The sequence below is a fragment of the Alkalihalobacillus sp. NPDC127517 genome, assembly GCF_050276055.1.
Taxonomy (GTDB): Bacteria; Bacillota; Bacilli; order Bacillales; family Bacillaceae_D; genus Alkalicoccobacillus.
Genome location: NZ_JBNNQX010000007.1, coordinates 112,794 through 168,236, shown reverse-complemented (window position 1 = coordinate 168,236; position 55,443 = coordinate 112,794). Strand labels below are relative to the sequence as shown.

Annotated in this window: 66 protein-coding genes, 2 pseudogenes and 1 riboswitch (2 of these 69 running past the window's edge); of the genes and pseudogenes, 25 read left to right on the top strand and 43 right to left on the bottom strand. The window is 41.5% G+C overall.

Annotated elements, in window-relative coordinates; all coding sequences use genetic code 11:
* Window positions 1-96, top strand: the 3' portion of a protein-coding gene (locus tag ACQKKO_RS11575; protein WP_498647285.1) for an MMPL family transporter. 2,118 nt of this gene lie to the left of the window's left edge; only the last 96 of its 2,214 coding nucleotides appear in the window; its start codon lies beyond the left edge, outside the window; its stop codon occupies window positions 94-96.
* Between the two features lie 32 nt (window positions 97-128).
* Here ACQKKO_RS11575 and ACQKKO_RS11570 read toward each other — a convergent pair whose 3' ends face one another.
* The 9 genes from ACQKKO_RS11570 to ACQKKO_RS11530 all read right to left on the bottom strand — a co-directional run bounded on the left by ACQKKO_RS11570 (window position 129) and on the right by ACQKKO_RS11530 (window position 8,371).
* The gene (locus ACQKKO_RS11570; protein ID WP_498647283.1) at window positions 129-974 is read right to left on the bottom strand and encodes a GNAT family N-acetyltransferase; all 846 of its coding nucleotides are present in this window, start codon (window positions 972-974) and stop codon (window positions 129-131) included.
* A gap of 11 nt (window positions 975-985) precedes the next feature.
* Window positions 986-1,957, bottom strand: coding sequence for a GNAT family N-acetyltransferase (locus tag ACQKKO_RS11565; RefSeq protein WP_498647281.1), 972 nt, complete (start codon window positions 1,955-1,957; stop codon window positions 986-988).
* Window positions 1,958-1,960: 3 nt separating this feature from the next.
* Window positions 1,961-2,383, bottom strand: a complete 423-nt coding sequence (locus ACQKKO_RS11560; RefSeq protein WP_498647279.1) for a GNAT family N-acetyltransferase — start codon at window positions 2,381-2,383, stop codon at window positions 1,961-1,963.
* Complete coding sequence (locus ACQKKO_RS11555) at window positions 2,380-2,778, bottom strand: HIT family protein (protein ID WP_498647277.1); 399 nt, start codon at window positions 2,776-2,778, stop codon at window positions 2,380-2,382. Before ACQKKO_RS11555 ends, ACQKKO_RS11560 begins: the two co-directional genes overlap by 4 nt.
* Window positions 2,779-2,884: 106 nt before the next feature.
* Window positions 2,885-3,388 carry a GNAT family N-acetyltransferase gene (locus ACQKKO_RS11550; RefSeq protein ID WP_498647275.1) on the bottom strand — a complete coding sequence of 168 codons (504 nt, stop codon included), beginning with the start codon at window positions 3,386-3,388 and terminating at the stop codon, window positions 2,885-2,887.
* 95 nt (window positions 3,389-3,483) lie between these two features.
* Window positions 3,484-3,756: a hypothetical protein gene (locus ACQKKO_RS11545; protein WP_498647273.1), complete on the bottom strand. Its 273-nt coding sequence runs from the start codon at window positions 3,754-3,756 to the stop codon at window positions 3,484-3,486.
* Window positions 3,757-3,910: 154 nt separating this feature from the next.
* Window positions 3,911-4,780, bottom strand: a complete 870-nt coding sequence (locus tag ACQKKO_RS11540) for a cation diffusion facilitator family transporter (protein WP_498647270.1) — start codon at window positions 4,778-4,780, stop codon at window positions 3,911-3,913.
* A 142-nt stretch (window positions 4,781-4,922) separates the two neighbouring features.
* Entirely contained in the window at window positions 4,923-5,777 is an 855-nt protein-coding gene (locus ACQKKO_RS11535) for a glycine betaine ABC transporter substrate-binding protein (RefSeq protein WP_498647268.1), read from the bottom strand.
* Window positions 5,778-6,439: 662 nt separating this feature from the next.
* On the bottom strand, window positions 6,440-8,371 hold the full coding sequence (locus ACQKKO_RS11530; RefSeq protein WP_498647266.1) for a glycoside hydrolase family 127 protein: 1,932 nt from the start codon (window positions 8,369-8,371) through the stop codon (window positions 6,440-6,442).
* A gap of 141 nt (window positions 8,372-8,512) precedes the next feature.
* Here ACQKKO_RS11530 and ACQKKO_RS11525 point away from each other — a divergent pair, with 141 nt between their 5' ends.
* Entirely contained in the window at window positions 8,513-9,439 is a 927-nt protein-coding gene (locus ACQKKO_RS11525) for an AraC family transcriptional regulator (RefSeq protein WP_498647264.1), read from the top strand.
* A complete protein-coding gene (locus ACQKKO_RS11520) occupies window positions 9,432-10,376 on the top strand; it encodes an arsenic resistance protein (protein WP_498647262.1) in 945 nt (314 codons plus the stop codon). Before ACQKKO_RS11525 ends, ACQKKO_RS11520 begins: the two co-directional genes overlap by 8 nt.
* Window positions 10,377-10,407: 31 nt before the next feature.
* On the opposite strand, the gene ACQKKO_RS11515 is transcribed toward ACQKKO_RS11520, so the two are convergent.
* The 6 genes from ACQKKO_RS11515 to ACQKKO_RS11490 are packed head-to-tail and all read right to left on the bottom strand — an operon-like array spanning window position 10,408 to window position 20,064.
* Window positions 10,408-10,815: a PaaI family thioesterase gene (locus ACQKKO_RS11515; protein ID WP_498647260.1), complete on the bottom strand. Its 408-nt coding sequence runs from the start codon at window positions 10,813-10,815 to the stop codon at window positions 10,408-10,410.
* A 20-nt stretch (window positions 10,816-10,835) separates the two neighbouring features.
* Window positions 10,836-12,515 (bottom strand): AMP-binding protein, encoded by a 1,680-nt coding sequence (locus tag ACQKKO_RS11510; RefSeq protein WP_498647258.1) that lies wholly within the window; start codon window positions 12,513-12,515, stop codon window positions 10,836-10,838.
* A gap of 34 nt (window positions 12,516-12,549) precedes the next feature.
* Window positions 12,550-14,322 (bottom strand): acyl-CoA dehydrogenase FadE, encoded by a 1,773-nt coding sequence (locus ACQKKO_RS11505; RefSeq protein WP_498647256.1) that lies wholly within the window; start codon window positions 14,320-14,322, stop codon window positions 12,550-12,552.
* Window positions 14,323-14,351: 29 nt separating this feature from the next.
* Window positions 14,352-15,536, bottom strand: a complete 1,185-nt coding sequence (locus ACQKKO_RS11500) for an acetyl-CoA C-acyltransferase (RefSeq protein ID WP_498647254.1) — start codon at window positions 15,534-15,536, stop codon at window positions 14,352-14,354.
* 16 nt (window positions 15,537-15,552) lie between these two features.
* Window positions 15,553-17,910 (bottom strand): 3-hydroxyacyl-CoA dehydrogenase/enoyl-CoA hydratase family protein, encoded by a 2,358-nt coding sequence (locus ACQKKO_RS11495; protein WP_498647252.1) that lies wholly within the window; start codon window positions 17,908-17,910, stop codon window positions 15,553-15,555.
* Window positions 17,911-17,922: 12 nt separating this feature from the next.
* Window positions 17,923-20,064, bottom strand: coding sequence for a (Fe-S)-binding protein (locus tag ACQKKO_RS11490; protein ID WP_498647251.1), 2,142 nt, complete (start codon window positions 20,062-20,064; stop codon window positions 17,923-17,925).
* Window positions 20,065-20,257: 193 nt separating this feature from the next.
* On the opposite strand from ACQKKO_RS11490, the gene fadR reads away from it, so the two are divergent.
* The 3 genes from fadR to ACQKKO_RS11475 are packed head-to-tail and all read left to right on the top strand — an operon-like array spanning window position 20,258 to window position 22,646.
* The gene (gene fadR, locus ACQKKO_RS11485) at window positions 20,258-20,848 is read left to right on the top strand and encodes a fatty acid metabolism transcriptional regulator FadR (protein WP_498647250.1); all 591 of its coding nucleotides are present in this window, start codon (window positions 20,258-20,260) and stop codon (window positions 20,846-20,848) included.
* 28 nt (window positions 20,849-20,876) lie between these two features.
* Window positions 20,877-21,644 (top strand): electron transfer flavoprotein subunit beta/FixA family protein, encoded by a 768-nt coding sequence (locus ACQKKO_RS11480; protein WP_498647248.1) that lies wholly within the window; start codon window positions 20,877-20,879, stop codon window positions 21,642-21,644.
* Window positions 21,645-21,656: 12 nt separating this feature from the next.
* Complete coding sequence (locus tag ACQKKO_RS11475; protein ID WP_498647246.1) at window positions 21,657-22,646, top strand: electron transfer flavoprotein subunit alpha/FixB family protein; 990 nt, start codon at window positions 21,657-21,659, stop codon at window positions 22,644-22,646.
* Between the two features lie 121 nt (window positions 22,647-22,767).
* Here the strand turns inward: ACQKKO_RS11475 and ACQKKO_RS11470 are convergent, their stop codons facing one another.
* The 3 genes and pseudogenes from ACQKKO_RS11470 to ACQKKO_RS11460 all read right to left on the bottom strand — a co-directional run.
* Complete coding sequence (locus tag ACQKKO_RS11470; RefSeq protein WP_498647244.1) at window positions 22,768-23,322, bottom strand: cysteine hydrolase family protein; 555 nt, start codon at window positions 23,320-23,322, stop codon at window positions 22,768-22,770.
* Window positions 23,319-23,789 (bottom strand): annotated as a pseudogene (locus tag ACQKKO_RS11465) (GNAT family N-acetyltransferase); the annotation flags it as partial. The pseudogene ACQKKO_RS11465 and the gene ACQKKO_RS11470, both read right to left, overlap by 4 nt.
* A gap of 39 nt (window positions 23,790-23,828) precedes the next feature.
* Window positions 23,829-24,299: pseudogene (locus ACQKKO_RS11460) on the bottom strand (GNAT family N-acetyltransferase); the annotation flags it as partial.
* Window positions 24,300-24,389: 90 nt separating this feature from the next.
* Here ACQKKO_RS11460 and ACQKKO_RS11455 point away from each other — a divergent pair.
* Window positions 24,390-24,701 carry a DNA-binding protein gene (locus tag ACQKKO_RS11455; protein WP_498647242.1) on the top strand — a complete coding sequence of 104 codons (312 nt, stop codon included), beginning with the start codon at window positions 24,390-24,392 and terminating at the stop codon, window positions 24,699-24,701.
* Between the two features lie 74 nt (window positions 24,702-24,775).
* Entirely contained in the window at window positions 24,776-25,009 is a 234-nt protein-coding gene (locus ACQKKO_RS11450; protein WP_498647240.1) for a hypothetical protein, read from the top strand.
* A 42-nt stretch (window positions 25,010-25,051) separates the two neighbouring features.
* On the opposite strand, the gene ACQKKO_RS11445 is transcribed toward ACQKKO_RS11450, so the two are convergent.
* Window positions 25,052-25,681, bottom strand: coding sequence for a TetR/AcrR family transcriptional regulator (locus tag ACQKKO_RS11445; protein WP_498647238.1), 630 nt, complete (start codon window positions 25,679-25,681; stop codon window positions 25,052-25,054).
* A gap of 164 nt (window positions 25,682-25,845) precedes the next feature.
* Here ACQKKO_RS11445 and ACQKKO_RS11440 point away from each other — a divergent pair, with 164 nt between their 5' ends.
* On the top strand, window positions 25,846-27,303 hold the full coding sequence (locus ACQKKO_RS11440) for an MDR family MFS transporter (RefSeq protein WP_498647236.1): 1,458 nt from the start codon (window positions 25,846-25,848) through the stop codon (window positions 27,301-27,303).
* Window positions 27,304-27,355: 52 nt separating this feature from the next.
* Window positions 27,356-27,520: riboswitch (M-box (ykoK) riboswitch) on the top strand.
* A 121-nt stretch (window positions 27,521-27,641) separates the two neighbouring features.
* Window positions 27,642-28,598 (top strand): magnesium transporter, encoded by a 957-nt coding sequence (locus ACQKKO_RS11435; protein ID WP_498647234.1) that lies wholly within the window; start codon window positions 27,642-27,644, stop codon window positions 28,596-28,598.
* A 39-nt stretch (window positions 28,599-28,637) separates the two neighbouring features.
* On the opposite strand, the gene ACQKKO_RS11430 is transcribed toward ACQKKO_RS11435, so the two are convergent.
* The 3 genes from ACQKKO_RS11430 to modA form a co-directional block, all read right to left on the bottom strand.
* Window positions 28,638-29,456, bottom strand: a complete 819-nt coding sequence (locus tag ACQKKO_RS11430; RefSeq protein ID WP_498647233.1) for an STAS domain-containing protein — start codon at window positions 29,454-29,456, stop codon at window positions 28,638-28,640.
* Window positions 29,457-29,533: 77 nt separating this feature from the next.
* Entirely contained in the window at window positions 29,534-30,208 is a 675-nt protein-coding gene (gene modB, locus ACQKKO_RS11425; RefSeq protein ID WP_498647231.1) for a molybdate ABC transporter permease subunit, read from the bottom strand.
* A gap of 2 nt (window positions 30,209-30,210) precedes the next feature.
* Window positions 30,211-30,972, bottom strand: coding sequence for a molybdate ABC transporter substrate-binding protein (gene modA, locus ACQKKO_RS11420; protein WP_498647229.1), 762 nt, complete (start codon window positions 30,970-30,972; stop codon window positions 30,211-30,213).
* A 167-nt stretch (window positions 30,973-31,139) separates the two neighbouring features.
* On the opposite strand from modA, the gene ACQKKO_RS11415 reads away from it, so the two are divergent.
* From ACQKKO_RS11415 to ACQKKO_RS11405, 3 genes are read left to right on the top strand one after another with little or no spacing between them, the layout of a single operon-like run.
* Window positions 31,140-31,583 (top strand): MarR family winged helix-turn-helix transcriptional regulator, encoded by a 444-nt coding sequence (locus tag ACQKKO_RS11415; RefSeq protein ID WP_498647228.1) that lies wholly within the window; start codon window positions 31,140-31,142, stop codon window positions 31,581-31,583.
* Window positions 31,584-31,586: 3 nt separating this feature from the next.
* A complete protein-coding gene (locus ACQKKO_RS11410) occupies window positions 31,587-32,222 on the top strand; it encodes a nitroreductase family protein (RefSeq protein WP_498647226.1) in 636 nt (211 codons plus the stop codon).
* A gap of 5 nt (window positions 32,223-32,227) precedes the next feature.
* Complete coding sequence (locus ACQKKO_RS11405) at window positions 32,228-32,524, top strand: putative quinol monooxygenase (RefSeq protein WP_498647224.1); 297 nt, start codon at window positions 32,228-32,230, stop codon at window positions 32,522-32,524.
* Between the two features lie 171 nt (window positions 32,525-32,695).
* On the opposite strand, the gene ACQKKO_RS11400 is transcribed toward ACQKKO_RS11405, so the two are convergent.
* Window positions 32,696-33,322 (bottom strand): pentapeptide repeat-containing protein, encoded by a 627-nt coding sequence (locus ACQKKO_RS11400; RefSeq protein WP_498647429.1) that lies wholly within the window; start codon window positions 33,320-33,322, stop codon window positions 32,696-32,698.
* 139 nt (window positions 33,323-33,461) lie between these two features.
* Between ACQKKO_RS11400 and ACQKKO_RS11395 the strand changes: the two genes are divergently transcribed.
* Window positions 33,462-33,770: a PadR family transcriptional regulator gene (locus ACQKKO_RS11395; RefSeq protein WP_498647221.1), complete on the top strand. Its 309-nt coding sequence runs from the start codon at window positions 33,462-33,464 to the stop codon at window positions 33,768-33,770.
* A gap of 14 nt (window positions 33,771-33,784) precedes the next feature.
* Window positions 33,785-34,960 (top strand): chromate efflux transporter, encoded by a 1,176-nt coding sequence (gene chrA, locus ACQKKO_RS11390; protein ID WP_498647220.1) that lies wholly within the window; start codon window positions 33,785-33,787, stop codon window positions 34,958-34,960.
* 38 nt (window positions 34,961-34,998) lie between these two features.
* Here the strand turns inward: chrA and ACQKKO_RS11385 are convergent, their stop codons facing one another.
* The 8 genes from ACQKKO_RS11385 to ACQKKO_RS11350 form a co-directional block, all read right to left on the bottom strand.
* A complete protein-coding gene (locus ACQKKO_RS11385; RefSeq protein WP_498647217.1) occupies window positions 34,999-35,877 on the bottom strand; it encodes a cation diffusion facilitator family transporter in 879 nt (292 codons plus the stop codon).
* Window positions 35,878-36,020: 143 nt separating this feature from the next.
* Entirely contained in the window at window positions 36,021-36,509 is a 489-nt protein-coding gene (locus ACQKKO_RS11380; protein WP_498647214.1) for a GNAT family N-acetyltransferase, read from the bottom strand.
* Window positions 36,510-36,533: 24 nt separating this feature from the next.
* Entirely contained in the window at window positions 36,534-36,800 is a 267-nt protein-coding gene (locus ACQKKO_RS11375; RefSeq protein WP_498647212.1) for a hypothetical protein, read from the bottom strand.
* A 90-nt stretch (window positions 36,801-36,890) separates the two neighbouring features.
* Entirely contained in the window at window positions 36,891-37,190 is a 300-nt protein-coding gene (locus tag ACQKKO_RS11370; RefSeq protein ID WP_498647210.1) for a TIGR04104 family putative zinc finger protein, read from the bottom strand.
* A gap of 15 nt (window positions 37,191-37,205) precedes the next feature.
* Window positions 37,206-38,462, bottom strand: a complete 1,257-nt coding sequence (locus ACQKKO_RS11365; RefSeq protein ID WP_498647209.1) for an aminoglycoside phosphotransferase family protein — start codon at window positions 38,460-38,462, stop codon at window positions 37,206-37,208.
* A gap of 10 nt (window positions 38,463-38,472) precedes the next feature.
* Window positions 38,473-38,730, bottom strand: a complete 258-nt coding sequence (locus ACQKKO_RS11360) for a hypothetical protein (protein ID WP_498647207.1) — start codon at window positions 38,728-38,730, stop codon at window positions 38,473-38,475.
* Between the two features lie 123 nt (window positions 38,731-38,853).
* Window positions 38,854-40,182, bottom strand: coding sequence for a glycoside hydrolase family 140 protein (locus ACQKKO_RS11355; protein ID WP_498647427.1), 1,329 nt, complete (start codon window positions 40,180-40,182; stop codon window positions 38,854-38,856).
* A gap of 137 nt (window positions 40,183-40,319) precedes the next feature.
* Window positions 40,320-41,300 (bottom strand): aldo/keto reductase, encoded by a 981-nt coding sequence (locus ACQKKO_RS11350; RefSeq protein ID WP_498647205.1) that lies wholly within the window; start codon window positions 41,298-41,300, stop codon window positions 40,320-40,322.
* A gap of 158 nt (window positions 41,301-41,458) precedes the next feature.
* Here ACQKKO_RS11350 and ACQKKO_RS11345 point away from each other — a divergent pair, with 158 nt between their 5' ends.
* Window positions 41,459-42,337 carry an AraC family transcriptional regulator gene (locus ACQKKO_RS11345; protein WP_498647203.1) on the top strand — a complete coding sequence of 293 codons (879 nt, stop codon included), beginning with the start codon at window positions 41,459-41,461 and terminating at the stop codon, window positions 42,335-42,337.
* A 25-nt stretch (window positions 42,338-42,362) separates the two neighbouring features.
* Here the strand turns inward: ACQKKO_RS11345 and ACQKKO_RS11340 are convergent, their stop codons facing one another.
* A complete protein-coding gene (locus ACQKKO_RS11340; RefSeq protein ID WP_498647201.1) occupies window positions 42,363-42,947 on the bottom strand; it encodes a YdeI/OmpD-associated family protein in 585 nt (194 codons plus the stop codon).
* 177 nt (window positions 42,948-43,124) lie between these two features.
* Here ACQKKO_RS11340 and ACQKKO_RS11335 point away from each other — a divergent pair, with 177 nt between their 5' ends.
* Window positions 43,125-43,328, top strand: a complete 204-nt coding sequence (locus ACQKKO_RS11335; protein ID WP_203089158.1) for a hypothetical protein — start codon at window positions 43,125-43,127, stop codon at window positions 43,326-43,328.
* A 10-nt stretch (window positions 43,329-43,338) separates the two neighbouring features.
* Here ACQKKO_RS11335 and ACQKKO_RS11330 read toward each other — a convergent pair whose 3' ends face one another.
* Window positions 43,339-44,178 (bottom strand): LysR family transcriptional regulator, encoded by an 840-nt coding sequence (locus ACQKKO_RS11330; protein ID WP_498647199.1) that lies wholly within the window; start codon window positions 44,176-44,178, stop codon window positions 43,339-43,341.
* A gap of 118 nt (window positions 44,179-44,296) precedes the next feature.
* Here ACQKKO_RS11330 and ACQKKO_RS11325 point away from each other — a divergent pair, with 118 nt between their 5' ends.
* On the top strand, window positions 44,297-45,082 hold the full coding sequence (locus ACQKKO_RS11325; RefSeq protein ID WP_498647198.1) for an amidohydrolase family protein: 786 nt from the start codon (window positions 44,297-44,299) through the stop codon (window positions 45,080-45,082).
* A complete protein-coding gene (locus ACQKKO_RS11320) occupies window positions 45,066-45,521 on the top strand; it encodes a GNAT family N-acetyltransferase (protein WP_498647195.1) in 456 nt (151 codons plus the stop codon). The genes ACQKKO_RS11325 and ACQKKO_RS11320 overlap by 17 nt, the downstream gene beginning before the upstream one ends.
* A gap of 12 nt (window positions 45,522-45,533) precedes the next feature.
* Here ACQKKO_RS11320 and ACQKKO_RS11315 read toward each other — a convergent pair whose 3' ends face one another.
* Window positions 45,534-45,905, bottom strand: coding sequence for a hypothetical protein (locus tag ACQKKO_RS11315; protein WP_498647194.1), 372 nt, complete (start codon window positions 45,903-45,905; stop codon window positions 45,534-45,536).
* A 91-nt stretch (window positions 45,906-45,996) separates the two neighbouring features.
* Here ACQKKO_RS11315 and ACQKKO_RS11310 point away from each other — a divergent pair, with 91 nt between their 5' ends.
* Window positions 45,997-46,284: a hypothetical protein gene (locus ACQKKO_RS11310; protein ID WP_498647192.1), complete on the top strand. Its 288-nt coding sequence runs from the start codon at window positions 45,997-45,999 to the stop codon at window positions 46,282-46,284.
* 4 nt (window positions 46,285-46,288) lie between these two features.
* On the opposite strand, the gene ACQKKO_RS11305 is transcribed toward ACQKKO_RS11310, so the two are convergent.
* A complete protein-coding gene (locus ACQKKO_RS11305; RefSeq protein ID WP_498647190.1) occupies window positions 46,289-46,594 on the bottom strand; it encodes a hypothetical protein in 306 nt (101 codons plus the stop codon).
* Window positions 46,595-46,643: 49 nt separating this feature from the next.
* On the opposite strand from ACQKKO_RS11305, the gene ACQKKO_RS11300 reads away from it, so the two are divergent.
* The 3 genes from ACQKKO_RS11300 (at window position 46,644) to ACQKKO_RS11290 (ending at window position 48,779) form a co-directional block, all read left to right on the top strand.
* Window positions 46,644-47,420, top strand: a complete 777-nt coding sequence (locus ACQKKO_RS11300) for a sulfite exporter TauE/SafE family protein (RefSeq protein ID WP_498647188.1) — start codon at window positions 46,644-46,646, stop codon at window positions 47,418-47,420.
* A gap of 143 nt (window positions 47,421-47,563) precedes the next feature.
* A complete protein-coding gene (locus ACQKKO_RS11295; protein ID WP_498647185.1) occupies window positions 47,564-48,439 on the top strand; it encodes a glycine betaine ABC transporter substrate-binding protein in 876 nt (291 codons plus the stop codon).
* A gap of 154 nt (window positions 48,440-48,593) precedes the next feature.
* Window positions 48,594-48,779, top strand: coding sequence for a hypothetical protein (locus ACQKKO_RS11290; protein WP_498647183.1), 186 nt, complete (start codon window positions 48,594-48,596; stop codon window positions 48,777-48,779).
* Here ACQKKO_RS11290 and ACQKKO_RS11285 read toward each other — a convergent pair.
* The 4 genes from ACQKKO_RS11285 to ACQKKO_RS11270 all read right to left on the bottom strand — a co-directional run bounded on the left by ACQKKO_RS11285 (window position 48,764) and on the right by ACQKKO_RS11270 (window position 51,773).
* On the bottom strand, window positions 48,764-48,973 hold the full coding sequence (locus ACQKKO_RS11285; protein ID WP_498647181.1) for a hypothetical protein: 210 nt from the start codon (window positions 48,971-48,973) through the stop codon (window positions 48,764-48,766). The genes ACQKKO_RS11290 and ACQKKO_RS11285 overlap by 16 nt on opposite strands.
* Window positions 48,974-49,016: 43 nt before the next feature.
* On the bottom strand, window positions 49,017-49,871 hold the full coding sequence (locus tag ACQKKO_RS11280; RefSeq protein ID WP_498647179.1) for a phosphotransferase family protein: 855 nt from the start codon (window positions 49,869-49,871) through the stop codon (window positions 49,017-49,019).
* A gap of 63 nt (window positions 49,872-49,934) precedes the next feature.
* Window positions 49,935-50,927, bottom strand: coding sequence for an Ltp family lipoprotein (locus ACQKKO_RS11275; protein ID WP_498647177.1), 993 nt, complete (start codon window positions 50,925-50,927; stop codon window positions 49,935-49,937).
* The gene (locus ACQKKO_RS11270) at window positions 50,928-51,773 is read right to left on the bottom strand and encodes a glycoside hydrolase family 43 protein (RefSeq protein WP_498647175.1); all 846 of its coding nucleotides are present in this window, start codon (window positions 51,771-51,773) and stop codon (window positions 50,928-50,930) included. It abuts the gene before it with no gap.
* Between the two features lie 93 nt (window positions 51,774-51,866).
* Between ACQKKO_RS11270 and ACQKKO_RS11265 the strand changes: the two genes are divergently transcribed.
* Complete coding sequence (locus ACQKKO_RS11265) at window positions 51,867-52,478, top strand: Type 1 glutamine amidotransferase-like domain-containing protein (RefSeq protein WP_498647173.1); 612 nt, start codon at window positions 51,867-51,869, stop codon at window positions 52,476-52,478.
* 7 nt (window positions 52,479-52,485) lie between these two features.
* On the opposite strand, the gene ACQKKO_RS11260 is transcribed toward ACQKKO_RS11265, so the two are convergent.
* The 4 genes from ACQKKO_RS11260 to ACQKKO_RS11245 all read right to left on the bottom strand — a co-directional run bounded on the left by ACQKKO_RS11260 (window position 52,486) and on the right by ACQKKO_RS11245 (window position 54,794).
* On the bottom strand, window positions 52,486-52,893 hold the full coding sequence (locus ACQKKO_RS11260; protein WP_498647171.1) for a YhfM domain-containing protein: 408 nt from the start codon (window positions 52,891-52,893) through the stop codon (window positions 52,486-52,488).
* Window positions 52,894-52,900: 7 nt separating this feature from the next.
* The gene (locus ACQKKO_RS11255; protein WP_498647169.1) at window positions 52,901-53,209 is read right to left on the bottom strand and encodes a hypothetical protein; all 309 of its coding nucleotides are present in this window, start codon (window positions 53,207-53,209) and stop codon (window positions 52,901-52,903) included.
* A 32-nt stretch (window positions 53,210-53,241) separates the two neighbouring features.
* A complete protein-coding gene (locus ACQKKO_RS11250) occupies window positions 53,242-54,048 on the bottom strand; it encodes a methyltransferase domain-containing protein (RefSeq protein WP_498647167.1) in 807 nt (268 codons plus the stop codon).
* 404 nt (window positions 54,049-54,452) lie between these two features.
* Entirely contained in the window at window positions 54,453-54,794 is a 342-nt protein-coding gene (locus ACQKKO_RS11245; RefSeq protein WP_498647165.1) for a DUF4363 family protein, read from the bottom strand.
* Window positions 54,795-54,892: 98 nt separating this feature from the next.
* On the opposite strand from ACQKKO_RS11245, the gene ACQKKO_RS11240 reads away from it, so the two are divergent.
* Window positions 54,893-55,443 carry the 5' portion of a YetF domain-containing protein gene (locus tag ACQKKO_RS11240; protein WP_498647163.1) on the top strand. It continues 145 nt past the right edge of the window, so 551 of the gene's 696 nt are visible here — the first part of the coding sequence; it begins with the start codon at window positions 54,893-54,895; its stop codon lies beyond the right edge, outside the window.

The window sequence follows — 55,443 nt, the reverse complement described above, 5'->3', positions numbered from 1 at the left end:
CTTGTACCAGCAATCACAAGCCTGCTTGGAAAATGGGCATTCTGGCCATCTAAGCAGATGGAAGAAAAGTCAGAGTCAGTAGAAACAGAGAAATAAAACGTACGAACAAGTGAGGCGAACTATCCGTCTCACTTGTTTTTTGTTTCATCTCGATAGGTGCCTTGGTGAAAATACAACTGCCACCTTCCGTCGATTTGCTTCCAAACCGAGCTACGTAACGTCCACTGGTCTTTTGTACGATTATGAATATGATAAGTCGTTAACACTACTTCATCAGTTAAGAGGTTACAATTGAAATGATGCATGACCATCCGATCTTGACTTACACCCTCTTCAAGACACTTTTTCTTTCCAAAGGATCTTCCCGAACTTCCAAATTCAACAAAGGCATCAGCTAAAATCACACTGAGTTTGTCCGGGGATTTGCGGACGTCCGGTTGTAAATGGCTTTCTTCTAGTTCGCGAAATTGCTGAATCCTTTCTCCTTCTTCAAGCTGAACAACCATCGTCAAAGACGTTCCTTCCATCCCAACTTGGGCAAACCCTAAACTTTTATAAAGTTCCACGGCAGCCTGGTTTTCGGGATCCACACTTAACGAGAGCGCCTCGAACTGATCGTCTCTAGCCTGCTTCATGACCTGGACCATTAGCGCTCTCCCAACGCCTTTTCCACGCGCTTCTTTCGTTAAAGAAATGCCAAGCTCCGGAGTCTGCTCATCTACAAAGCCATAGCCGGCGTCTTCCCCTTGTAGTAAACGATACCAAGCCGCTCCTAGCCTTTCCCCATACCCACTTACAGCGACTAAAGCACGGTCACCTGGTTTTCCCCAGTTTGCATGGTACTTAAGCAGATGTTGAGAATGAAGTAGGTCATCGAGTGGTGGCTTCCTTGATTCCTCAATAAAGATTGATTCATAAAGCATTTCTTTTAAAAAGTCGTGTTCCGATGAATGGAGTGGGCGAATCGTATACATGTAGTGCCTCCTTATGAGTTGTAATCGCGCGCGAGTATACTGTAAAGAAGCGAATCTCTCCAGCCCTCTGCTATGAGTAGGTCTTCTCGTAATCTTCCTTCCCACACCATCCCCATTTTCTGCATCACTCGCTCTGATCCTTTGTTCCGAGGGTCACATTTTGCATAGATTCGGTGGAGATTCAGTTGAGAGAACCCAAAGGTCAGCATCAAACTTGCTGCTTCCGTTGCATATCCTCTACCCCAATAGTCTGGATGAATGATGTATGATAGCTCCGCTGAATGATGGTTGGCGTCTCTTATAGTTAGTTCAACTGAGCCAATCAGTGTAGAGGTTTTCCTATTAATGATAGCAAAGGCAAACTGAGATCTTGGCTCCTGTAGGGATGTGTTCACTCGTTCAACTAAAAAAAGTTGTGAGTCGGTCTCGCTTTGAGGTTCCCACACTTGATACCTGCTCGCTTCTGGACGTTTCGCATAGTCATGAATGGACTTCCAATCAGAGTATGAAAATTCGCGTAATAGAAGACGCGGAGACTGAAGATTTTTCATCATTCTTTGTTTATATAATTCGTTGCTCGTAAACTGAGACGTATACGTATCGAGCTCTGGAGAAGCAAACCAATCATTTTCAAGTTTTGCCTTTGTCGCTTTAATAGTATGGATGACACTGTTATCTGACATAAAAATGTTATGAGAAATCATTGATTGGACAGTAATCCCGTCACCTTCTTCTAATATAGTCAGATGAAAACTATTTGTAGAAGATCGTTCTGCATAAGCAATCCAGCCACGTTGCACTACGTACCATTCCGTAATTCCTTTATGGTAATGACTGTTTTGCCACCCCGCTTCAGTTGCTTCTGTCCGACAATAAGAACTTCCATCCACATGGCTCAGTCTAAATCGATGCTCGCCATTCGTCATCCTCTCATGGTTGGTCTCCATACCGAATGATTTTGCTTCGTCATCTGTTAGCTTCATATGTTACACCTTCTTTGTAAAAACTTTTTGATTTCGAACATACTCATAGCCAAGGTTCAAGTAAAAGGTATGAGCCTCTGCTCGTTGTTCACCTGAACGCAATCTCACTTCACCTATCTCGTTTTCTTTAGCCCATTCTTCACAGGCTTGCATGAGCTTCAATCCAACTCCTGACCTCCTATTGTTTGTCTGAACAACGATTCCTCCGATCTCAGCGTACTCTAATTCAATTAATCGTTTGATGAAAATATGTGCCCAGCCTGAGATTGAGCCATCCTTCGTTTCAGATACAAACACCGCATGATCAGATGAACCAATTAAATAAGTGAGCCTTTTCTTGGCGGTCTCTAGACTTATGTTGTAGCCAAGTTGCATCGTTAGTTGGGCAATGTATGGAGCGTCATCTACTGTAGCAAGTCGGATCATTGATTTTCTCCTTGATTTTTAAACAAATAGCGTATCCCTTTTCCAGCCATTGGTTCATCCTTGTATCGAGGCAACACATGAAGATGTGCATGGAAGAGATGCTGCCCCGCTACCTCTCCACAGTTCCATCCAATGTTATAGCCATCCGGTTTAACTGTTTCATCTAGTCGTTCTTTAACCAATTTAAGAAGAAAGAAGGTATCGTTCCATTCCTCTTTTGTTAAATCAAATGTGTTGTCTCGATGCTGTTTCGGTACAATAACACCCGCTCCATTCAATGGTGTACCTTCCTTTTGAGCGGGACGCAATTGCAAAAAAAGGCATGTTTCATTACGCATCACAATCCGTTGATCCGTATCAAGCTCTGGATAACAAAATACACAATTATCTACCACGGGTATCCCCCCTTCCGTTTCACTCCTAATCCCTTCTACATTCCACCTGGTTTCTCCTATTAAAAAACAAAAAACAACCCACCATTGGTGAGTTGAAAGAGTGTATCTATATTTTCTTATAATATAAATTGGTCGCTTCAAGCTCTCCATCTTCATTGCTCGCAAAAGCTGGAATCGTGCCCGCCAAATGATAACCTAAGCTGATGTAGAGTTTGTTTGAAGGATCTCCTCCTCTAGTATCTAACACAAGCAAACTTCTATTACGTTGCTTTGCGATTTCTTCTAGTTTAATCATTAGTTTTTTCGCCACACCTAATCTTCTAGCACCCGGGTGTACCATTAGCTTGCAGACTTCAGCGCGATGGCTGCCATTTGATTTTCTAATTAGTTCAAGACTGACTGTACCAATAAGACGCTTCTCCTTGAAAGCAACTAATGTGATTCGAGACTCATGTGGCTGATAATCGTTCCAAAATGCTACAGCCTCCGTCTCCTGCATTGGCAAATGAAAGCCAATCGAAGCTCCTTGATTAACCGTTTCTATAAGTAGGGAGCATAGTTCAATTTTATAAGGGTGAATGGTATCTAATTCTTTAATCTGTAAACTCATCTTGCACCTCCATACTTAGTTTACAGGTTTTTATTTGGTTGATATATTGCTGTGTAAGTTTTTCTAACAAAAAAGACCCTTCTGAAAGGGCCTTTTTAAAACTTCTGCTCATTTTTAGGAATATGATCATCTAAGTGCTTTGTTTCGTTTTTCTGCTTCTTTATATAGAAAAATGACCAGTAGAAGGAAGCAACAATACCAGGTAACACGGTAACTAAAAAGGTTGTCCCTACTGAGAGATCGGCTATTAAACCGTCCGGCCAAATGGATTCAACTAAAAATAATACACCCGAGCCAATTAGTCCTGTGATGGCCCCTCCACCAATTGCAAATAGAATAGTGATCCATATTTTTTTACCTGTGTTCATTTTTTATCATCCTTCATTTCTGACTTGTCTGAGGTTGCATCAGCATGGTTTCTCATTTGTATGAATATAAGGTACTGTTCCCATTTGAGCGAAAAGAGAAACCCTTCTAGATAAAATTACACAATGCAAAAAGACCAGATGCATGATCTGGTCTCTACTTATTTTCTCGTTCATGTTCTGGCTCTGGATGAATAAACACTTCAGAATGAGGAAATTCTTCCTCAATCTTTCCTTCCATACGGTCACAAAGATCATGAACATCCCCCATATTCGCATCGGATGGAACAACTAAATGAAAGTCAATGTACTCCTGAGGGCCGGAGCGTCTTGTTCTAAAGTTGTGAACTTCTAAATATTCGTCCTTAAAGCTCTCAATGATGTTAAGTACAGCAGATTCCTCACTCTCGGTTAAACGAGAATCAATTAGCGGAGGAAAGGTCTCCTTCATTAACTTAAAGGCCTCAATCATAATATAAACAGCGAGAACCATCCCGATAATGGAATCAAGAATGTACCAACCCGTTAACGTTACTAAGAGTAAACTGACTGCAACGCCAAGAGATGTGTACACATCAGTTAATAAATGAAGCGCATTTGATTTCATTGCGACTGAATGGACCCGATCCGCTTCCTTTCGAACAATCTTTGACACAATAAAATTAATCGTCGCACCAATCACCATGACAAGTACCCCAAGCAAAGGAAGCTGTAGCGGCTCTGGATGAATGATCTTATGCACACACTCATAAATAATCCAAATGCCCGCCACAAAAATCAAGATCGTCTCAATCGTACCAGACAGATTCTCAACCTTCCCATGACCATACGGATGGACCGAATCTGCAGGCTTCTTAGATATTCGAACCGAGAAAAAAGCAATCAATGATGCCATTAAGTCTAATGATGAGTGAATGGCTTCTGATAAAACGGCCACAGACCCCGTTATGAGTCCAACAACGATTTTCATTGCTACAACAAATGTGTTACTCATCACAGACAAAAATGCAATCCTTGTCGTTTTCAAACTCTCACCCTCTTTTTAATCTTTCCTTGATATAGTCTATCCTACAATGTGGGATCCAATTCTATATTTCATCTTATGATGTAAGTTGAACAAAACATGTTGTATAAATAAAAACCGCCTCACAATGAGACGGTCTTTATGTTCATTTAAGATCTTCAATTGAATCTATATCAACATATTCTGGAACAGCTAAACCAATACGTGCCCCTTCCAAATTTGCTCCTAGATCGACAATGCTATCTTTATAATCCTCATAGTAAGCTTGATGAGTTTGTGGCAACCATGCGCCTACCATGGCATCAGCATCACCAGAATCAACTGAAGCCCACATAAAGGCAGGCTCTAATTGAGTTAAATTAACGGTATAACCTAAATCCTCAAGCACTTTACCGACAACATGAGTTGAAGCTGTTTCAGAATCCCAAGCCACGTAGGATAGTGTAATGTTCCCTTCAGACACAGAGTCAACCCCATCAGTCCACTCAGAAACTTTATTCTGATGATTTTCTATCCATTCAGCAGCTGCTTCAGTAGGTTCTTTGCCTTCATATACATCGAGCATGACAGCACCAATGTCATCCGGCTCCCAGTAGAATTTGTCCAAAACAGCAAACGCTTCTGGAGCGTCCTCCTCAAGTCCGTCTCTAGTGAACGTATGGATGTTTTCTGTTTCTCCATATACTCCTTTTGGATCCTCAAGATATTTTAAATCATACGCAATGAAAATCCAATGTGGGTATGAAGCTGTTACAGCAATTGGCTCTTCCTTATCGTAAGCATCACCCAAGGCTGCAGCCATCGCTGGATCTGAGCTAGGCTGCAATGGGATAGATAATCCATACTCCTCAATTGCTTTTTCAGTGTTCATCATAACTCCAGCTCCAGGATCTACACCCATGATTTCATCGACCTGAGCTTCTTTGCTCTCACTGTTGCCACATGCCGCTAAAGCTATAACTGAAGCCATACTCATTACTACACCTATGTACCTTTTCATTTTGTTCCACTCCTTGATCTCATTTAACTATTTATTAACTATAACTATCTCATTAATTATGTACAAATGTGTAATTCAATAATAAATCTTCATATTTGAGGAGAATCAGATGAATACAAGATATTACTTCTATTCTTTCTAAAAATAACGCAAACACACTCTCGAATTATGTCGAATGCTTATTTAATACTCACTTTTAGAGCAGAATGGGGCTCTTCTGTTGATTTTTCCCTCTCTTTATTGATTCCACCATCACACCACGGCAAAAAGTCCCCTCAAACTTAGAGGGGATTCAACTTTCCATCCTTTATCCTTTTATCCATGTTAACGCAATCCCTTCGACAATATCCTTCTGACCAATGAACCTTCAGGAAAATAACCTAAATTAGGTATAGTTTTCGATACAGCCATCACATTCATTTTCTCCACGTAGTTAGCAATTGGAACGAGTTGCCCATGCACTTCGATATCAGGATGCATATCATTAAAATCATCGATGAGCGTTTCGATGGCATGCCGCTCAAGCGGTCCCTCCCATTAGGTGAAACGAAGTGATGTCTCATCTGATGATGTAGTCGTAGACGACAAGCAACCTGTTATCAGAATTAAGATTGAAAAAACGCTTGTCATATAGACAGTTTTCATACAATCCCCCCTCGAATTTACCTTTCTCTTCGAATCCAGACGGTCATCTCACCGACACCTCGGTTTGCCCAAGCATAGTAAGGGATCGCAGTAAATGTTGTTTCCTGCTTTTTAAGGTCCTCTGCTGTCATATAGAGTGACTGATTTGCATCATTTTTGAGCTCTGTTCGAGTGGCTTTCCCGCGTAGAACCATGACTCCATTTAAGAGATCTTCTTCAAAACGTTCTTCTACCACGACTTCTACATCGATAGCAAGATTTAGAAGGTTTGCTCCATTGTCTTGCTGCTCTAAGCAGTAGACAACTGGACCGCGCTGCAATGCTACCTTACCGGCGTTAGCCTTTACATCGGGATGTGCTACAATGCGTTCTATGGTCATAGGGACATGGAGCTCTAGCTCATCCTCCTGATTCCATGTACGGGTAACATAGGCATAGCCTTTATTCACTAGAGGATCCACTACTTCTCCGTTAACCTTTATGGCGAAGGACCTAGCCCAGCCTGGTATTCGAAAGGCGAGCGTGCCTTTGTAGCTTTGCTCAGGATTAATTGAAAAGCGAACCGTCCCATTCCAAGGAAAGTTTGAGATTTGATCCACTTCAACCTTTACACCATTTAATGTAAATGATGACTCACTACCAATGTAGAGGTGGACAAATCCAATCTGATCCTTCTCTGAATACACATACTGACCAATTGATGCGATTAAGCGAGCAATATTTGGTGGACAGCAGGCGCATCCAAACCAAGGCTGTCGTTCTGCTTTTACATGTTTGTAGTCATGGCGATGATTTGCTTGCTTCGGCCAAACCTCAAGTGGATTAACATAGAAAAATTTTGTCCCGTCAAGCTGAATACCACTAATCGTACCGTTATAGATAGCCCGTTCAATGACATCTCCGTACACACCATCAGGCTCAAGTGCAAGCATCTTCTTCGCCCAAAAAACGAGACCAATCGACGCACATGTTTCTGTGTATGCAAGGTCATTCGGCAGGTCATAATCAAAACTAAATGCTTCGCCAAATTCAGCTGAACCAATACCTGCGGTGAGATACATTTGTTTTTGTGTGATATTCTCCCAAAGCGTCTTGCACGTTTTCTTCAGGCTGTCATCATCTAGCTCATTTGCTAAATCAGCCATCGCCGTGTACATGTAAACCGCACGAACCGCATGCCCAGTCGCTGTTTCCTGCTCTCGCACGGGTAGGTGAGACTGTGAATAACTGTAGCTGTCATGGAACCAACGATGTGGTTTGTCTCCACGCTTCTCGGCTTCAAGATTAAAGTAATGTGGCTGTTCCCCCCGAATATCAATAAAGAACTGCGCAAGCTTTAAATATCTCGTTTCTTCAGTCACACGGTATAACTTAATTAACGCGAGCTCTATTTCCTGGTGGCCATCATACCCACGGATCTGGTCTTCTCCATAGCCAAAGATCGTATCAACGTAATCAACAAAACGGCACATGATATTCAGTAACTTCTTCTTCCCAGTTGCTTCGTAATAGGCAACAGCCGCTTCGATGAAATGCCCACCTACATACAATTCATGATTATCTCGCAAATTTGTCCACCGTTTCCCTGGTTCTTTTACGGTGTAATACGTATTAAGATAGCCATCAGGCTGTTGCGCTCTTCCAATCAAATCAATGACTTCATCGCATGTCTTCTCAAGCTCAAGATCACGCTCCGTCTCTAGAGAATAGGCAACCGCTTCGATCCACTTTGCAATATCACTATCCTGAAAAACAAACCCATGAAACTCTCCTTCTTCTTCGCCTGCTGCAATTCTGAAATTCTTTATCGCGTGACTGGGCGCAGCACCCTCTATTTGATCATTTAGTGCCTGCCACTGATAAGGAATGACCTTTTCCCTTACTAATGATTGGTATCTTCCCCAAAATGAATCGGTGAGCTTAACCTGCTGCTTTGATTGAACTGTCATAATCATCCTCCTTTTATGTAATCGCTTACAATAGACTTTATCAAATCTTTTCTTCCTTGTCGGTAGTACATCATATACAATAGGTGGACTTTTTCACATATCTTTTATACGCTCAAAGAAATGAGTGATTGGGGAGATTCAATGACTGCGCATTATTTAACGATTCAAGCAACGAAACCTGTTCAATTTGCGTCATGTGGACGAGTGGAAACCTCTCAGCCCTTTCGACATCCAACACGAACACTCGACAGCTATGTCCTTTTAATTGGACTTCTAGGGACACTTGAGATCCAACAAGAAAACCAAGTTTATGTGCTAACAAAGGGAACTACGCTTCTATTAAAAAAAGGCATCCAGCACATCGGGTTTTCTCATAGTCTTTCGCCTCTTTCCTACTACTGGTTTCACTTTTATTTAGATGATGAACTTGCTAGCTACAGTTCAATTGAACATATGAAGGAGCAGTTGGCAAGTATGATTCAAGAGCCTACGAGTCAGGCATTTAGTCCAACGATCTATATCCCTACCTACTCGAAACCGCCGAATATTGAACGGCTTAACATTCTGTTTAATCAACTGTTAGATCTTTCTCAAGCTGGAGCGCATGCATATCTAGCTTCAAGCTACCTCATGACATCGTTACTCATAGAGTTGTCTACTCAGACGATTGACTCACATAGGCAAAAGAAGCGTCCACATGATCACGAACTTTCACATATCATTGAATGGATTCGTGTAAACGCTGATCAAGAGCAATCTGTCCAAGGAATTTCCGAGCACTTTCATTACAACCCTAACTACTTATCAAGACAGTTTAAAACAAAGATTGGGATGTCGTTACAACGGTATATTAATCTTGTTAAAATAACAAAAGCAAAAGACCTTCTTTCAAGTACAAGAAAAAGCATACGAGAGATCTCCCTATCCATAGGAATTGAAGATGAAAAATACTTCATGCGCATATTTAAAAAAACCGAAGGCATGACGCCATCGGAATTTAGAAAAGCATTTTACCGGATTCGGTTAACAGAACTAGGGTCTGCGATGGAGGACAAGCATCTTGAATAAATTAGAGAAGTTTCAAACCATTCTTATTGTACTATCCATCATACTTGGACTGAGCGTAGGACAAGTACCGATTATTGCGCAACACTCTGAGGGGCTTATTCTCCCTTTTTTACTTGTAATGCTTTATGGATTGTTTTTAACGATCCCATTTCATGAATTAAAAAAGGCTTTTGGTCATCTTCCTTTTTTGGGGACAAGCCTGGGGATGAACTTCATTTGGACGCCAATTCTTGCCTGGGGATTGGGTTACCTTTTTCTTTCAGACCATCCGGCCTTATGGGTTGGATTTATTATGCTCATGGTTACACCTTGTACCGATTGGTATTTAATCTTTACTTCGATTGCCAAAGGGAATGTGACACTGGCTGCTTCCGTTCTACCTGTAAACCTTATTCTTCAAGTGCTGCTATTACCTATGTATTTGTGGATTTTTGCAGGAACAGAAGGGGCCATCTCACTTGAAACAATCATTGAAAGTGTTGTGCTTGTCTTTATTCTGCCTTTTACATTGGCACAGCTCACACGTTTTCTTTTTAAACAGCGCCAAGCAATCATTGAAAAGCGCCTCGTTCCTTTTTTCTCTTCTTCTCAATTAGTATGGTTATGCTTAGCAATTGTCGCTATGTTTGCCTCTCAGGGAACGTATTTGTGGACAAACTTGGACGTCTTATTTCTTTTATTTATACCTATCCTTCTCTATTTTTTAATAAACGCGGTTCTTGGAAACTATGTTGCGGGCTGGCTAAAGATGAATCAGAAGGATACGGTAAGTCTGCTCTTTACAACGCTTGCTCGCAACTCTCCCGTTGCGTTAGCTGTTGCGATCACGGCCTTCCCAGATCAACCATTCATTGCCCTTGCCCTCGTCATTGGTCCTCTCATTGAACTTCCGGTTTTGGCTCTAATTGCCCAGCTTTTACTTCGAATGAAAAAATAGGAGCACCCGTGTCCCAGTGCTCCTAACCCGATTAACTTTTTCTAAAGGTTGCCGTTGCCAATGCACACAGTTCGCCTGATTCATTCAGTAGCTTTCCTTCCGTTGTCATCATTGACCTGGACTCGTGAACAATTTCTGCTTCCACACGCACTCTCTCTTCCTTTGCTTGGGCTAGATAGTGGATATTTAAGTTGGTGGTCACCATATTCGCATCTGAGTGAGCTGCCATAACGAGGATTCCCATCGCACTGTCAAGCATTGTTGCATGAACACCGCCATGAAGGATTCCGATCAAATTTAAATGATGCGGCTCTACATCGAGTTCAACAATGACTCGTTGCTCCCCAAGCTCAATCATCTCACACCCCACATATCCCCAAAACGTCTTCTCGGCAAGTGATGTGGCTTTTTCTAGAAAGGCTTCTGATGCTTTAGCCATGACTCCCCACTCCTTCTCTTTTATGCGTTTTGCTGTTTGTTTTTCTCTTCTTCTACTACTTTGCGACGTAATGTTTTCCCGATTAACGTTTTAGGTAAAGATTCCCGCACCTCATAGCTTCGCGGAACCTTAAAGGCTGCGAGCCTCTCTCGGCAGAATCGGTCGAGCTCCTCTTCATCCACCTGCGCACCATCCTTTAAAACAAGAAATGCCTTCACTGTCTCGCCGCGGTATTCATCTGGAATTCCTGCTACCACAGCGTCCATCACAGCCGGATGTTCAAACAGAACCTCTTCTACCTCTCGCGGATAAATATTAAATCCTCCCGCAATAATGATGTCTTTTTTGCGATCCATAATGTAGAAAAAGCCATCCTCATCGTATTGAGCCATATCTCCCGTATAAAGCCAACCGTCCTTGAGTGTTCGAGCTGTTTCTTCCTCAGCATTCCAGTAGCCCTTCATAATTTGAGGACCTTTTACAATGAGTTCTCCAATCTCACCAACATCCAGTTCTTCTCCTGTATCCGATTGAACGACTTTTGCATCTGTGTCAGGAAAAGGGATCCCAATTGAACCAAGCTTACGTTTTTCCCATATATTATTTGCATGGGTCACAGGGGACGTCTCTGTTAATCCGTAGCCTTCCGTCAGCTTCCCACCTGTAATCGCTTCAAATTGCTCTTGAACCTCACCAGGTAATGGCGCTGCCCCGCTAATACAAATATTTATGGAAGACAAGTCATATTGGCGAAGCAAAGGATGATGAAGAAGGGCAATATACATCGTAGGTGCACCTGGAAACACTGTTGGTTTCTTTTTCTGAATCACCTTTAGAGTGGCTTCCGCATCAAACTTAGGTAAGAGCACAATCATCCCTGCCTGAAGCATCGCGAGGTTCATCAGTACGGTCATACCGAATACGTGAAAAAAAGGTAAAGCCGCCAGATACCTTTCCTCACCTTCCTTTGTTTGGTACGACCAAGCCTTTGTTTGATGAGTATTTGCAATCAAATTATGGTGCGTTAACATGACGCCCTTTGACAATCCCGTTGTCCCACCGGTGTATTGAAGTAAGGCCAAATCCTTCTCTGGATCCACTTCAACGAGAACCGGTGAGCTTGTGGACCTGGACAGTAGCTCCTTAAATGAATGCTTGGAGTCTGAATAGTCCACTTTCATGATTAAACCATCCTTTTTCAGTGTAAGCGGATACAGTAGATTCTTCGGAAAAGGCAGATAATCTTTAATTGATGTGAAAATCGTGTGCTTCACACTTGTTTTCCCTATCACATTTCCTGCACGCCTTCCTAAAATATCTAACGTGATCAGGAAAGTAGATCCAGAATCATTTAACTGATGCTCCATTTCACGTTCCGTATATAACGGGTTTGTTTGGACAACGATAGCTCCTGTGAGTAGGGCACCATAGTAGGCAATCACTGCTTGGGGACAGTTGGGCAGCATAATTGCTACCCGGTCCCCTTTTTTTACGCCAAGCGACTGTAATCCGTTGGCTAATCGATACGTGGCATCAAGTAATTCCTTATACTTCACCGTTTTTCCGAGGAAAAACAACGCATCACCCTCTGGGTATTTTCTGGCGCTATCCAGCAAAAATTGAGCCAAATGCTGTTTTGGATACTCATACGTTGGTTGAACTTGTTTCGGATAATGGGTTAACCAAATCCTGTCCTGCATGATCAACACCCCTTTTTGGTGTTTTGCTCAAACATTACACAACATACTTTCTTGCATACGCGACTTTTTCGGCAATTTGGCGTTTTCTTGCTGTGACATTGATTGGTGTTCTACGTCCTAATTTCTTAAGGATCGATGCTTGCGTACGCAGCATGTCACCAGACTCCATTGAGGCAAGGGACTCTTTGGCAAGCAACTCAATTTGATCAAATGCTTCGTGGACAGCAAGCTCTGTCATTGCAATCGCTGTGGCTGCTTTTTCCTCACCTTTTTGGTCAATGAATTGCTTCGTACGGGCATACGCACTTTCAACCACATAGATTTGGATCATCATGTCCGCCAGGTTGCTAAGCAGCTCCTGTTCACCCTCAAGCTTAAGCTGATATTTCTGTACCGCTTGACCTCCTATTAGAAGAAACATTTTCTTAGCCATTTCAATTAAATGAGCTTCCTGCTCTAGCGTTTCATCAAAAGTTTGACCTGGAACCATTGATAACAGCTCGGATTGAAGAGCTTGAGCTTTTTCCATAAGCGGAAGCTGCCCCTTCATCGCACGTTTGATTAAGGTTCCCGGAATCAAAAGGCGGTTAATCTCATTTGTCCCTTCAAAGATACGATTAATACGTGAGTCACGATAGATACGCTCTACTTTGTATTCTTGAATGTAACCGTAGCCTCCATGAATTTGAACTCCTTCATCAGCAATTGAGTCCAATGCTTCCGAGCTAAATACTTTGTTAATGGAGCACTCCAAGGCATATTCAGCGATGGCTTTTGCAGAAACGACACCTGCATCAGGTTTACTGAAATCAATATCCTTCATCGCATCATCCATTAACCCTGCTGTACGATACACCATGCTCTCAAGTAAATAAGTCTTCACATTCATTTCAGCGAGCTTTTTAGCGACTAATGGAAATGAGGAGATTGGGCGACCGAATTGGGTACGCTCGTTTGCATAGTCGGCAGATAGTTCAATCGTTTCCTTTGCCGCTCCCACACTTCCAGCAGCTAATTTAAACCGACCAATGTTCAAAATGTTAAAAGCAATTAAATGGCCTTTTCCCACCTCCCATAATAAATTGCCTGTTGGCACCCTCACATCTTCTAGAATCAACGGGCAAGTAGAAGAGCCCTTAATCCCCATTTTCTTTTCCTCAGGTCCAATGCTTACTCCGTCCATCGTGCGTTCAACAATGAATGTACTGAACGCCTCACCATCGACCTTTGCATACACGATAAATACATCGGCAAAGGCTGCATTCGTAATAAACTGCTTTGTGCCGTTTAAAACATAATGCGTTCCATCATCCGATAGCACTGCATTCGCCTTTGCTCCTTGTGCATCCGAGCCTGAGGAGGGTTCTGTTAAACAATACGCAGCAATCTTGCGTCCAGCAGCTAAATCTGGCAGGTATCGCTTCTTTTGTTCTTCTGTCCCGAAGTACACGATGGGGAGCGTACCGATTCCAACGTGCGCACCAACAGATAGAGCAAAGGATGAAGCCTTTGACAGTCGTTCATTAATGAGCGTAGAACTGACCTTATCAAGCTCCATGCCGTCATACATCTCAGGAACATCAGCACCAAGTAATCCTAAGTCGCCAGCTTTTCGAATCAAATCCACAGTTAATTCGTAATCAAGACCCTCTAGCTGCTCGTCATGCTGGAGCACTTCACGCTCCACAAAATCCTTTGTTGTATCAGCAATCATTCGTTGTTCATCTGTTAATCGATCCGGGGTTACAACCGCTTGATAATCGACTTCTTCAATGATAAATCCGCCACCAGTCACTGATTTTAGCATCACAGACAACCTCCTAGATTTTTACTACATTATGTTGCATGAATTTCAAATACGCCTGCTGCTCCCATTCCACCACCGATACACATTGAGACTACGCCATATCCACCGCCTCGGCGTCCTAATTCATGAATGATAGTAGATGTTAATTTCGCTCCTGTACAACCAAGTGGATGACCTAATGCAATCGCTCCACCGTTCACGTTTACCTTTTCTTCATCAAGTTGAAGCTCACGAATAATGTGTAAGCATTGAGAAGCAAATGCCTCATTGATTTCAAATAAATCAACGTCTGCTTGTGTGATGCCCGCCATCTCTAATGCCTTTGGAATGGCCTTCACTGGACCAACACCCATAATTTCAGGTTCAACACCGGCTACGGCAAATGACTTAAATGTCGCAAGAGGGGTTAATCCCATAGACTCTGCCTTCTCCTTACTCATCACCACACAAGCGGCTGCTCCATCACTCATTTGCGAAGAGTTTCCTGCCGTGACAGAGCCCCCTCGTTTAAAAGCAGGCTTAAGGGAAGCCAAAACGTCGCTTGTTGTGTCTCCTCGAATGCCTTCATCCAGATCAAAGGTATACGACTCTTCCCATCGCTTCCCTTCTTCTGTTACACCGCTTTTAGATGTATGCACAGCAACAATTTCATCCTTAAAGAATCCGTTGTTATGCGCTTCGTATGCTTTTTGATGACTCTTGACTGCAAATGCGTCCTGATCTTCCCTTGATACGTCAAATTGACTCGCCACTTCTTCAGCTGTAAAGCCCATTCCCATATATGCTTCAGGCAGCTCTTCGGCAATCGTTGGGTGAGGCGAAAAATGAAAGCCCGTCATCGGTACATGACTCATGCTTTCCACACCTCCAGCAATGACAACCTCTGCATGCCCTAACATGACTCGCTCTGCAGCAAATGCAATTGATTGAAGTCCCGATGAACAAAACCGGTTGATTGTGAGTGCCGGGGTGGTAACTGGAAAGCCCGCATACAAGGATATAATTCGTGCAACATTTAGCCCCTGTTCGCCCTCAGGCATTGCGCAGCCCAAGATTACATCCTCAACATCCTCTTTTTTAAGTCCAGGTGCCCGGTCGATCACAGCATCAAGCACAGCTTTGCCCAGATCCTCCACTCTTGTTTCGGCCAAGCTCCCTTTTTTCGCTCGTCCTGAAGCCGTTCTAGCTGTTGAAACAATCACCGCTTCTCTCATACCATTCACCTCTCCTCTAATTACGTAGTGGTTTTCCTTTGCTTAACATGTGCATCATTCTCTGCTGTGTTTTCGGTTCACCACACAAGCTAAGAAAGGCTTCGCGCTCCAGATCAAGCATGTACCGTTCACTCACGAGTGTCCCTTTAGGAACATCGCCACCTGCTAATACATGGGCAAGCTTTCCTGCAATCAACACATCATGGTCACTTGCATATCCTGCCATCTGCATTTGTCTAGCTCCAAGCTTCATGATCGCTTTTCCTTCACGACCAGTTACACGAATCTTCTCGCGTCCAATGGGTTGATATCCTTTCGCAAGCTTACGAGCTGCTTGTTTCGCTTCATAAATGAGGTGTCCTTCATTCATAATAAAACCGTCTGTTTCACGCATATATCCAAGTTTCTTTGCATGATCGGCACTCGTTGAAACCTTGGCTGTTGCAATCGTTTCAAAGACCCGATTCACATCTGCTTGGATATCCCGATCGCTGGGATTAGATTCAGGGCTTAAACGAAGCATATACTCCTTACATCCTCCTCCAGCTGGGATGAGACCCACACCAACTTCCACAAGGCCATAATACGTTTCTGCTGAAGCAACCACTTGGTCTGCAGGTAAGCAAACCTCCACGCCACCGCCAAGTGCCATTCGATGAGGAGCCGCAATCACTGGTTTTTCAAAGTGCTTTAAGTTATACATAGTGTTCTGGAACATTCGAATAATTTGATCGACTTCATCCCATTCCTCGTCCTGCGCCTCCATAAGTAGAATCATGAGATTGGCGCCAACACAGAAGTTCCGTCCTTGATTGGCAATGACAAGTCCATCAAACTGTTTTTTTACTTCTTCTGTGGATTGCTGAATCATCGTTAAAATATCCGCACCAATCGCATTGTTTGGTGAATGAAACTCCAAGCAAGCAATGCCGTCTCCAAGATCAATTAGACTCGCTCCGCTGTTAGAGCGCACAACCTTGTTCTGAGCTTTGAGGCGCGCAAGACTGATTTCTTCTGGGGCGGTTTCTAGCTTCTTGTACTCACCACTTGAAACATAGAAACGATCTCCCTCTTTTTGTTCGTAAAATGACGTATGTCCATCTGCAATCCAATCTGTTACCCAAACTGGGACGGATAAACCTTCAGCTTCCATCCGTTTAACCGATTTTTCAAGACCAATAGCATCCCATGTTTCAAATGGACCAAGCTCCCAGTTGAAGCCCCATTTCATGGCTTCATCAATCTCCACAATAGAGTCAGCAATCTCGCCTACTTTTTCCGCTGAATAGATCAGCATCTGTTTTGTTACATTCCAGGCGAGCTCTGAGTAGCGGTCTCCACCCGTAAGCAGCGCTTTTAGTTTCTTAGGTGTACCCTTCGCAAGCTTTGCGGCTTCTAAGGAAGCACCCTTTGGTTTAGACAATGGCTCATACTCATACGTTTGGAGATTAAGTGTGGTAATCTGTTTTCCCTGCTCTGTTCTGACTTTTTTGTAGAAGCCCTGACCTGCCTTTTCACCAATCCAGCCTTTTTCCACAAGATCATGAAGAAGCTGAGGTACGTTAAAGATTTCTTTTTCCAAAGGATCTTCAAGCTTTTTGTAGACATTATTTGAAACAAAATAGAAGGTATCAATACCCACTAAATCAAGCGTACGGAATGTGGCACTCTTCGGTCTGCCCATTGCAGGTCCAGTCACCGCATCAACCTCTTCTATGGAGTATCCGTTTTTAATCATTTCATGTAACGTAACCAGCATCCCATGTGTACCAATTCGGTTTGCAATAAAGTTAGGTGTATCCTTACAACGTACAACCTTTTTTCCTAACGTTTTTTCCGTGAATCTGGTCATTTGTTCTAGAATGTCTGGCTTCGTATATTCGCCCGGTATAACTTCAAGCAGCTTCATGTATCGTGGCGGATTAAAAAAGTGCGTACCGAGAAAATGCTCTTGAAACTCCTCGCTACATTCTGAAACCATCTCATTAATGGAGATCCCTGACGTATTCGAACTAACAATCGTCCCCTTCTCCCAAACCTCACTGATTCGTTGATAAAGCTGTTGCTTGATTTCCAGGTTTTCAACAACAACTTCAATTACCCAATCTACTTCTTTTAAGCGGTGTAGATCGTCCTCAAGATTTAAAGGCGTAATAAGTTTGGCTGAGTACTGATCAAAAAGAGGAGCGGGATTTTGCTTTGTAAGCTTTTTAATCGCAGAGATAGCTAACTGACTCCGGCTCTCTTTGTCTGCATCTTTCGGAACAATATCCATTAAAAGGGTTGGGATCCCGGCGTTTGCAAGATGCGCCGCAATACTTGCTCCCATCACTCCTGAACCAATAACAGCGGCTTTCCCTATTTGACTGTGCATGAATGTCGCCCCCTATTCATTATGAATTGACGTTTCACCAAACACCGCAAGCTCTAGAATCTCGGCAATATCCTTGGTTTTTACTGTTTCGACTTCTGTTGATTTTGTTCCATCTGCAAGCATAGTAAGACAGAATGGACACGCGCTGCTGATAACACTCGGATTCACTTCCAGCGCCTGCTCTGTGCGAGCTATGTTGACTCTCTTGCCTGCGTCCTCTTCCATCCACATCATTCCACCTCCAGCGCCGCAGCACATTCCATTCTCTCGACTTCGCGTCATTTCAACTAACTCAACACCTGGTATAGCCCTGAGAATATTCCTGGGCTGATCATATACATTGTTGTAACGACCAAGATAGCAGGAATCGTGGTACGTAATTCGTTCGTTCATCTCATATGTGGGAACGAGTCTATTTTCTTTAACAAGTTGATCCAACAGTTCCGTATGGTGCAAGACTTCAACATCGTTAAGCCCAAAGTCCGGATACTCATTTTTAAACGTGTTAAATGTATGCGGGCAGGCGGTTACAATTTTCTTGACGTTATATTTTTCAAAGATTGAGATGTTCTCCATACAGAGCTCCTGAAAAAGCAGCTCATTTCCCATACGTCTTGGCGTGTCGCCAGAATTTTTTTCCTCGTTACCAAGAATGGCAAAGTTTACGCCTGCTTTGTTTAACAGTCTTGTAAAAGACTTAGAGATTTTCATGCTACGGTTATCATAAGAACCCATCGACCCAACAAAATACAGAATCTCAAAGTCGGGATTTTCTTTCACCGTAGGCACATGACCTACATCCTCTTCTTCTTTCCAATCCGCACGACTGTTTCGATTGATCCCCCACGGATTGCTCTGTCTCTCAATGTTTTGCATGGCTCGCTGACCATCTGTTGGTACGCTACCTTCCATTAAGACCAGATGGCGTCTCAGGTCAATAATTTTATCCACATGCTCGTTCCCAACCGGACATTGATCCTCACAATTACGACACGTCGTACATGCCCAAATCTCTTCTTCCGTCATCACGTCTCCAATTAGATTCAGCTCATCAACTGACTTTTCCGTTGGAGACCACATTTGTTTTTGCCTTTGTAAAGTCGGTTCAATCGTTGTTGCAGGCCCACTACTCCAGTCATAACCCGACGCACTAATTGCTTGAACACCATGCGTTGTGGGCTGTGGAAAAGCAAATGCAGGAGTCCAAGGGGTTTTCTGTGTCACTGCCCCTTTTTCCGTTAGATGATCACGCAGCTTCACGATGAGGTGCATGGGGGACAAAAGCTTCCCTGTATTTGATGCTGGACAAACATTCGTACAACGTCCACATTCAACACAGGCATAATAATCAAGCATTTGTTTTTGAGTAAAATCCTCGATCTTCCCAACTCCAAATGATTCAGCGTCCTCATCCTCTAAGTCCAGCTTTTCTAGCCTGCCAACTGAATCTGTTCGACCTAAGAAAATATTGATCGGAGCAACAATTAAGTGGAAGTGCTTGGATTGCGGCACATAGATCAAAAAGCTTAAGAGAATAAGCAGGTGAATCCACCAAAAGAAGTAGAATCCAATTGCTCCCACTGTTGTCCCAAACCCTTGGAACGGTGAGGCGATGAATGATGTAATTGGGGCGAACCAAGAAGCCTCTAAGCTATGAAACACTCGTTCAAATGCTAGCGTTCCAAGAACCGAAATCATTAACGAAGTAATTAAAAAAATGACAATACTCGGCTTCCACCCTTTTTTCAGCCTCGGCAGCTTTTCACCATATCGACGGTACGCCGCATAACCGATTGCAAGCAGAATGAGAAATACAGCTACTTCTTGAGTCAGAACAAAGACGTCGTAACCTGGAATCGGCAATCCCTCGAACCCAAATCCTTTGACGATAATGTCCAGTGCACCAAACTGAAGAATGATAAACCCGTAAAAGACGACAAGATGCATCATCCCACTTTTGGGGTCTTTCATTAACTTTGTCTGTCCAAACACTTGCACAAAAAAGACCTTTAACCTCGTTCCTAACTCTTGATCTAGCTTTTTGGGCTGACCCATTTTTACATTAAGATATCGGTTGTACATAATCATTAAAAAGATATACAGGCTGAAACCGCTTACAATGAGAAATGATAAAAATTGTATCCACGCAAGCATTCTGAATCAGTCCTCTCATGGATGTTCCATGCTACTAGCTGCCTTACCACCAAGATATTACCTCCCCTCTACAAAAAGACTACAAAAATCGCGTGTTCACTCGTTGACAGAAGGTTGAAATTCGTCTAAGATGATAAAAAATGAATGAGTATTCATTCACTAACTAAGTGAATCTTAACACCGAGGTGGAACGATGACAAGTAGAAAAAAAGAAAAATATCACCAAATTCTTGAAGCAGCAATTACCGTTTTTGCAGAGAACGGCTATCACAAATCGCAAGTTTCAAAGATTGCAAAAGTTGCAGGCGTTGCCGATGGAACGATCTATCTTTATTTTAAAAACAAAGAAGACATCTTGATTTCTTTATTTCGTGAGAAGCTTGGCGAGCTAGTTGAGAAATTTCAAACGAGCCTCGAGCATATAACAAATGCAGAGGATGCCATTCGTACCATTTGTCACATTCACTACACTGAACTTGAAGCAGATGTTGACTTTGCTTATGTCACTCAAATAGAACTACGACAAAGCAATATGGACATGCGAGTTGCGATCGGGCAAGTTGTAAAGCCTTATATCCAGCTTTTAGAAAGTGTGATCAATCAAGGTATTGAATCAGAATTATTTCGAGCAGACCTTGATACGAAATTAACTCGCCTCCTCCTTTTTGGAGCGATGGATGAAGTCGTCACAACCTGGCTCATTTCCGGACAAAAGTACTCGCTAAGCGAGCAGGTAGACAAAACGGTTGAGTTTTTTCTTAAAGGATTACAGGCACACTCATAAATCTTTTATCTTGAAAGGAGAATGATTGATGAATATTTATGTTCTGTTAAAACAAACCTTTGACACAGAAGAAACCATTACAATTGAAAATGACACCATCTCTGAGGATGGTGTCCAGTTTGTGATTAACCCTTACGATGAATACGCTGTTGAGGAAGCGATCCAGCTTCGTGATCAAACAAATGGAAGCGTTTATGTTGTGTCAGTTGGCCCCGAGCGTAGTGCTGAAGCTCTAAGGACGGCACTTGCGATGGGTGCAGATGAAGCGGTCCTTATTCATGACGATCGCATTGGCACAGACGAAGCAGCTGTTTCAAAAGTACTTGCTTCGTACTTAGGCGATCAAACCTTTGACCTTATACTAGGTGGATACTTTTCCGTTGATAACGGCGCTGGCCAAGTAGGTATCCGTTTAGCTAAGCTCCTGAATATTCCACATGTTGGCTCGATTACAGAGTTAAACGTTGATGCTGGGGTTGCAACTGTGAAGCGTGATGCCGAGGGAGATACGGAAGAAATTGAGATAACCTTGCCTGCCTTGCTTACTGCTCAACAAGGGTTAAACGAACCACGTTACCCTAGTTTGCCAGGTATTATGAAAGCTAAGAAAAAGCCGTTCACCACACTTAGTCTTGATGATTTATCCATCTCAGAAGATGCGCTTGATTCAAAAACAACACGACTTGATCTCTCGTTACCCGAGAAGCGACAAGCTGGACAGAAGCTCACAGGTGAACCTAGCGAACAAGTGAAGGAATTAGTCTCTCAGTTAAAAAGCAAAACCAATCTTTTTTAAGGAGGAGATCTTATGACAAAACACGTGTTGGTACTTGCAGAGCATCAGAACGGCAAACTTAAACAAGTAACGTTTGAAGCCATTGAAGCAGCCCGCTTATCTACTCAGGCGTATGGAGAGGTTTCCATTCATCTTGCCGTTGTGGGACATGAGCTGCAGGATGTGACGGGACAACTGAAGAATAGTGGCGCGGCAACCATTTACACCGTGGATCATGAAGAGTGTACGCATTATAACCCTGAAGTCTATGCGTCGGTTCTTATGAAACTTATTGAGAAGTCCGGTGCAGACGTTGTTGTGTTTGGTCATACTACGATTGGCCGGGACGTAGCACCCCTTATCGCTGCTAAGCTAGATGCGGGGCTAATCTCCGACGTCATTGCGATTGAACAATCAGGAGATCAAGTACGTTTTACAAGACCGATCTATGCCGGAAAAGCCTTTGAACAAAAGACCTTCCGCAGCACCCCTTGGGTATTAACCATTCGTCCCAATAACATCCCGGCTGCTGTCGGATCTGATGTGGAGGGCACGATTATGGAGGTGGAATACAATCAGCCGAACACGCTCCGCACGGTCATTAAGGATGTTGTGCAGAAATCAACTGGCACCATCGACCTTGCTGAAGCAAAAGTAGTGATTGCCGGCGGCCGCGGTGTAAAAAGCAGCGACGGCTTTAAGCCATTAGAAGAGCTTGCCGAAGTACTTGGAGGCGCGGTCGGTGCCTCGCGTGGCGCCTGCGATGCAGACTACTGCGATTACGCGCTGCAGATCGGTCAAACCGGCAAAGTAGTGACACCTGAAGTCTATATCGCCTGCGGAATCAGCGGAGCCATCCAACACGTAGCTGGCATGAGCCAATCACGCTTGATTATTGCAATCAACAAAGATCCAGAAGCACCTATCTTTAAGATTGCGGATTACGGAATTGTTGGAGACCTATTTGAAGTGGTGCCATTACTAACAGAGGAGTTTCGAACGGTATTGTCGATGAAGGCTTAAATGGGAGTGAGCGCCACCTTGACGGGGTGGCGCTCATTTTTTTCTGTAGAGAGATGTTGCGATGTATTTTTCGCTGAACCAATGTATTCGCCTTATTCTTCTTACTCAATTGAAATCTATCTTACTCCTCCTGCTCCTTTAACCAATCCTCTGTATTAATCACTCTAGCAAACTCATCATGCAATGTTGCTAGTGTCAGGTTGTGCACGGTTTGGGCATCATAGGTTATTCCATTATGATCGGTTAGCTCAAACGCTGCCGTTGCGTCTGCTATTAGAGTCGTATCAAATCCTAGATTCCCGCTCATTCTCGTTGTTGTGGAGACACAGTGCGGAGTAGTTAAGCCAACAATAACTACCTGCTCTATATTCAGCTCTTTTAAACGATCTTCTAATTCTGTCCCGATAAATGCACTGTTTACTGTTTTTCGAATAATTAACTCGTGAGCTAGTGGCGTGGCCACCTCTTTGAACTCGACTCCCTCTTTCTCTATGTAAAAACGAGAATCAGGGTATGAGGACACGTGTTGAACATGAATCACTGTGTCTCCTTTTCTACGGAAATGCTCAAGAAGCTGAGCGATATTCTCCTCAGCTTCAGGATGATTACGTGCTCCCCACCTTTTATCTTCAAATGCCTTCTGCACATCAATTACAAGCAATGCTCTACTCATCATTCCAACTCCCTCCTATACAGCACAAATGGCCAATCCTCACCTGCCGCATTCACATAAGTCTCTTCACCTACACCCATCTGAGTAAATCCATTCCGCTCTAGCACCTTTTGTGAAGCAATATGATTTGTTGTGGTTTTAGCTTCAAGTATGCGAACATTCGGCAAGTTCTTCGCTTCATCGATTAACAGCTTCATCGCTAAAGTAGCTAGACCCCGGCCAGCAACACTACTTGCCATACGGTACCCGATTGCCCCTCTCCCTTGTTCGTCGACATCCACAAGATTTACCCTACCTACAATCTCTCCCGTCCCGTCTTTTACTAGATAAAAATAGGAAAGCTGTTCGTCCTGTTCTTTCAACAACGCCCGGTGACTCTTACAAAAATTCTCGTATTGATAGTACTCATCCCCACGTCCCGGAATCATCTTTTCAAAATAATCCCGGTTCTCCAGCTCAAATTGGTAGAGCTTCGTCTCGTCTTGATCGTTTAACAAGGAAATATAGATTAGCTCTTTTACAAGTTCAAGCTCATCAACCAACGGAATTCCGAGCTCCCCAACTAGAGGAATCTCGGGCTTATGCTTTCTTGCTTCTGTCACAGCGTCCATCATGACACGTGACAATCGATAGCCTCTTCTCTGATAAAAACCGAGCGCTTTCATATTATCGTTTGTTGTAATGATTTTTATTTTGTTACAGATTCGCTTCACATCACGCTCAGCTGCTTCAAGCAAAACAGAGCCAATTCCTTTCCCTTCATCTAAGCTATCTAATGAAATTACCTCACAGACTTTATCCTCAACTATATATGTAATAAGTCCTCTAATCTCATGTTCATCATTGCACATCATAAATCCATCTAACTCGCTGCAGTTATATACTCCACTTGATGTGACCATTTCATCTGAACCCCATTGATTAGTAAAAAAGTGTTCTACGTTCTGACGTTGTTTTTCAGTTATTTTATGGACATTCATCTTAATGCCTCCCTCTCATTTATTCTACTTCTTAATGGGTAATTATGGTATAGTAAACGCAAATAACTTGGTGAGAGGATGGTGGTTAGAATGGGCTTATTGGGTTTCTGGTTAGCCATTGGAATGATTGGATTAGGTTATTACATAGGTGATGGGCTTAAACACTTTAAACAAGGCAAGCCTCAAAAAGATTACAGTGATTATTATTCATATGCTGAATCTTTTGGACAACCTGAACTTGTTAAAGAAAGCAAAGTACACCAACACATCGGCATGTCAAAAGAAGATACAAAGTCACTCGTAAAGGACTATCCCTCCGTACCTCATGTAATCGTAAACGGTCAAATCTACTTCCCTTTGAAAAAACTTAAGGCATGGATCGAAAACCTACCGAGCGAATAACAATGTTTTAACATCTCCTCTAACGGTAATGGCATTTACATAGGACATGATTAACTGACTAGGAGGTTTTACACGTGAATAAAGTGAAGGAATTAGAGGTAGGTAATCACTATAAAGCCGCAGATATTGATCAATTTCTTTCTACAACCGATGTGGTCATCTTATCTTCAAATGAGAGCGATGTGTTCTCTCATCCAGAACGTGAGTATAAAGTGGTTCATATGTTTGAAGGATTGTTTGAACATTCTTCAAATGATGGGGAAAAGTATTATCGTACAAAGCCAGCGTATGTGCTAGACAAAGTCTAAGATATAAAACAAAAGCCCTCAACCATAAGTTGAGGGTTATTTTTATGCGTTTATATTGGGTTCAAGCATTGGCATCATTAAGTGGTCAGCAATATTTTCGATGTAGGCTCGGTCGAAGGGCTTGCGCACCAGAAATAACCGATAGACAATCAGAGCTGGACCGACATCAGCTAGTAAATCTAGTTTATCCGTGTGCAGGTTATGATTTTCTTTTAGATAAGGCTCAATAATCTTCCATAGTGCAGCTCTTAATTTTCGATAAAAATCAATGTGTAACCCTTGCTCAAGTTCTTTATTATGAGGCATCGCTGAACCGATGGCAGTCATGGCTTGTTGATAGACTTCGTGTTCTTCCCGAAAGCAGAAACAAAGCAAGTCAATTAACTGTTCGCGAAGCGTTTTTGTCTGGTCAATTTCATCTATTATGGATTCAAATGGACTGATCGAAGAGACGGCATGAATAACCAATTCTTCCTTTGAAGCCCATCTACGATAAATGGTTGCTTTTCCGACCTTTGCATGGTGTGCAATCGCTTCAATAGTTAGTGCATCAAAACCAACCTCTGCAAGAAGCTCTAAGGTCGTCTGTACGATGACTTCGTTACGGGATAAATCCATAGGTCTACCACGTTTCGTTTCCTCATCAGCATGTTGCTTAACGGAATCACTCATTAACGATCTCCCCCTTATGAGCTTACCTGTGACTCCATCATACCAGTTAATTTCTTTTTTTAAAATAAAAAACGAAACGATTGCGTTTCATTAGTTCTGGTGGTACGATACGTTAGGAAACGATACCGTTTCGTAAATGAATTGATGTATGGGGAGGAATGTATGTGGACGTAGGACATACAGAGCAAACAAACGCAAAAAAAGATATGCCGGAGATAAAAGTCGTACCGCTTCTAGCCGTATTGCTTTCTGGAGCATTTGTTGCCATTTTAAATGAAACGATTTTAAACGTTGCATTAAATGCCATTACTGTGGATTTTAATGTTGCGTATAGTACGGTTCAGTGGTTAGTCACTGGATATATGTTGATCATTGGGACGTTGATTCCGATCTCAGCATATTTCATGCAACGTTTTACAACACGTCAGCTGTTTATTACAGCGATGTCGTTATTTACACTAGGGACGATTATATCAGGGTTTAGCCCAGTGTTCTCCATCTTACTTGTTGGACGACTCGTTCAAGCGGTCGCAACAGCGATTATGATTCCGCTACTTACCAACGTGATCCTTTCTGTGATTCCGATTGAACGTCGTGGTGCGGCAATGGGTATGGTTGGTCTTGTCATTATGTTTGCACCAGCAATTGGACCAACTGTCTCAGGATTAATTGTAGAGAGCTTGTCTTGGCGTTGGTTATTCTTTATCGTCATACCAATTGCGATCTTCTCCCTTGTTTTAGGAATGAAGACCTTAAAGAATGTGACAGAAGTTTCAAAGCCAACTTTGGACATTATTTCTTTCATTCTATCAACACTAGGTTTCGGTGGAATTGTTTATGGGTTTAGTGCAGCCGGAAAAGGCGACGCTAGCTTCACCGATCCTGTTGTATTCACTTGTTTAATTGTTGGATTTATCTCACTTGGTCTATTCAGCTGGAGACAGCTACGTTTAGAGAAACCTATGCTTGATATTCGTGTGTTCCGCTATCCAATGTTTTTAGTGGGATTACTCCTCGTTATGCTTGTTATGATGACGATGTTTGCAATGATGCTTGTCTTGCCACTATATATGCAAGGTGCTCTTGCCTTATCCGCTGTAACAGCCGGACTGATTATGCTTCCGGGTGGATTAATTAACGGAGCGATGTCACCAATTATGGGACGCCTGTTTGATAAATTTGGGCCTCGCCCGATCTTAATTCCAGGTACAATACTTTTAGCAATCTCTGTCTTTACTTTCCGTTTCACTACTCCAGGTGTTCCTGTTTGGATCATTGTGCTTCAGCACACATTCTTAATGATCTCTGTGGCGATGATTATGATGCCAGCACAAACAAACGGTTTGAATCAATTACCAACAAAGCTTTATCCACACGGTACAGCTATTGCTAATACACTAATGCAGGTTTCTGGAGCCATTGGTGCAGCATTGTTCATTGCTGTTATGGAAAATGGACAGCAAAATTTCCTTGCTGATATTACGAATCCTACCGATGCAGATACAATTGATGCAATGACGTATGGTTCACAATTAAGCTTCTCAACTGGACTTTATTTTGCGTGTGCTGCTGTTCTTCTAGCACTGCTTGTTCGTCGCAGTAAACAAAGCGAACTAAAATAAAAAGCAAGATTGACAAATGGTGGAATCCGTTTTACGATAGACACCGAACAGAATAAAGGATCGTTAGGTGAGGCTCCTGTGTTGGAGATACGCTGCTGCCCGGAAACATCGAAAGACGCCAACGGGTCAACAGGAACCATCGAGATAAGGTGGTTTTTAACGTAGCTGGTATTATCCTATGCCACACAGTGCTAAAGCTCTACGAATGAGGTCTGCAACCATGTTATTCGATGTACCCGTATGCGTATTAAGCATGCTCTAAACGCTATTTCGAAAGGTATCTTCATTCGTTGAAGGTACCTTTTTTCTGTTTCCGAGTCTTGAGAGGAGGAAACACTATGCAAGCAATGACACTCAAATCAATGATGAGCACTACGTTTTTAACTTATGTAGATTCACTCTCCGTAGAGGACGTTCTCCACCGAATGAGAACAACAGATTCTCCTTCCACTTCTTCAAATCTATACGTGGTGAATGAGGAAGAAAAACTAGTGGGCACACTTTCATTAAAAGATCTAATAACCTCAGATCACGATGTATTAATTTCAGAGGTTATGAACTCTTCTTGTTTAGCTTTAAGGCTGCATGAAGAATTGAATCAAATGACAGAACAAATCAACGAAACCACCGAAGATGCGATGGCTATTTTAGATGAACGAAATCATATAGTAGGAGTCGTCAACACAAGTGATCTGCGGCGAGCAATGGATGCCTCCATTGAACCAAAACAAGAGGAAGTAACCACGGACCTTACTCTCTCCCCTATAGCTGGAACACGGAAACGAGCTCCCTGGTTAATTTTATTAATGATCATTGGCCTGTTAACGGGTGGTGTCATTAAGCACTTTGAACAGGCACTTGAATCTGTGGTCCTACTAGCCATCTTTATCCCTTTAGTCATGGGATCTGCCGGTAACATCGGGACACAATCATTAGCCCTTGTTGTGAGAGGATTATCTTCAAAATCTTTCAGTCGTGGAGACATTATACACATGTTACGAAAGCAGCTCGGAACCGGGATTCTTACAGGTCTTGCATGCGGATTAGTTATCACACTACTCATTCCACTTCTTCCTTACTTCGGTGGGAGCTGGCTCATTGGAGGTATTGTTGGTCTGGCCATTTGGTTTTCCTTATCGGTTACATGCTTAGTAGGTGTGGCTGTCCCTTTACTTCTCTATCAGTTTAAAATGGATCCAGCTTTTGCTTCAGGACCTTGTGTCACGGCAGTCAGCGATATTCTTAGCCTGTTTATCTATTTCTATATTGCAAGTGCTCTACTCCACTATTTATAAAAAAAGGCGGACACCTTGATTCGGTGTCCGCCCTACTTATTAATCAACAAGCTTTTTATGTTCGATTGCTTTACGTAAGCTTGAGTATACCTTTCCTTCAACCTTAATTCCGAGATTCACCATCGTTTGCGCAACCTCTGGTCGTACCCCACTCAGTACCGAATCAATTCCAATTAATTTTAGTGAAGACATCACTTTAAAGATTTGTCCGGCTACCATTGTATCAACTACGCTGACACCAGAAAGATCAATAATGATTCGACTGAGCTTTAATTCAGCACCTTGATCCAAAGCGTTTAACAGAAGGTATTGTGCCCGGTTTGTATCAATCTCCCCAATAAGTGGAATCACCCCGGTATCCTTTGTTAGCTGAACAACCGGAACAGAGAGCTCATCAATCGCATACTTTGCTACTTCAATGGTTCGGTGGAATTCTTCCATATATGACCGGCTAACAATCTGCACAGCTTGGTCAACAACCGCATCAAATTCAGAGATAATGGAGTAAAACTCATTAATGCTTAGTTCTTGACGTATCGCTTCGTCTCTCACTATTTCACCAATACTGTTTCGGTAAAAAGATATCTCGTGTAAGCCAACGTCTAAAGGGAACTTTAATTGAACGAGTAAGCCTGATACTTCTTTGCCCCACTCTTCAATATGATGGCTCGAAGAATCTGGAGAAGTTATGATCGAATTTGCATAAACCTCAATCAGTTTTTTTCTCCAAGGAGATAGTTGCATCGTTAATGTATTATCACTAACAACTGAGTGCCCCTGAGGCATCGAGATTAGCTCATCCTTATGCTTTAAAATCTCGTCTTTAATAGCCTGGAAGTTCTCAAATGAACCCTGCATGTATAAAACTCCTAAATGATTAGACTTTTAACTCTTCCCTAACTGTACCATTGATTGACTGAATATCAATGAATAACCTAGATTGAATGAACATCCATTTTCTTTAATCTCTGAACTACAGCAAGTAAGACAAAGGCAAATAAAATAATCGAGAACACCCAATAGTAGGCGAGTAGTACATTTCCAGACTCTACGGCAATGTATATGCTAGTCGGAATGGTTCGTGTTAATCCCGCAATACTCCCGGCAAACATTAACGTCGCCCCAAACTCACCCAGCGCCCGAGCAAAGCCCAGCATATAAGCCGAGACAACCTGTCTCCATGTCATAGGAAGTGTCACATGATAAAATACCTTCCATTCACTGGCCCCCATCTGTCTCGCTGCATGCTCGAGCTCATCTTCAACGGCTTCAAACCCGTTAATGAGCATTTGATAAATTAATGGGAATGCCACAACGGTAGCCGCAATAACGGCGGCTAAATAGGAGAATACAATACTCTGGTTAAACACTGCCTCAAACCATTGTCCAACAGGGCTCCGTCTGCCAAAGATCACAAGCAGACCAAATCCAATAACTGTCGGTGGTAGAACTAATGGTAGCATCAGTACTGTTTCGACAACAATCTTCCCTTTAAAGGTTCTCTTTTTCAGCCACCAAGCGAATAGGACAGCTAAAAGAAATGCGAGAATGCTGGCAACAATAACAACTCTTAATGAAACAAAAATGGGCGTCCAAAATTCCTCTCCCATTGTTATTCTCCTCTACTAAATCCATACGATTCAAACACATTTAGCGCTTCTTCTGTTTGTAAATACTCGTAGAAGTCTACTGCTGTTTCTTGACTTGCCGCCTCTTTTACGAGTCCGATTGGATAGTGAATGGGATCATGTGTCTCTTCAGGGATGGTGTTAATAAACTCTATACTTGAAGATGTCATTGCATCCGTTTCATAAACAAGACCTGCATCCGCATTCCCCGTTTCAACGTACGTAAGAACCTGACGTACATCTGATCCGTAAATCAAACGATCTTCTAACTCGTCCCATAGTCCGAGCGACTCCAGCGCTTGTTTGGAATACCTTCCTGCAGGTACGCTTTCGGGTTGTCCAATGGAAATCTTTTGGAGCTGCTCATTTGTCAGATCATTCACGTCTTGTACTGTGTCCGCAACCTCAGGTGTGGCAATCAAGACAAGTCGGTTCATCAGCAGATTAGAGGACTCTTCCATTTCATCATTCTCTATTAATTGATTCATATCAGTGGATGATGCTGAAAGAAACAGATCTGCTGGAGCACCTTGCGTAATTTGTTCTCGGAGCTTTCCAGATGATCCATAATTAATAATGAGCTTTACATGATGTTCCTCTTCATATGTAGTTTTCATTTCCTCAAGTGCATCCGTTAGACTTGCCGCAGCCATGACATGAATCTCTTCAGGCTGCGAGGAATCCGCATTGGTTCCACAAGCAGTAAGCATGACTGCAAACACTAGCGCTCCAATTCTCTTCTTCATTCGTACCACTTCCATACAATTTATTTATTCTATTAATTATAAGGTAAATAAAAGAAGAAGGGTATTCTTCTTAAACTAAAATCAATTCGGTTGACAGTTTTACGTTTTTCTATTATTATTTGATACGTCAATGATTGACCCATCAAACAATTTGGAGGTGAACGCATTTGCGGGATCATGAATCTACTCAAGCTAAGGCTCTGTTTCGATTTAATGAAATTAATAAGCGGCTGATGCCAAAGTTTGAACGATGTACAGGTATTAGTCAGTCTCGTCTTGAAATCATTCATGCGATATATGAGGCAAACGAATTAAGCCAAAAAGAATTACAGCAGCGAGTGAATATCGACAATGCTGCAATTACCCGGCACCTCAAACAGCTTGAAGAAAAGGGCATGGTCACCAGGCGTAAATCAGAAGAAGATAACCGTGTCACCTTTGTCAAAATGACAGAAGAAGGCCTGCGCCGTGTTCTCTCTTATTGTGATGAACGAACCCATTTTACAGAGCAGCTGTTCAAAGGTCTTTCCGAACAAGACTGCGATACACTGGATCAGCTATTAAGCCAGATCCAAGAAAATATTGATTCCATCGAAAAAAAGGAGAAATAACCCATGCAACCAGCAAAAACAAATGACTTTAATGAAATCGTACTAGGTCGTCGTTCCATTCGTTCGTACGACCAAAGTGTAAAAATCAGCAGAGACGAACTAAGCGAAATCATTGCTGAAGCATCAAAAGCACCCTCTTCAGTCAACCTTCAGCCTTGGCGTTTTGTTGTGATCGACACACCAGAAGGTAAAGAAACACTTACGCCACTCGCAAAATTCAATAAGATGCAGGTTGAAACATCTTCTGCAGTCATCGCTGTCTTTGCTGATATGCAAAGCCAAGAATATCTTGAAGGCATCTTAACAACAGCTGTAGAGCAAGGGTTTATGCCTCAAGAAGTCAAAGACCGTCAACTAAAAACGGTATCCGGATTACTTGCTGGAATGAGCCATGAGCAGCTAAAAGAAATGAACGTCATTGATGCAAGTTTAATCTCAATGCAGCTAATGCTTGTTGCGCGTGCTCACGGATATGACACAAACCCAATGGGTGGATATGAAAAAGATAAAATTGCTGAAGCATTTAACATGGATAAAGAACGCTACTATCCGGTTATGCTACTTTCTATCGGTAAAGCTAATGAAGAAGGCTATTCTTCTTCACGTCTAGACGTCAATCAAATTGTAGAATGGAGATAACACACATGATTATTACACACGTACGTTTTCAAATTAAAGCAGAAAAAGAAGAAGGCTTTCTAAAATTAATGCACAACTTAGTAGCAGAAACACGTAAAGAAGAAGGCAACATTTCGTATGAATTAATGAAAAGCACAGAAGAAGATCAAACCTACTCCATGATCGAAACATGGAAAGACGAGGAAGCAACAAAAATCCACAATGCAAGTGAGCATTTCACTGCATTCTTAAAAGAAATTCCTGAATTCCTAGCTGGACCTGCTGAAGCAAAAGCATTTGCTGGAGAACAGCTCGAACTGTAAATAATGGAGAGAATGCCCGGTTGAATCCGGGCATTTTTTTATATAAAGAGGTCGACTGTCGGATGTATTTCTGCTCCAGCCCGATGTATTCCATTCTTTCCTCTTTGTAAACCTCCACCTACATAAAAAAAGAGAGGATCATCTACACCTGATCCTCTCACCATTTTTATTCTACTTCACGACCAGCCCCAGCATCCTTGCAAAGGCAAGAGCTTGCCACTCTGATACGATACAACCTTTTAAGTCCTCGAGTGAAACAACTAAGGAATCAAATTGCGATGTACTTAAATCAATTCCTTTTAGCTTCGTACGATCAAAGCTGACTCCATCGAGCTTGCTATCTGTATATTCAACTTCTTTTAATTTACATTGATAAAAGTCAGCACTTGTCAGGTTGCACGCATGAAAAGCGACTTTCTCCATTTTCGAGTCACCAAACTGACTTAGGTTTAATAAGCACTCATCAAACGTGACATGTCCAAATCGTCCATCTGACAAGTCTGCACCCATGAACTTACAGTTTTTGAATGTGACTCGGTGGATACTCGCTTCGGTTAAATCGGCATTTGAAAAATCACAGTGTTCGAAATGAACATCTGTTAAATCAATTCGTTGAAAGCTATTATTCTGAAACGAACACTTTGAAATGTTCATGTTTGATAAATGAACTCGATCGATCGTTTCGTTTTCGAAGATAGAGCCTGTTATATTCATTTGGCTTAGATATGGATCTTCTTCATCAAATATCTGGCGGAAATCTCCCGTTATCAATCGCTCTGAAATTGCTGGTTTTTTCATTTTCAAGATGTGACACCTACTCTAGTTTTTTACGTTCATAATAAGTATACCATCCCCTTGTCAACCCCCTGACCTGTTGACAAGAGTCGAAAACCGATATAGACTTTCGATATCGAAATTAGAATAAGGGGACGAAAATATGGAAGGACGAGTCATTCGAAAGTTATTTTTAGGGTTCATTCAGATTCATATCCTCCACCACGCAAAAGAACACCCGGTATATGGGGTCTGGATGGTTGAAGAACTGAAGGAGCACGGATATGAGATCAGTAGTGGGACGCTTTATCCGATTCTCCACAGCATGGAATCAGACGGTCTCTTAACGAGAGAAGACCACAAGGTGGAGGGGAAAATTAGAAAATACTACTCCATCACGAAACAAGGGGAAGACGTTCTAATGGAAGCCAGAAACAAAGCGTATGAACTATTTAAGGAAATCAAAGAGTAATGTAGGAGGCGAATATGACCTATTTTCAAAAGCTACTTGAGATTTTAGTGGTGTCAACTAAACTTGGACTCACTTCATTTGGTGGACCCATTGCGCATTTGGGCTATTTTAGAGAAGAATATGTAAACAAACGAAAGTGGCTCACGGATAAAGCCTATGCAGACTTAGTTGCTCTCTGTCAATTCCTCCCTGGACCGGCAAGCAGCCAAGTAGGGATCGGGATTGGAGTGTCTCGCGCCGGTACACTTGGTGGGTTCATTTCATTCATTGGCTTCACTATGCCATCTGTCCTTGCACTCATCTTATTCGTTTTTCTCGCTAATCGATTTAATGTGATGGACGCGGGCTTTATACAAGGATTAAAGCTGACGGCTGTAGCTGTTGTCGCCCATGCGATTATTGGTATGGCACAGAATCTGGCTCCTGATTTAAAGCGAAAGACAATTGTTTTATTCTCACTACTTGCCACGTTACTCATCCCACATGTTCTTACTCAGGTAAGTGTAATCGTGATCGCCGGGATTATTGGATGGGTTCTATTCAAAGGCATACAAACAAATCAAACGGACTCCTTCTCCATTCCACTTTCAAAGACGGTTGGAGCCGTATGCCTAGCACTCTTTTTCATTTTATTAGCTGGTCTGCCTTTTCTCGCTACTTGGATGTCCTCCACATGGGTTAGCATGATTGATAGCTTTTACCGCGCAGGCTCTCTCGTATTCGGAGGGGGACACGTTGTTCTACCTTTACTTGAAAGAGAATTTGTGCCAACCGGCCTAATTAGTGAAGAATCCTTCCTTGCTGGCTACGGTGCGGCTCAGGCAGTTCCAGGTCCACTCTTCACATTTGCAGCGTACATAGGTGCAGATATCGCTGGCTGGACCGGAGGATTCATCGCAACTGCAGCCATTTTTCTACCTGCTTTTCTATTAATCTTTGGAACGCTACCGTTTTGGTCGTCTATGAGCCAAAATAAACAAATGAAGGCAGCACTACTTGGGGTAAATGCAGCTGTTGTCGGCATATTAATTTCGGCATTCTATCAGCCAATCTGGTTAAGTGCGATCGGCTCAACCATTGACTTTGCGCTTGCGGCTCTCCTGTTTTTTATGCTTGCTTACTGGAAGCTTCCTCCTTGGACCGTGGTTGTTGCAGGAGCTCTTGGTGGTCAATTGTTGGCTCTACTATAAACAAAAATCCCGTCCAGGAATGGATGGGATTTCTCATATTATTCTATATGACTCTTACGCTCACTCTCCGGCTCTAAGTGAATGAGAACCTCTGCTTGCTGAAACTCCTCCACAATTCGTTCTTCCATTCGGTCACATAAATGATGCAAGGTTGCAATGCTTTCATGTGATGACACAACAAGATGAAAGTCAATATATGCTTGTGCTCCAGCACGTCTTGTCCGAAAATCATGCACTTCAATAAATTCCTCATCAAACGTATCAATAATATCTAAAATCTGTTCTTCTTCCTCTTGTGACAACCGAGCATCAAGCAACGGAGGAAACGCTTCTTTCATGAGCTTCACAGCTTCTACCATGATATAAATCGCTAGAACAATCCCAATGATCGGATCCAGAAAATACCATCCTGTAATCGCAACAATTAATAGGCCGATGGCTACCCCAAGTGACGTATACACATCTGTTAAAAGATGAAACGCATTTGATTTCATCGCTACCGATTGAACACGATCTGCTTCTTTTTTGACGACCTTTGAAACAATGAAATTAACAGTCGCTCCAACAAGCATAACAAGAATCGCAAGCATCGGCATCTGAATATCCTCTGGATGCAATAGCTTATGAATACATTCATAAATAACCCAAATACCTGCTACAAAAATTAACAATGTCTCGATCGTGCCCGAAATATTCTCTACTTTTCCATGACCAAACGGATGCTCTGAATCTGCTGGTTTACCGGAGATTCTAACAGAGACAAACGCAATAATGGAAGCTAGCATGTCCAATGAGGAATGGATCGCCTCAGATATGACGGCGACAGAGCCGGTCATGATACCCACAATAAATTTTAACGTAAGGACGGACCCATTACTAATAACAGATAAAAGCGCGATGGAAGATGTTCGATTCATTAGATTCCCTCTTTATGTTAAAGTCGAATCACATCGTACCACAGCCAGTTTGAGTGGGTCTATAGCAATATTCTAGCCCGAGTAAACATCTTTAAGCTATGCAAAAAAGATTTGCCTAAGGGAAATTCTTTTAGTGCATAGCCTTATTTATGGTCCAGTTCAGAAATCAATTCTACTCTCCACTTTTCCTCCACTAATTCTTTGTTTGATTTGACATCAATCCAGCTCTCAACACACGAAAACCCATTTTTTTGATACAGCACGCGTGCACTAACAAGCTCCTCATTAGTGAATAGAATAATTGAGTGATAATGCTGATCGATACAAAATTGAATGGCCGTTTGAATAAGCTTCTGGCCGAACCCCTGTCCCCTCAAAGTTGGATCCATTAAAAATAACCCTAGTTGAGCAGTCTCACGATCTACTTCGTTAATCGCTATTGAGCCCTTATTTTCCCCAGCTCCTTCCACAATCCAAATGGACTCACGCCGATTCTTGCGAGCAAGAATGCCGTCCACCTTACTTTGAATAAAAGACTTAAACGTTTCATCGTAATGAAATTCCTGATGGTACAACTCATAATGTGAGTTCACAATAAATGGGACATCACGTTTGGTATATGTGCGAATCATACTATTCTCCTACTGATTATGTTTTTATTGCTTATTCTTTAAAACTTGAATTTCCTTCTGTAGTTCAGCAAGCTGGTTTTGAATAGCAGCTAAGTCCTGCTGTTGTGTATCATTCGCAAGTGCCTGGTTCGCCTCATCCACCTGAATTTGCTCTAGATCAATCGCTACTCCCCATGTTGCAATCGCATCTCCGAGGGTAGCCAAAATTCCACCAAAGTAAGCAAGCTGTGTTCCGAAATTCGGTGGATACCGACTCACTAGTTCTTGTTTTTGCCCTTTGTATCTCTTCATAAGTAGCGCCCCTTAACGTTAGTTCAATATTGTATGCGGGGCATGACTTAAAAGAGATGCACAGCTTGTGAATTAGGCAGGTGCTGGACTTTAAAACATGAATTCTTCCTCGTTGGAGAGCTCAATAAGAAATGGATACGTACTAATGAGTAGCACAAACAAACTTACGTAAAAAAGTAAAATACCTATAAAAGAGAGTTGGAGCATAACCGCTACTGGAATCGATAACGGAGTCACAAAACCAAGTAGTCCGCTTTTCTTCTTCGATCGCTTCGTCACAAATTGTTCATTCTCACAATTTGGACAAGGCAAACCTGGACTAATTGTAAATGAACGCTTTATTGTCTGCCACCAAGTCCACTGTGTCCCACAATGATTGCAAGTAGGCATGTGTCAAATCACTCCTTATTGAAAATGTGTTGTCCACTCTACACAATACTCTCGAACGATGCGATCCTTTTCAACGTTTTCAGTAAACGCGGGAAAAACGTAAAGTAAATGAACAACTAAATAAAAAACTGGCTCTAATTTTTGAATGGTGTGAAACTCTTCTTTTAACTGAGATACAGAACCATAATCTGTCCAAAAGTCTAGATAATAACAAAGTAATTCCTCCGCTGCTGCCTCAGAAAAAAAGCTCGTCACTTCATTAAATAGCTGAACGATACTTAAAAAGGGATGCGTAATGGAACTGTCTGACCAGTCGATAATATAAGGGATGTCCTGTTCAACGATCACGTTTCCGCCAAACAAGTCACCATGATCAAGCGAGAGTGGTAATTCACATAAAAGTGTTTGTACTGTAGCTAGAACCTTGGTTATGGTCGAGTGAATGAGCTGGTATTCGTTTGAAGGGATCTCTTTTTCCAATATTTCCATTGCTTTAAATAAAGATTGTTCACTTAATACCTCAGTCAATGGTCGTAAAGGAATCTCCATTTGAGTTAGCAAATCTCCTGTTACATATCTTTTCTGAACAGAAGCTATCCTCCTAACCGCCTCTTGCCAATGGTTTAGTTTCCTTGAGAATCCTAGTAATGTTCCTTTTAAACCTTTCATTATGTACATCGAAACATTTTTATGTATAGACAAAACTTGAGGGGTGTAATTGCCTAGTTGACTATGAACAAATGGTTCATGTTCAAATAGCTCAGGGACCGTTTTAATATAATAGCAATCCGTTTCCGTCTCTACCTGATAAAGTGAACACTTCTCCCAATTGCGAATTTGTGTAGTTTTGAGCTTTGTTTCCGTTAAAGTCTGCTTAACCCAATCCTCTACACTCTCTCGCCACCCGTATCGCATCCATGGTTTGTTTGAAGGTTGACTAGCTAACCAGAGATCAAGGATCCACTGCTGATCTTGTGCCAACAAGGTTCTATTATCTTGGACTATGGGAGCTGCCCACACCATGGGTTGATCTTTTTTCAAAATTGGCGTAAGTAGTTCCACTTCGTACACTCTTTGAGTAGAACTTTGATCGAGACATCTCACCACATTTGTTTGTAATTGATACTCATTCAGGAGATAGTCATTGATGACTTTTGTCTCAGCGATATGAAAGGTTTTTGCGATAAAGGAGGGGATAGATAACTGCGTTTTCTCTTTCATAAAAAGCATACGATTCTCTGTCGGTTGATACAGTAGAAGCTGGATATTCATAAAACCCTCCTCAAATCACAATAACCATCAAACCAAATAACACAGCCGTTAACACGACCTGAGTGATAGCTAACTTTGCATATTCCAATTGACGGTCTTTTTCCTGATTATCCTTCAGCTTTTTCAGCAATGCGCGTTCTCTAATCAAACAAAGAGCATTAACAAGTAGTAGAAAAAGAAACGGAATCCAGAATCCATGATCAAAAAATAACCGGAAACATAAAAGTATGGTTAAACCGAGAAACACATACGAATACCAAATTCTCATGGCTTTCTCCTTCCCATTTGTTTCACCTCTATCTAGCCTACCATCTTTCTCCAATTACCTTCAATATTAAATTGACAGCGCATCCCAATTCAAAAAGGACACCTCACAGTGCCCTTCCCTCCGCTAATCGTTTGCAACAAGCAGTAACACCCAGTCTGTAAAGTCGGTATCCTTTGGTGGTGGATGGAACGAGACAACGTTATTTAAAGAATAGAGTCCACTATAGCTTCTACTTCCATTTACAGGATCAACCCAATAGGCGTTGTAGTTCGATTTTGCATTCGGTTTATGAAGCGAGAAGCCTTTGCCACTGTACGTATACACAACAAGATGCTGATCACGTCCAAAGACTAAGACTTTATCTTCCTTCGGTTCCTCTGCTTCCTGTGGATACAAAATCGATTGCATCTGTTCACATTCTTGAAATTGAATCTCCAGCATTAGCTTTTTTAAAAATTGCATTTGGCTACCACCACTTGCATGTAGCGCCTCAGCCCACGTCGCATTCACCCCGTACTCTGACTTGTAACCTGCACCGTTAGATTGGAAGATGGCATTATGACCATAGATGTGTCCAAACGCTCCCGAGAGTACAGACCAATATGCATATCTACGTGTGTGATGCGCTTGCCAATAAGGTTCGGAGGAATCATGTAACCCCTGGGGAATCTGTTCATATGATGGTTCACCGTCAATTACAGGCTTAGTCGGAGTTTTTTCAAGGTCATGTAAGACATATTGCCAATTGTCTTCACCATACCAAGGCTCATGTGCATAAGCGTCGTCCCATGATTGCAGTGCGGGTTGATCGTATCTGCGATGACCTGATTGGAACATATTAAAATCAAGCCAATCCTTTTCATGAAACCAATACGAGGATGATGTTCGGCCAAATGGATGGTAGCCGACCAGCATGTTCGGCATACTCGCTTTTAGCTTTTGTCCAAATATATCCCAAAGCTCAGGATCAAGGTCTCCCCTTGTATCTCCACCTAGCAGCCAAAGAATATTTGGTTTATCTTTAAAAGTCTCAGCTAAAAAATCGGCATATGCCTCTACGTTGCGTGTATGCAGAAAGCCCTTTTTAGCAACTTTTCCCCATACAGGAAGCAGAGCAAAGTACATTCCCTCATTAGCTGCAAAATCAACAAGCTCCACCACTCGCTTCCAATATGGAGCATTGTCAGGAGCAATGGTTTTTAACACATCCTCGTTCTCTATTTGTTGATGACTGACAGGGTCATCCTTATGCGCCACGTTGATGAGGATAGACTGTATTACATTAAACCCCTTTTCTTTTCGATTCATTAGGTACGTTTTTGCATGATGAATGGATAACCGTTGAAAAAGCGTCCAAGCAGTGTCCCCTAACCAGAAAAATGGTTGGTCTCCATTGACTAGATAGGTCTGATTGGGATGAACGGCGAGCTTTCCAGCTTCCCATGGTTTAATCAGTGTAATCTCCTCCTTTGAACGTAAATTTTAATAGCGCTTACAACTTATATTATACCTTCTCTTTTTTCTGTCTGACTCCTTCATAAAATGAAAGAAACCGTACTCATTCAAAGAACAAGTACGGTTTCTTGAATCTATCTATGCCCAACAATTTGGTGTGGCGTGTAGCACTCTTCCAGATACGTTACATCCTCAGGTAAAAGCTTTACCTTTAACGCATCGACTGCGTCTATCAAATGTTGTTCCTTAGTTGCTCCAATAATAGGCGCTGTGACAGGTTCTTTTTGCAGAAGCCAAGCAAGGGCAATATGTGAACGAGGGACTTGATACTTCAGTGCAAGGTCTGCTACTCTCTCAACGATGATTTGATCTGTATCGGCCGTTCCATCGTATTTAGACTTCTGTACCTGATCGGATTGTGAGCGCTTTGTAGATGCTGTCACATCACGGGTTAAGCGTCCCGAGGCAAGTGGGCTATAAGGAGTCACTCCTATTCCTTCTTCCACACAAAGTGGCAGCATTTCTCTCTCTTCCTCTCGATAGATTAGGTTTAGGTGATTTTGCATGGAAACAAAACGTGTCCACCCATTTTTCTCAGCGACATGTAATGCTTTTTGGAATTGCCAAGCATACATGGCAGATGCGCCAATATATCTTGCTTTTCCAGATCTCACTACGTCATGTAACGCCTCCATCGTTTCTTCGATTGGTGTATGTTCATCCCAACGATGAATAATGTATAAGTCAACGTAATCAGTCTCTAAACGTCTAAGACTATTGTCAATCTCATTCATAATAGTCTTTCTTGAAAGTCCGGAACCGTTTGGGCCATCGTGCATCTTCCCATGAACCTTTGTTGCAAGAACAACCTCATCACGTCGTGCCAGTTCCTTTAACGCCCTTCCAACATATTCCTCACTCGTACCAAGCGAATACACGTTGGCCGTATCAAAAAAGTTGATTCCTAGGTCGAGTGCTTTTTTAATCACGTTTCGTGAATCAGATTCATTTAGCACCCAATCATGGATCCATTTGCTGGAGTCACCAAACCCCATACAGCCTAAACATAAGCGAGAAACATCTAAACCCGTCTTACCCAGTTTGACATACTCCATTCTACTCACCTATCCTCTCTATACGTTACTCTTAGTATGACACGATCAACTAGAAACTCTTAACCTAAAGCTATTTTATTCTTGCCTATTCCTCTTAGGTTCCTTCCATGTACCTTCCTTTCAACGTATACTTCTTAGTAAAAAGGAGCAAAAGAAGCATGCATGATAAGCAACTTACTGATCTTAAACATTTTGTCATCAATCGTTTAATGAAGGATGGAGTACACAAAACCGTTATCCCATCTCTATCGCTCATTCGCGAATCTGAGCCCACCCAACCCATTCCAAGAGTAAACGAACCTTCGTTTTGTCTTGTACTCCAGGGTCAAAAAGAAATGAACATGGGCAGTCAGCACTTCTCATATCGTGCTGGAGATTACATTGTGGGTGCCATTGATTTGCCTGTTATTGGACATGTTGTCAAAGCAACAAAAGATTTACCCTATGTAGCAATTAAGATTGAATTTACGTTGGGGGAGATTTTTGAGTTAATGGACGAGTCGGATCAAAAGCGAACGTTAAAAGGGAAAGGCAGGAATCGCGCGATGTTTGTGAAGCAAATCAACCATGCGTTATTAGATGCTTTGACCAGACTTACTTATTTACTTAAGGACCCTTCTCACATTACAGGACTCGCGCCAATTCTAAAAAAAGAAATCATGTATTGGCTGTTAGACAGTTCTCATGGGACGATGTTAAAACAAATGGTCATAGAAGGAAGCCTTGCTTATAAAATGAAGGATGTGATTACACATCTATTACGTACGTACGATCAACCAATGAAAGTGGAGGAATTAGCAAACATAGCAAATGTAAGCACATCTACCTTGCATAAGCAATTTAAAGAAGTAACAGCTATGAGTCCAATACAATATCAAAAACAGCTACGATTAAATGAAGCGAAACGTCTGTTATTAACTGAGACATCGGACATTGCAAGCATTGCATACAAAGTTGGCTATGAGAGTCCCTCTCAATTTAGTAGAGAGTACGCTCGATTATTTAACAATCCCCCTAGTCAGGAGATGAGGTCCTAAAACTAGGGGGATTTGCTACCATACATTAGTCCTTTAAACCTTTTCCATTTAAGATATGTTGGACGTATTTTTCGATTCTCGCTTCTCTTGTTTTTGCTTGCTTCGCCTGTGCGAAGTACAACAGATATGCCCGCTGGCGTCCTGGGGTCAGCTTTTCAAAGGCTTCTTCTAGCTCTGTATTCTCTTGAAACTTCTGCTCGAGCTCTAAAGGGATTGTCTTCTCTGTATCAAGATTTAATTCCACTTTTAATCCGGCCTTTTCAACATCAATCGCCTGATTGATGTATGCGACAATCTTTTCACTGTTCTCTTCGATTTCTTGAAGGTCTTTAAAGCGTATCTGCCTTGCTGCTTGTACATTTTCTGTTTGTTGAACAAGTAGGCCATCTGAATCTGTCAGCAGGGCTCCTTTCATAAATAGGAGTGCACAATACTCTTTAAATCCATGAATCAATACGACATTTTTACCGTTCACTGTATAACAAGGGTTCCCCCACTTAAACTCCTCCACAACCTCAGCTGCACAAACGATGTGACGAAGCGCAGTGAATTCTTCTTTCCATCTTTTTTCCCTATCTAAAAAAGCATCTACCTTTGAGTTCTGATTCATTACAAATCCTCCTTATTCAATGATCCTTATTATACGTTAGATGATCTGTCTACAAACAATTGACATAAATTAATAAAGATTTCATAAAGAATGATGCACTTTTCTATTTGAATCTATAAATGTGATATAATGAGCAATAACAATATCACATAAAGTTACAGATAGGAGATAACCGTTATGAAAGATGAAACAAAATTTATCCTTCATTTGGTTCTTGTCGCATTTTCCATTCTTATTATATCAATGGTTCAGCTTAGCATTATTCCTCTAGAGAAGGCACAAAATGTAGTGTTTACAGGAATCCTTATAGGGGCATTATCTACTCGACAATTATACAAATTATTCAAAAAAGACCAAAACCGCACTAGTTCTACGGACTAGTACGGTTTTTTTACTTGTTGTACGAACGAATAAACGCAATAAAAGCTTTTACCTGAGGAAACGTCTCGGCATAATCCGCATGGCTTACCCATGTCTGCCGAATGATTTGCTCATTTTCATTAGATAACAAGGTCACATGATAATCTGATAAGTCTAAGTCACCTACAGCAAGCTCAGGTAAAACAGTCGCTCCAATTCCATGTTTCAACAGTTGTTTAGAGGTTTCCATTTGATCTACCTTTACTTTCGTCTGTATATGTTGATCCGGATGCTGAATAAACCATTGGTTCACAATTGTTTGGAAGCTTGAATCTGTTTGAAATTCAATTAACACGTTTGATTGCGCTCCTTTCTTCCTTAACAAATATAATCTTTCTTCTAACAGAAGCATGGATGGAACGGTTGGTTTATCTCCTCGAGTGATAAACACATGAAACCCCTCATGCTGCCTGATAATCTCGCTCGATAATCCCGTAAAAAGCTCAATATTTACTTTTGGATACATCGTAATGAAATCACCCAACACAGCAGGTAGATAATATTGGCCAATGGTTGACGAAACCCCAAGCGATAACGTACCTTCAACCGTATCCGAGTCCATCGATAATGCATTTCGAACATGGTTCGTCTCATTCATCATGGTTTGAGAGAACGTAATAACCTTCTCTCCACTAGGTGTAGGAATCAGCTTTTTAGGCGTCCGAACAAACAATGACTTTCCCCAATAGGCTTCTATACTTTTAAGTCGTTGACTCACTGCAGGCTGCGATATTAAAAGAGCTTTAGATGCTTCTTTAATCGTACCTGCTTCAGATAACGCAACAATCAATTGATGATCTTCAACCTTCATATGTATCTCTCCCCTACTATAAGTTTTTCTTATTCAAACGAAGAAGTTTTCTGTCTTTTTCTTATTATATCGCTTTTGATAAGATGAACCTAACCTTATTAGAAAGAAGGAGAGAAACATGAAGATCTTTGATGCCCATCTACATATTATTGATAAACGTTTTCCTATTTACGAAAATCAAGGTTTCACTCCCGACTCTTATACTGCAGAAGACTACTCAGCTGATGCTTCGAGATTATCTATCACAAATGGCGCCATCGTGTCTGGCTCCTTCCAAAAATTTGATCAGACGTATTTAAAAGAGTCACTCAGACAATTAGGTAGCGGATTTGTTGGCGTCACTCAATTACCTTTTACAACAAGTGATGAAGAAATCATTGAGTTAAATGAAGTTGGTGTGAGAGGGTTACGCTTTAATGTAAACAGAGGGGGTTCAGAAGATATATCAAAGTTGGAAGCCTTCTCAAATCGTGTGTATGATTTAGTTGGCTGGCACACGGAGTTATACATCAATTCAGCGAAGTTGGCCGACATATACAACGTACTTACTACGTTACCTGCAGTCTCCATTGATCACCTCGGATTATCTAAGGCAGGTTCAGATGATTTATTAAAACTTGTCTCTCATGGTGTAAAAGTAAAAGCAACGGGGTTTAGCCGATTAGATTTTGATGCAGCCGAAATGATTCAAGATATTTATCGTATGAACAGTGAGGCATTAATGTTCGGAACCGATCTCCCATCTACACGTGCACCAAGACCTTTCCAGGATTCAGACATCGACATCGTGAAAGAGTGCTTGAAGGATGAAGAGGCGATCCATAAAGTACTGTATCAAAACGCTATGGATTGGTATTTCCGCGGAAACAAAAATGGAGCGGGGGCTGATGGACATGCACGTTAGAAAAGCAACCAAACATGATATACCAGAGATGGTTCGAATGTTAGCCGATGACGTCTTAGGCTCAAAAAGAGAATCGTATCAGGAGCCATTACCGAGTGAATACTACGAGGCATTTAATGAAATAGAGGAACAGAAGGGGAATTGTATTTTAGTTGCGGTGGAAGAGGACGAGCTTCTTGGGTTTCTGCAGCTAACCATCATTCCCGGACTATCACGAATGGGCATGAAGCGTGCCCAAATTGAAGGTGTCCGTGTGGACGAAAAGCATAGGGGAAAGCGCATTGGCGAAAACCTTTTTCATGACGCGTTTGAGCGTGCTAAAGAAGCAAATTGCAGTATGGTGCAGCTAACTACGGATAAATCACGAAAAGACGCCCATCGTTTTTATGAGCGCCTTGGGTTTGAGGCTAGTCATGATGGAATGAAACGGATGCTTTAACGCTTCACATGCTCACTCAAATGTCCAACCCATTTCAGTGAGTCTTTCAAGTTCTTCTTGAGGAAGGTCTTCTTCTCCACCTTCCTCAACAAATTCGAGATCAAGAATAGATGTTTGAGCCGGATCGCTTTCCATGATTACTTCAGATTTAATACGGATAAGGTCACCACTTGAAAGCTCATCAAACACTTCTTCATTTCCTGATTGACTCCCCATAATGATCGAACCATGTTCTTCACTCATAATAAAATGATCACCAGACATATCTTTTACATAGCGCCCTTCTATTGTTCCTATTTTATTGTCAGATTGAGGCTGAGCTGAACACCCACCGCCAACCATTAAGAGAATCAGGCATAGAATAATCACACTAGTTTTGCTCATCGGAAACATCTCCTTTTTATACCTTTTTAAAATACTTTCCTAAGAAACGGACATCCTATGGATAAAAAGACTTTCCTTAGGAGGGTACGTAATGGATCTGCCTACAATTCAAACAAATATTTGGGATGCCGTCCTTGCAGTGCCAGTGGTTTTAATTGTTACGGAGTTAATCAAATGGATTACACGCATCCCTCACAAATATATCCCTACTATTGCCACTATACTCGGAGTCTTAATCTCCGTTTTTTACAGTCACCGGCATGATTTACCGGCTGGACTGTTTATGGGATTCTTTTACGGTAATGCGGCCGTTGGAACATACGCGGGAGTGAAAACAGCTTTATCCGCTTATCGAAAGAGCAATGCAACATACGAATAGTGATTTAGTTTGTGTCTATATGAGTGCGCTTGCTGCAATAAGCGTATACAACATATCCAACAAGCATACCAATAGCCCCACCTACGCTGATGGCGTAAACGAACTCACTAATAATAATACCAACAACCGTTCCTACTCCTGCGCCTGCAATCATCCCTAATGGAATGACGCTATCTAAAAGATTTTGATTCTGTTTAGATTTGGCTTTGGCCAACTTCCCTTTTTTGTACATCAATTCAAGACGTTTAATCACAAATACAACAATGATTCCTACAATTAAAAGCGGCCCTACCGCATGTAAGATATCCATATACTCATCTCCTTTTTGTTGATTTGTTTCATGCTATACTCAACGTATAGTGTTAGAAAATCTCAAATTAGGACTGATACATATCTTATTTATTCTCGTTTTTGCCTTAGTGTTTGTGGGTGCTTTTTTGCAAAGTATTAGTGGAATTGGGACAGGGTTAGTTGTGGTTTCCGTATTACCTCTGTTTATGACAGTCAAAGACACAACCTTAATTATATTAACGATCTTAATATTTGGCGGTGTGACAGCTGTAATCAAATATTACAAGTATATTGAGTGGAAGAAATTTACCGAGTTTTTAATCTACGTAATAATCGGTCGACTCGTCGCCTTTTTTATACTTTCGAATTACGGTGAAATCGATGCGATTAAAGTATGGCTTGGTGGCTTTTTGTTCATCGTGGCTCTTTATCAGCTTCTGCTTCCAAGGTTTTCAAACAAAGAGATAGCTGCAAGAAAGTCTCCAAACCGCTGGGTCAGCTTTATACTTGGTATTCTCGCTGGGATCGTGGGAGGCATGTTTGGCATTGGAGGTATCTTTATTGCTACGTTTTTCATCATGCTTTATCCAAACCAACGCTTTTCCTATATTGTTAGTATACAAGTTTCAGCTATTATCTCCAGTGTTTTTTCGATTAGTCTTCATGCAGCAAATGGTGATATTGAAGTACCTTTGCTCCCTTACCTCCTAGTAGGTATTATTGCAGTAATCTTAGGGACTGTTGTTGGATTTAAGTCACTTGATAAAGCAAAACCACAAACCATAAAGAGAAATCTACTTATTCTTATTTTAATTGCTTCATTAAACCTTATGTTATTTTCGTAAACATCTAGTCTTAGTTTTATAAAATTAATTCCATACCACGATCTTTCGATTTCACTTCCTGACCTCATTCACTAAAAGAAGGTTTAACATTTTTAGAAGAGGGGTAAGTATATAACTTACTTATAAAGGAGTGGTTCGTACGTATGGTGAGTAAACACAAACTTATTTCTGGAGCACTAATTGTAACAGCTGTTTCACTAACAGCCTGTGGAAGTGAAGACACGGGCGAGGGTGGCACGATTACTATAGGTCACTCCACATATTCTGATGGAACGGCATTTGCTTACGTGTGGAAGCAGCTTCTTGAAGAAGAAGGGTATACTGTTGAGATGACCACTTTTGAAAAGGCATTCTTATTTGAAGGAACGGTTAATGGAGATATCGATCTAGCATTTGGAACATGGCTACCCTTTACTGATCAAGCCTATGTCTCTTTAGACACAAATGAGTTAGAGTTAACTGAAGATCACCTATTATATGACGGAGCTCATAGTGGATTAGTTGTTCCAACGTATATGAATGACATTAATTCAATAGAAGACTTACCTGATGCGATGGACGAATTTAATGGCGAGATAAATGGCATCGATCCCGGCTCCTCACTTATGCAAATAATGAACAATGATATCATCCCCCACTACCAATTAGAATCATACGAGCTTACTATATCCTCTGAACAAGCAATGATGCAACAACTTGATACGGCTTATCAGAATCAAGAGCCTGTTGTTGTGACTCTATGGAGTCCACATTACGCGTTCGAGGATTACGATTTAAAATACTTAGATGATCCGGACCAAGTATTCGGGGAACCAGACAGCATTTACTATATGGGTCGTAATGGTTTTGCAGAAGATTTTCCTAATGCTGATAGTTGGTTAAAAAATGCCTACTTTGAAGAAGATCAACTAGCAGAACTCCTTTCTCTTAGACAGGATTTAGAGGATGAAGAACAAGCGGCTGCTGAATGGATCGAGAACAATCGTAACCTAACCGACAACTGGATCAACCAATCTTAATTAGTAAAAAGCCAGAGGCGCAAATCCTTTGGCTTCTTACTTTTGTTTAAGAAACAATTTAAGACATTAAAAGACAATATTTATTCAAAAAAGTGGTTTAGCTCAATATAATAAAGGGTATGAAAGATTAGATCTTATGAAAAGGTGCGATGAAATGCTGAATCAAAACGATGACCTTTTATTTACCCAAGAAATACAAAAGCTTAAAGAAGAAATGCTTTATGCTAAAGACGAGACACTTAAGGTAACGATCGAAAATGATATCCATTATCTAGAAACGATTTTAAAAACAGAAACAAAATCGTGCGTCACATTATACAACGCTCATCTAAGCTGCTGATTCAACCATTCTGAAATGATTTTAGTTATGGGAACCGAGCCTAGAATAACTAAAAAGAAAGCTAGAATACTCAATAGAATCGTTAGCTGTCTGTTTCCGAAAAACAGATCAAGTAGATTCGTAGCAATGATAAAAAGAACGAAAAATGTACCAACAAATACAAACCCTTTAACTAGTCCCATATTTCGTTTCAATCAATTCACCCTTCCTTCCTTCATTCACCTACGAATCCCTTCCCTATTTTAAATTGAGGTAAGCCTCTTTCATATTCAACCAATACGTCCAAGCCTTCAAATATGTCTCCATGTCTTTTGGATGATGTTTAAGGCAAGCTGCTAGCCTAAGATATAATCCGATTAATACCTTTCCATATAAACGATATGGATCTTTTTTATGGTCTTTATTGAGAAAAGATACTACACCATCTAGGGTTTCCTTAGTTAAGTCTTCAGGAGTTGAACAAAAAGCGTAGATCAGATCATACAAAGGATCTCCAAGCACAGGAGTTGGATCAATCACTCCGCTTAATTGATTTTCTGAGAAAATGAGATTATGAAAGCCTAAGTCTCCATGAATGACATAAGGAATTGTTTCACAAGATACCTCCCCCACAAGTACCTTCACAGCTTGGTGCTCATCTGACTTTAATCGAGAACCAATTAGAGCGCTTGCCTCTGCTATTTCATTTAAAAGAAATGCTTTCCACGTATTAACTGGATCATCTACCCAGCCCCAGGCTCCCTCTTTAGGACCAGGTGTATAATGATTGATTACTTCTTCAACTAATACCTTGAGAACCTCCCTTTTTTTAAAGGATTGGTTTGCCACGGTTCCCTTAATATATGAATACACCATATAGTCACAGGTAGGAGAAATGTACAGTACTCTTGGAAATAGCTTTAATGATTGATACATCCGAAGAAATTCACATTCTACTTTTATCATTTGAGGAAGATTTGCTTTTATAACATATGTATTATCCAAAACGTAAACCTTACTCACCGTTCCTCCAGTCGGTTGATCTATAGAAGTAGGGAAGGTTCTGATCACATTCTCTTTAAGTAATTCACCAACAATTAGTTGTACATCCAATCTTACGCCCCCTTATATAAAAAGCACCAAAGCCTTAGTTAGCTTTGATGCAAAGCGAATACTTTAAAGGCCAACTTGAGTAACAGCATGATTCGCATGCTCGGTGCTAAATCCTTCGAAAACCAATTGATCGATTAATTCTTGCTTAGAGAACGAGGAATAATCGAGATAATTTTGTGCCATTTTTACAGCCTGCTCTTGCCAATCGGGAGACACACTCTCAACCGCATGTGATGCATGCTCCTGACTAAATCCTTCAAACACAAGCTGCTCCACTAGGCCAGACTTTGAAAAAGCCGTATAGTCTAGATAGTTTTCAGCCATGTTGATGGCTTGTTCTTGCCAGTCTACACTTATCGACTCGACTGCTTTATTTGCTTCGTCCTGACTAAACCCTTCAAATTTAAGCTGTTCAACCAGTCCTGATTCAGAAAATGCTGTGTAGTTAAGATAGTTTTCAGCAGTCTCTGCGGCTTGATCTTGAGAGAGTGTTGTCTGGCTTTTTTCTTCCTCTTCAACCTTACGTTCTTCTTCCTCTTTTTTAGCTTGCTCCTCTGCCTCCTCTGCCTCCTTTTCTTCGGCTTCTTTCTGTGCTAATTCTTCTGCTTCCTTCTCTTCCTGCTCTTTCTTAGCAAGCGCTTCTGCCTCTTTTTCTTTTGCCTCTTCTTCCTTCTGCTTCTCTTCGGTTGCAATTGCTTGTTCTTCTTCTTTCTCTACTTGCTCCTCTGATTCTTTATTTTCTACCTTTGTTTCTTTAACTTCCTCTTCCTTCTCTTCTTGTTCCTTGTCTTGCTCCTCTTCTTTAGCATCTACCTTTGCCTCGACTTCTTCCTCCACCTCAATGATTTCCGATTCAGCTGCCACTCCTTCTGTGAAAGAAGCACTTAAAGCGGATATGCCCGCTCCGAGCCCAAGGAATAGTACTGCTCCCAAACTAATCCCGGATCCAATAAGGTATTTATGTCGGTTTCCCTTACCCTTTGAGAAACTTAATACGAAAAAGACAATCATTAAAATCATCGCCAATAACATGACGAATAAAAGAAAAGCTGCCACTTACATCTCTCCCTTAACAGTTTTAACTGAAATTACAGAACCATGTCTAGGACCCGCTGGCAGTTGCACACTTGAGCTAATATCGGTCCAATGCGTTAAGTCTGTTGATTCAAGGATTTCATAACCTGCTTTTCGGAACGGGTCAACAAACATGATCCATTTTTCATGATCAGCGTTAGATCGAACCGAAAAGACCGTTGGACCTTCTGTGAGCTCAGACGTTAAAAGGTCAGAGATTTTATGAAAATCCGTTTTTCCGTTCCTAGTGGAAAACGGACATGACCGAATCGCTTTAAACTCTGTTCTAGGATCATTTAACCCTCGTTCATCTTTAAAAAACATATAGTGCTTTTGCTCATCTGTCGTTATAACCGTTGCATCAATCACATTGTAACCAGGATCAAAGAACAGCTCAGGCTCTGAATAATGTATGAAATCGGACGTAGTTACAGACCAAATTCGATGATCGCGTTCCTTTTCTCCAACAGTTGATGACCAGATTAAGCGGTAAAGCTGGTCATCCACGTCAAAATAAGCCTCTGGTGCCCAACAATTTTTTGTAAGTGGAACGTTCTCCATGACAGGAAGCAATCGTTCATCGCTCCAATCCACCAAATTATTTGATCTTGCATAACCAATGCTTTGACTGTTCCATCCATTCGTCCAGAGTAAATGAAAGATCCCTTCATGATCTTGAATGATAAACGGGTCACGCATCGTTTTTGTCCCAACGGTGGAAGAAAAAAGTGCCTCCCCATTATTCATGTCCTCCCAATCAAGTCCGTTTTCACTTTTTGCCACAAACAGTTTCTCTTCCCCTGTTTTGAAATAGCTAAATATGTACATAAGCTCCTCCTTCGTCATAATTGAATATCCAGTCTTCTTGCCCTATAATAAGATCGTACGTTCTCATTATGAACATAAGGAGTTTGATCCCCCATGAACATGTTTTTATCTTCTTCTTTCGCTGATGTACTAGATTTATTTAAAGAATGTACCTCTGAGCAATTGGCTGGTAAAAGTGTTACCTTCATTCCAACAGCAAGCCATGTTGAAGAAATAACTCACTACGTAGATGCAGCAAAATCAGCATTTATCTCGCTAGGAATCACTATAGACTTATTAGATGTGTCAAACACCCCATTTACGGCAATAAGAGAAGCGCTAAACAAAAATGATTACATCTATGTATCTGGAGGAAATACCTTTTTCCTCATGCAAGAACTGAAAAAGTCCGGAGCAGATCAATTATTGATTGAACAAATTCATAAAGGAAAGCTATATATCGGTGAATCGGCCGGAACCATTATGATGGCTCCAAGTATTACATACATCGAACAGATGGATGACAAGTCTAAGGCTGCCAGCCTCAGCAACAATGAAGGACTTGGCTTAATCCAAAGCTACCCGGTTCCACATATTGGGCACGCTTATTTTAATGAGTCAGTAGAACAGATTATAGAGAAGTACCAGTCTTCCCTAGACCTCCTTTTACTCTCAAACAAACAAGCCATCCTTATTAATGGAACGGATATGATTGTTAAAGGGTAAGGCTTCCTTACCCTTCAATTAGATCTTGTAGAATCGCCGTCATTTCTTTAGGCACAGTGTATAACGTGTGTGTATCTTCTACCTTCATCAAAGTATTCTCAAATTCTGGATCAATCGGCCATAGATGGAATTGGTCAGTTTCCTCATTCGTGTACGTAACCTCTAACCTGTACATGGGATCTGTTACGTTCACAACGCCTTCAACTGCCTCAGTTTGGTCGAAAACGTCTTGGAATGAGTTCAGATCAGCTTGATCCGTGAGTATGAGCCGGTCTTTATCATCATTTAAAGAAATAACTTCAATGCGTTCAATCTCTTCTTCTGAGGTTCCAGAAGCTGTTTGACAGCTAACCAGTACTAGCGTTACAACCCCTATAGATATTAACTGTTTAACATGTACGTTCAGAAAAACCACCTCATCATTAAGGAGCGAAGTCCGTCACTCCTGTTAAGATTAAGACAAATACTAAGATCAAAAACAAAGGAAAGGATAGAGACAAGACAAGTGCGACGATTGGAATGAATTTTTTAGATCCCCTTATTAAAGCAAGTATGGAAAGAATGACTCCAAGTGGTGTTAAAACAAAAATGATGTAATCACCAATCGACGAACCAATCATCACCACTCTTGTAAAAGGGACAAATGTTAAAAAGAAACAAACAATGCCTATGAACAATGCAGCATATTTGAGCCGTTTCATTTGTTTTAATGATGATGCATGATCTGTCATTTAACGACATCCTTCCTTATAACATTCGATTATTAACGCTTAATTCCTTCTACCGCTAATAAGTACATGGTGTGAGACGTGGCTACTTGGCTTACCCACTCCCTATATTCCTTCTCAGCCACTGCTCGCGCGTCTTCTTTTATATAATCCTCCATCACCATTTGCCTACCTCTACCTGCCATGACATCGGCCCAAATCCCTGCCTGCTGGTCAAAACTCACATCTTCACGAACCGTCTCTTCATGCTGAGCCGTTACATGTATGTGAGTAAGCCCAGCTTCGTAAAATAAACGCTCCAAGTTGTCGGCAATTGTATTATCCATGCCTGCATCCGCTCTCCATTTAAGAAATGCCGAGTAGAAATTATTTGTACTCTTTGGTGGTAAAGGGTCCCAGCTGATTTTATCGTGATTGTAATCTAAAACGATAACCCTTCCTCCAACGTTTGTGACTTGGACCATTTGTTTTAAAGCTTCTAAGGGATCGGCTAACCATTGTAAGACTCTTGAACACGTCACGAGATCAAATGAAGCCTCATCTTTTAATTGATAAATAGTTCCCACTTCAAACTGTACATTCGGTAAATCCTCATGCATTGTACGTGCCTTTTCAACGAACGCTGGATTGTTGTCCATCCCTACAACCCTGCCTTTTTCGCCAACAGCTTTCGCGATATCTCTCGTGATTGCACCAGTGCCACATCCAATATCAAGAACCGTCATCCCTGGCTCAAGTCGTTTGGCCAGTTGTTTATGAGCTGTATACAAGGTTCTTCTGTCTAAGATATTTGACTGATTTCCATATATACTTGCTCTCTGGTCTGCTATATGATTGCTCAAATAATCCCTCCTCAAGGCTTATGATCTATATATACTTACATAGAACGTACTTCAATCCCTGCTTAAGTAAAATAAGAAGAGAATAGTATCAAGATTGATCCAAAATGCAAGAAAAAAGAAGCTTGCATCAAGAACTTTGATCTAATGACCAAGAATACAAAGCCGTTAGCAAAGAGAACAAGATTTTTACCAAGCCCACAGCCTGTCCCATCAAGAAACAGCTCCCGACACCAAGAAAGAACGGGAACAGAGCAAGAGCACCCCTATGATACTAAGAACCCGAGCATTAACAACAAGCTCAATTCATCCAACACTAAGGAGAACCGAACACTTACCAAGAAAGAACCCCCCTCTATTCAATTAAAAATCTAAAAAGAACTAAAGCTAATTAAGCTTTAGTTCTTTCACAGAGAATAGATATCAGATACAAGCGCACGAGCACTCGCTAATTCAATTCGAACAATTGTTGAATCCCTCTCTTTCACCCCAGCCAGTAATTTTTGAATACTTTCGTACAGTCCTTCATATTCTCCCTCGTCTCCAATAAGCTGAAGCTTCCACTTATTCTGATCATAGGTTTCTTCAAACTGAGATGCGTATTGATCAAGCTGTTCCCAATCAGACTGCTCCAATGCTTCGTCAATATGATCCATCACTCCATAAAACGCATGACTTCCAATACTATTTCCACAAGCCGTCAATAGCATGATCATCAATAGACTCGCTACCAATTTTCCTCTAATCACGTTAGATCCCCCTCAAGATTCGCATTTCGCATATGAAGGTTATTATTACCTAATACTAAGAAAAGATTGTACTTTCTGATGAAAAGGAGATCAGTCTCATGCCTGAACTTGTACTCGTCTTAATTCGTTCCATTGTATCTTTTCTTTTATTAATGATGATGGCTCGTCTTATGGGAAAAAAACAAATATCTCAGCTGACATTCTTTGATTATTGTGTAGGGATTACGATTGGATCCATTGCTGCAACCATGTCTGTCGATCAAAATGTTAAGATTGCAAATGGTTTGATGGCCCTGCTCATCTGGGGTTTGTTCCCAAGCATTTTAGCGTTTGTTAGTTTAAAGTCAAGATGGTTTACGAAAGTCATTGATGGAAGTCCAACCATCCTCATCCAAAATGGAAGCATTCTTGAGCAGAATATGAAGAAAAACCTATTGTCTGCAGATGAATTAATGCTTTTACTTAGAGAAAAAGGCACCTTTAACGTTTCTGATGTTGAAATGGCCGTCCTTGAAACAAACGGACAGCTTAGTATCTTATTAAAATCAGACCAACAGCCGCTAACACCCCATAGCTCTGGTGTACCCGTTCAGATGGACCACGGACCTAAGATTCTGATCATGGACGGAAAGCTACTTAGAAAAGGATT

What these genes read in the sequence shown, in the direction of transcription:
- modB (WP_498647231.1), bottom strand. Translation starts at nt 30,208, where the DNA reads ATGGGAGAGGAATTTTGGACGCCCATTTTTGTTTCATTAAGAGTTGTT.
- ACQKKO_RS11495 (WP_498647252.1), bottom strand. Translation starts at nt 17,910, where the DNA reads ATGCACAGTCAAATAGGGAAAGCCGCTGTTATTGGTTCAGGAGTGATG.
- ACQKKO_RS11545 (WP_498647273.1), bottom strand. Translation starts at nt 3,756, where the DNA reads ATGAACACAGGTAAAAAAATATGGATCACTATTCTATTTGCAATTGGT.
- ACQKKO_RS11530 (WP_498647266.1), bottom strand. Translation starts at nt 8,371, where the DNA reads ATGACAGTTCAATCAAAGCAGCAGGTTAAGCTCACCGATTCATTTTGG.
- ACQKKO_RS11255 (WP_498647169.1), bottom strand. Translation starts at nt 53,209, where the DNA reads ATGACAGATCATGCATCATCATTAAAACAAATGAAACGGCTCAAATAT.
- ACQKKO_RS11320 (WP_498647195.1), top strand. Translation starts at nt 45,066, where the DNA reads ATGGACATGCACGTTAGAAAAGCAACCAAACATGATATACCAGAGATG.
- ACQKKO_RS11505 (WP_498647256.1), bottom strand. Translation starts at nt 14,322, where the DNA reads ATGCTAAAATCAGTGACTGGTGGCGGATTTATCATTGAAGAAGTCGAT.
- ACQKKO_RS11375 (WP_498647212.1), bottom strand. Translation starts at nt 36,800, where the DNA reads ATGAAGAGATACAAAGGGCAAAAACAAGAACTAGTGAGTCGGTATCCA.
- ACQKKO_RS11525 (WP_498647264.1), top strand. Translation starts at nt 8,513, where the DNA reads ATGACTGCGCATTATTTAACGATTCAAGCAACGAAACCTGTTCAATTT.
- ACQKKO_RS11270 (WP_498647175.1), bottom strand. Translation starts at nt 51,773, where the DNA reads ATGTACATATTTAGCTATTTCAAAACAGGGGAAGAGAAACTGTTTGTG.
- ACQKKO_RS11335 (WP_203089158.1), top strand. Translation starts at nt 43,125, where the DNA reads ATGAAAGATGAAACAAAATTTATCCTTCATTTGGTTCTTGTCGCATTT.
- ACQKKO_RS11295 (WP_498647185.1), top strand. Translation starts at nt 47,564, where the DNA reads ATGGTGAGTAAACACAAACTTATTTCTGGAGCACTAATTGTAACAGCT.
- ACQKKO_RS11535 (WP_498647268.1), bottom strand. Translation starts at nt 5,777, where the DNA reads ATGAAAAGGTACATAGGTGTAGTAATGAGTATGGCTTCAGTTATAGCT.
- ACQKKO_RS11435 (WP_498647234.1), top strand. Translation starts at nt 27,642, where the DNA reads ATGCAAGCAATGACACTCAAATCAATGATGAGCACTACGTTTTTAACT.
- ACQKKO_RS11305 (WP_498647190.1), bottom strand. Translation starts at nt 46,594, where the DNA reads ATGGATATCTTACATGCGGTAGGGCCGCTTTTAATTGTAGGAATCATT.
- ACQKKO_RS11325 (WP_498647198.1), top strand. Translation starts at nt 44,297, where the DNA reads ATGAAGATCTTTGATGCCCATCTACATATTATTGATAAACGTTTTCCT.
- ACQKKO_RS11345 (WP_498647203.1), top strand. Translation starts at nt 41,459, where the DNA reads ATGCATGATAAGCAACTTACTGATCTTAAACATTTTGTCATCAATCGT.
- ACQKKO_RS11315 (WP_498647194.1), bottom strand. Translation starts at nt 45,905, where the DNA reads ATGAGCAAAACTAGTGTGATTATTCTATGCCTGATTCTCTTAATGGTT.
- ACQKKO_RS11550 (WP_498647275.1), bottom strand. Translation starts at nt 3,388, where the DNA reads ATGAGTTTACAGATTAAAGAATTAGATACCATTCACCCTTATAAAATT.
- ACQKKO_RS11470 (WP_498647244.1), bottom strand. Translation starts at nt 23,322, where the DNA reads ATGATGAGTAGAGCATTGCTTGTAATTGATGTGCAGAAGGCATTTGAA.
- ACQKKO_RS11350 (WP_498647205.1), bottom strand. Translation starts at nt 41,300, where the DNA reads ATGGAGTATGTCAAACTGGGTAAGACGGGTTTAGATGTTTCTCGCTTA.
- modA (WP_498647229.1), bottom strand. Translation starts at nt 30,972, where the DNA reads ATGAAGAAGAGAATTGGAGCGCTAGTGTTTGCAGTCATGCTTACTGCT.
- ACQKKO_RS11565 (WP_498647281.1), bottom strand. Translation starts at nt 1,957, where the DNA reads ATGAAGCTAACAGATGACGAAGCAAAATCATTCGGTATGGAGACCAAC.
- ACQKKO_RS11490 (WP_498647251.1), bottom strand. Translation starts at nt 20,064, where the DNA reads ATGCTTGCGTGGATACAATTTTTATCATTTCTCATTGTAAGCGGTTTC.
- ACQKKO_RS11480 (WP_498647248.1), top strand. Translation starts at nt 20,877, where the DNA reads ATGAATATTTATGTTCTGTTAAAACAAACCTTTGACACAGAAGAAACC.
- ACQKKO_RS11515 (WP_498647260.1), bottom strand. Translation starts at nt 10,815, where the DNA reads ATGGCTAAAGCATCAGAAGCCTTTCTAGAAAAAGCCACATCACTTGCC.
- ACQKKO_RS11455 (WP_498647242.1), top strand. Translation starts at nt 24,390, where the DNA reads ATGGGCTTATTGGGTTTCTGGTTAGCCATTGGAATGATTGGATTAGGT.
- ACQKKO_RS11365 (WP_498647209.1), bottom strand. Translation starts at nt 38,462, where the DNA reads ATGAATATCCAGCTTCTACTGTATCAACCGACAGAGAATCGTATGCTT.
- ACQKKO_RS11405 (WP_498647224.1), top strand. Translation starts at nt 32,228, where the DNA reads ATGATTATTACACACGTACGTTTTCAAATTAAAGCAGAAAAAGAAGAA.
- ACQKKO_RS11400 (WP_498647429.1), bottom strand. Translation starts at nt 33,322, where the DNA reads ATGAAAAAACCAGCAATTTCAGAGCGATTGATAACGGGAGATTTCCGC.
- ACQKKO_RS11370 (WP_498647210.1), bottom strand. Translation starts at nt 37,190, where the DNA reads ATGCCTACTTGCAATCATTGTGGGACACAGTGGACTTGGTGGCAGACA.
- ACQKKO_RS11340 (WP_498647201.1), bottom strand. Translation starts at nt 42,947, where the DNA reads ATGAATCAGAACTCAAAGGTAGATGCTTTTTTAGATAGGGAAAAAAGA.
- ACQKKO_RS11380 (WP_498647214.1), bottom strand. Translation starts at nt 36,509, where the DNA reads ATGATTCGCACATATACCAAACGTGATGTCCCATTTATTGTGAACTCA.
- ACQKKO_RS11330 (WP_498647199.1), bottom strand. Translation starts at nt 44,178, where the DNA reads ATGAAGGTTGAAGATCATCAATTGATTGTTGCGTTATCTGAAGCAGGT.
- ACQKKO_RS11310 (WP_498647192.1), top strand. Translation starts at nt 45,997, where the DNA reads ATGGATCTGCCTACAATTCAAACAAATATTTGGGATGCCGTCCTTGCA.
- ACQKKO_RS11430 (WP_498647233.1), bottom strand. Translation starts at nt 29,456, where the DNA reads ATGCAGGGTTCATTTGAGAACTTCCAGGCTATTAAAGACGAGATTTTA.
- ACQKKO_RS11265 (WP_498647173.1), top strand. Translation starts at nt 51,867, where the DNA reads ATGAACATGTTTTTATCTTCTTCTTTCGCTGATGTACTAGATTTATTT.
- ACQKKO_RS11475 (WP_498647246.1), top strand. Translation starts at nt 21,657, where the DNA reads ATGACAAAACACGTGTTGGTACTTGCAGAGCATCAGAACGGCAAACTT.
- ACQKKO_RS11510 (WP_498647258.1), bottom strand. Translation starts at nt 12,515, where the DNA reads ATGCAGGACAGGATTTGGTTAACCCATTATCCGAAACAAGTTCAACCA.
- ACQKKO_RS11290 (WP_498647183.1), top strand. Translation starts at nt 48,594, where the DNA reads ATGCTGAATCAAAACGATGACCTTTTATTTACCCAAGAAATACAAAAG.
- ACQKKO_RS11500 (WP_498647254.1), bottom strand. Translation starts at nt 15,536, where the DNA reads ATGAGAGAAGCGGTGATTGTTTCAACAGCTAGAACGGCTTCAGGACGA.
- ACQKKO_RS11560 (WP_498647279.1), bottom strand. Translation starts at nt 2,383, where the DNA reads ATGATCCGACTTGCTACAGTAGATGACGCTCCATACATTGCCCAACTA.
- ACQKKO_RS11445 (WP_498647238.1), bottom strand. Translation starts at nt 25,681, where the DNA reads ATGAGTGATTCCGTTAAGCAACATGCTGATGAGGAAACGAAACGTGGT.
- ACQKKO_RS11385 (WP_498647217.1), bottom strand. Translation starts at nt 35,877, where the DNA reads ATGAATCGAACATCTTCCATCGCGCTTTTATCTGTTATTAGTAATGGG.
- ACQKKO_RS11395 (WP_498647221.1), top strand. Translation starts at nt 33,462, where the DNA reads ATGGAAGGACGAGTCATTCGAAAGTTATTTTTAGGGTTCATTCAGATT.
- ACQKKO_RS11360 (WP_498647207.1), bottom strand. Translation starts at nt 38,730, where the DNA reads ATGAGAATTTGGTATTCGTATGTGTTTCTCGGTTTAACCATACTTTTA.
- chrA (WP_498647220.1), top strand. Translation starts at nt 33,785, where the DNA reads ATGACCTATTTTCAAAAGCTACTTGAGATTTTAGTGGTGTCAACTAAA.
- ACQKKO_RS11570 (WP_498647283.1), bottom strand. Translation starts at nt 974, where the DNA reads ATGTATACGATTCGCCCACTCCATTCATCGGAACACGACTTTTTAAAA.
- ACQKKO_RS11410 (WP_498647226.1), top strand. Translation starts at nt 31,587, where the DNA reads ATGCAACCAGCAAAAACAAATGACTTTAATGAAATCGTACTAGGTCGT.
- fadR (WP_498647250.1), top strand. Translation starts at nt 20,258, where the DNA reads ATGACAAGTAGAAAAAAAGAAAAATATCACCAAATTCTTGAAGCAGCA.